The organism is Proteus myxofaciens ATCC 19692 (assembly GCF_001654855.1).
GTDB classification, from domain to species: Bacteria; Pseudomonadota; Gammaproteobacteria; order Enterobacterales; family Enterobacteriaceae; genus Proteus; species Proteus myxofaciens.
In genome coordinates this window covers 1-57,671 of record NZ_LXEN01000094.1, presented here as the reverse complement: position 1 = coordinate 57,671, position 57,671 = coordinate 1, and the positions used below count along the sequence as shown (strand labels likewise).

General features: G+C 38.4%; 53 protein-coding genes and 3 tRNA genes (1 of these 56 running past the window's edge). 17 read left to right on the top strand and 39 right to left on the bottom strand.

The annotated features are described in order from the left end of the window. A protein-coding gene (tamA, locus tag M983_RS09720) for an autotransporter assembly complex protein TamA (RefSeq protein ID WP_066749855.1) crosses the window boundary here: on the bottom strand, nt 1–213 show its start. It extends 1,530 nt beyond the left edge of the window; only the first 213 of its 1,743 coding nucleotides appear in the window; its start codon is at nt 211–213; its stop codon lies beyond the left edge, outside the window. Nucleotides 214–349: 136 nt separating this feature from the next. Here tamA and msrA point away from each other — a divergent pair, with 136 nt between their 5' ends. Together msrA and paeA are read left to right on the top strand one after the other, a co-directional pair. Further along, entirely contained in the window at nt 350–991 is a 642-nt protein-coding gene (gene msrA, locus M983_RS09715) for a peptide-methionine (S)-S-oxide reductase MsrA (protein WP_066749854.1), read from the top strand. A 169-nt stretch (nt 992–1,160) separates the two neighbouring features. After that, on the top strand, nt 1,161–2,540 hold the full coding sequence (gene paeA / locus M983_RS09710) for a polyamine export protein PaeA (RefSeq protein WP_066749853.1): 1,380 nt from the start codon (nt 1,161–1,163) through the stop codon (nt 2,538–2,540). Between the two features lie 77 nt (nt 2,541–2,617). Here paeA and M983_RS09705 read toward each other — a convergent pair whose 3' ends face one another. Further along, nucleotides 2,618–2,824 carry a DUF1107 domain-containing protein gene (locus tag M983_RS09705; RefSeq protein ID WP_066749852.1) on the bottom strand — a complete coding sequence of 69 codons (207 nt, stop codon included), beginning with the start codon at nt 2,822–2,824 and terminating at the stop codon, nt 2,618–2,620. Nucleotides 2,825–3,104: 280 nt separating this feature from the next. On the opposite strand from M983_RS09705, the gene M983_RS09700 reads away from it, so the two are divergent. Further along, on the top strand, nt 3,105–3,671 hold the full coding sequence (locus M983_RS09700) for a YtfJ family protein (protein WP_066749851.1): 567 nt from the start codon (nt 3,105–3,107) through the stop codon (nt 3,669–3,671). Between the two features lie 59 nt (nt 3,672–3,730). Here the strand turns inward: M983_RS09700 and cysQ are convergent, their stop codons facing one another. Together cysQ and bamJ are read right to left on the bottom strand one after the other, a co-directional pair. Further along, a complete protein-coding gene (cysQ, locus tag M983_RS09695) occupies nt 3,731–4,471 on the bottom strand; it encodes a 3'(2'),5'-bisphosphate nucleotidase CysQ (protein ID WP_066749914.1) in 741 nt (246 codons plus the stop codon). Between the two features lie 141 nt (nt 4,472–4,612). Then, nucleotides 4,613–5,233 carry a BamJ family beta-barrel-assembly machinery protein gene (gene bamJ / locus M983_RS09690; protein ID WP_066749850.1) on the bottom strand — a complete coding sequence of 207 codons (621 nt, stop codon included), beginning with the start codon at nt 5,231–5,233 and terminating at the stop codon, nt 4,613–4,615. Nucleotides 5,234–5,489: 256 nt separating this feature from the next. Between bamJ and M983_RS09685 the strand changes: the two genes are divergently transcribed. Continuing rightward, nucleotides 5,490–6,938: an NAD-dependent succinate-semialdehyde dehydrogenase gene (locus tag M983_RS09685; RefSeq protein ID WP_066749849.1), complete on the top strand. Its 1,449-nt coding sequence runs from the start codon at nt 5,490–5,492 to the stop codon at nt 6,936–6,938. Between the two features lie 140 nt (nt 6,939–7,078). Here the strand turns inward: M983_RS09685 and zinT are convergent, their stop codons facing one another. From zinT to M983_RS09670, 3 genes are read right to left on the bottom strand one after another with little or no spacing between them, the layout of a single operon-like run. Continuing rightward, entirely contained in the window at nt 7,079–7,723 is a 645-nt protein-coding gene (gene zinT / locus M983_RS09680) for a metal-binding protein ZinT (RefSeq protein WP_066749848.1), read from the bottom strand. Between the two features lie 4 nt (nt 7,724–7,727). Beyond that, nucleotides 7,728–7,853 carry a type B 50S ribosomal protein L36 gene (gene ykgO / locus M983_RS09675; protein WP_006535739.1) on the bottom strand — a complete coding sequence of 42 codons (126 nt, stop codon included), beginning with the start codon at nt 7,851–7,853 and terminating at the stop codon, nt 7,728–7,730. A gap of 9 nt (nt 7,854–7,862) precedes the next feature. Further along, nucleotides 7,863–8,111, bottom strand: coding sequence for a type B 50S ribosomal protein L31 (locus M983_RS09670; protein ID WP_066749847.1), 249 nt, complete (start codon nt 8,109–8,111; stop codon nt 7,863–7,865). A 234-nt stretch (nt 8,112–8,345) separates the two neighbouring features. On the opposite strand from M983_RS09670, the gene M983_RS09665 reads away from it, so the two are divergent. Both M983_RS09665 and M983_RS09660 read left to right on the top strand, forming a co-directional pair. Continuing rightward, nucleotides 8,346–10,031, top strand: a complete 1,686-nt coding sequence (locus tag M983_RS09665) for a hypothetical protein (RefSeq protein ID WP_157091948.1) — start codon at nt 8,346–8,348, stop codon at nt 10,029–10,031. A gap of 147 nt (nt 10,032–10,178) precedes the next feature. Continuing rightward, nucleotides 10,179–10,769, top strand: a complete 591-nt coding sequence (locus M983_RS09660) for a LysM-like peptidoglycan-binding domain-containing protein (RefSeq protein ID WP_157091947.1) — start codon at nt 10,179–10,181, stop codon at nt 10,767–10,769. A 78-nt stretch (nt 10,770–10,847) separates the two neighbouring features. Here M983_RS09660 and rplI read toward each other — a convergent pair whose 3' ends face one another. From rplI to tsaE, 16 genes are all read right to left on the bottom strand, one after another. Beyond that, nucleotides 10,848–11,297 (bottom strand): 50S ribosomal protein L9, encoded by a 450-nt coding sequence (gene rplI / locus M983_RS09655; protein ID WP_066749845.1) that lies wholly within the window; start codon nt 11,295–11,297, stop codon nt 10,848–10,850. A gap of 43 nt (nt 11,298–11,340) precedes the next feature. Then, complete coding sequence (gene rpsR, locus M983_RS09650; RefSeq protein WP_000135199.1) at nt 11,341–11,568, bottom strand: 30S ribosomal protein S18; 228 nt, start codon at nt 11,566–11,568, stop codon at nt 11,341–11,343. Between the two features lie 4 nt (nt 11,569–11,572). Next, nucleotides 11,573–11,890: a primosomal replication protein N gene (priB, locus tag M983_RS09645; RefSeq protein ID WP_066749844.1), complete on the bottom strand. Its 318-nt coding sequence runs from the start codon at nt 11,888–11,890 to the stop codon at nt 11,573–11,575. An 8-nt stretch (nt 11,891–11,898) separates the two neighbouring features. Further along, on the bottom strand, nt 11,899–12,294 hold the full coding sequence (rpsF, locus tag M983_RS09640) for a 30S ribosomal protein S6 (RefSeq protein WP_066749843.1): 396 nt from the start codon (nt 12,292–12,294) through the stop codon (nt 11,899–11,901). A 158-nt stretch (nt 12,295–12,452) separates the two neighbouring features. Further along, nucleotides 12,453–13,196, bottom strand: a complete 744-nt coding sequence (gene rlmB / locus M983_RS09635; protein WP_066749842.1) for a 23S rRNA (guanosine(2251)-2'-O)-methyltransferase RlmB — start codon at nt 13,194–13,196, stop codon at nt 12,453–12,455. Nucleotides 13,197–13,297: 101 nt separating this feature from the next. Beyond that, a complete protein-coding gene (rnr, locus tag M983_RS09630) occupies nt 13,298–15,787 on the bottom strand; it encodes a ribonuclease R (protein ID WP_066749841.1) in 2,490 nt (829 codons plus the stop codon). Between the two features lie 39 nt (nt 15,788–15,826). Further along, on the bottom strand, nt 15,827–16,255 hold the full coding sequence (nsrR, locus tag M983_RS09625) for a nitric oxide-sensing transcriptional repressor NsrR (RefSeq protein ID WP_066749840.1): 429 nt from the start codon (nt 16,253–16,255) through the stop codon (nt 15,827–15,829). Between the two features lie 457 nt (nt 16,256–16,712). After that, the gene (locus tag M983_RS09620) at nt 16,713–18,011 is read right to left on the bottom strand and encodes an adenylosuccinate synthase (RefSeq protein ID WP_066749839.1); all 1,299 of its coding nucleotides are present in this window, start codon (nt 18,009–18,011) and stop codon (nt 16,713–16,715) included. Nucleotides 18,012–18,454: 443 nt separating this feature from the next. Continuing rightward, nucleotides 18,455–19,459: a protease modulator HflC gene (hflC, locus tag M983_RS09615; RefSeq protein ID WP_066749838.1), complete on the bottom strand. Its 1,005-nt coding sequence runs from the start codon at nt 19,457–19,459 to the stop codon at nt 18,455–18,457. A 2-nt stretch (nt 19,460–19,461) separates the two neighbouring features. Next, nucleotides 19,462–20,736 (bottom strand): FtsH protease activity modulator HflK, encoded by a 1,275-nt coding sequence (gene hflK / locus M983_RS09610; RefSeq protein WP_066749837.1) that lies wholly within the window; start codon nt 20,734–20,736, stop codon nt 19,462–19,464. Between the two features lie 91 nt (nt 20,737–20,827). Further along, nucleotides 20,828–22,111 (bottom strand): ribosome rescue GTPase HflX, encoded by a 1,284-nt coding sequence (hflX, locus tag M983_RS09605; RefSeq protein ID WP_066749836.1) that lies wholly within the window; start codon nt 22,109–22,111, stop codon nt 20,828–20,830. A gap of 90 nt (nt 22,112–22,201) precedes the next feature. Then, a complete protein-coding gene (hfq, locus tag M983_RS09600; RefSeq protein WP_066749835.1) occupies nt 22,202–22,489 on the bottom strand; it encodes an RNA chaperone Hfq in 288 nt (95 codons plus the stop codon). Between the two features lie 110 nt (nt 22,490–22,599). Next, nucleotides 22,600–23,541 (bottom strand): tRNA (adenosine(37)-N6)-dimethylallyltransferase MiaA, encoded by a 942-nt coding sequence (gene miaA / locus M983_RS09595; RefSeq protein ID WP_066749834.1) that lies wholly within the window; start codon nt 23,539–23,541, stop codon nt 22,600–22,602. Further along, a complete protein-coding gene (gene mutL / locus M983_RS09590) occupies nt 23,528–25,543 on the bottom strand; it encodes a DNA mismatch repair endonuclease MutL (RefSeq protein ID WP_066749833.1) in 2,016 nt (671 codons plus the stop codon). The genes miaA and mutL overlap by 14 nt, the downstream gene beginning before the upstream one ends. Before the next feature lie 18 nt (nt 25,544–25,561). After that, nucleotides 25,562–26,881 (bottom strand): N-acetylmuramoyl-L-alanine amidase, encoded by a 1,320-nt coding sequence (locus M983_RS09585; RefSeq protein WP_066749832.1) that lies wholly within the window; start codon nt 26,879–26,881, stop codon nt 25,562–25,564. Between the two features lie 13 nt (nt 26,882–26,894). Then, nucleotides 26,895–27,362, bottom strand: coding sequence for a tRNA (adenosine(37)-N6)-threonylcarbamoyltransferase complex ATPase subunit type 1 TsaE (gene tsaE / locus M983_RS09580; RefSeq protein WP_066749831.1), 468 nt, complete (start codon nt 27,360–27,362; stop codon nt 26,895–26,897). Between the two features lie 221 nt (nt 27,363–27,583). On the opposite strand from tsaE, the gene queG reads away from it, so the two are divergent. Further along, entirely contained in the window at nt 27,584–28,738 is a 1,155-nt protein-coding gene (gene queG / locus M983_RS09575; protein ID WP_066749830.1) for a tRNA epoxyqueuosine(34) reductase QueG, read from the top strand. Between the two features lie 777 nt (nt 28,739–29,515). On the opposite strand, the gene M983_RS09570 is transcribed toward queG, so the two are convergent. The 4 genes from M983_RS09570 to orn form a co-directional block, all read right to left on the bottom strand. Beyond that, nucleotides 29,516–29,591, bottom strand: a tRNA-Gly gene (locus tag M983_RS09570). A 34-nt stretch (nt 29,592–29,625) separates the two neighbouring features. Next, nucleotides 29,626–29,701 (bottom strand) — tRNA-Gly (locus tag M983_RS09565). Nucleotides 29,702–29,734: 33 nt separating this feature from the next. Then, a tRNA-Gly gene (locus tag M983_RS09560) sits at nt 29,735–29,810 on the bottom strand. Between the two features lie 167 nt (nt 29,811–29,977). Next, the gene (gene orn / locus M983_RS09555) at nt 29,978–30,523 is read right to left on the bottom strand and encodes an oligoribonuclease (protein WP_066749829.1); all 546 of its coding nucleotides are present in this window, start codon (nt 30,521–30,523) and stop codon (nt 29,978–29,980) included. 115 nt (nt 30,524–30,638) lie between these two features. Between orn and rsgA the strand changes: the two genes are divergently transcribed. The 3 genes from rsgA (at nt 30,639) to mscM (ending at nt 36,061) form a co-directional block, all read left to right on the top strand. After that, a complete protein-coding gene (gene rsgA, locus M983_RS09550) occupies nt 30,639–31,700 on the top strand; it encodes a small ribosomal subunit biogenesis GTPase RsgA (protein WP_066749828.1) in 1,062 nt (353 codons plus the stop codon). 83 nt (nt 31,701–31,783) lie between these two features. Next, on the top strand, nt 31,784–32,695 hold the full coding sequence (asd, locus tag M983_RS09545; protein WP_083954583.1) for an archaetidylserine decarboxylase: 912 nt from the start codon (nt 31,784–31,786) through the stop codon (nt 32,693–32,695). 15 nt (nt 32,696–32,710) lie between these two features. Then, on the top strand, nt 32,711–36,061 hold the full coding sequence (gene mscM, locus M983_RS09540; RefSeq protein WP_066749826.1) for a miniconductance mechanosensitive channel MscM: 3,351 nt from the start codon (nt 32,711–32,713) through the stop codon (nt 36,059–36,061). A gap of 86 nt (nt 36,062–36,147) precedes the next feature. On the opposite strand, the gene yigL is transcribed toward mscM, so the two are convergent. The 4 genes from yigL to pldA all read right to left on the bottom strand — a co-directional run bounded on the left by yigL (nt 36,148) and on the right by pldA (nt 40,799). Then, complete coding sequence (gene yigL, locus M983_RS09535; protein ID WP_066749825.1) at nt 36,148–36,948, bottom strand: sugar/pyridoxal phosphate phosphatase YigL; 801 nt, start codon at nt 36,946–36,948, stop codon at nt 36,148–36,150. A 12-nt stretch (nt 36,949–36,960) separates the two neighbouring features. After that, the gene (gene pldB, locus M983_RS09530; RefSeq protein WP_066749824.1) at nt 36,961–37,965 is read right to left on the bottom strand and encodes a lysophospholipase L2; all 1,005 of its coding nucleotides are present in this window, start codon (nt 37,963–37,965) and stop codon (nt 36,961–36,963) included. Nucleotides 37,966–37,982: 17 nt separating this feature from the next. Then, a complete protein-coding gene (recQ, locus tag M983_RS09525; RefSeq protein ID WP_066749823.1) occupies nt 37,983–39,812 on the bottom strand; it encodes an ATP-dependent DNA helicase RecQ in 1,830 nt (609 codons plus the stop codon). Nucleotides 39,813–39,923: 111 nt separating this feature from the next. Continuing rightward, complete coding sequence (gene pldA / locus M983_RS09520) at nt 39,924–40,799, bottom strand: phospholipase A (protein ID WP_066749822.1); 876 nt, start codon at nt 40,797–40,799, stop codon at nt 39,924–39,926. 213 nt (nt 40,800–41,012) lie between these two features. Here pldA and M983_RS09515 point away from each other — a divergent pair, with 213 nt between their 5' ends. Both M983_RS09515 and rarD read left to right on the top strand, forming a co-directional pair. Continuing rightward, on the top strand, nt 41,013–41,480 hold the full coding sequence (locus tag M983_RS09515; RefSeq protein WP_066749821.1) for a thioesterase family protein: 468 nt from the start codon (nt 41,013–41,015) through the stop codon (nt 41,478–41,480). A 133-nt stretch (nt 41,481–41,613) separates the two neighbouring features. Next, nucleotides 41,614–42,507, top strand: coding sequence for an EamA family transporter RarD (rarD, locus tag M983_RS09510; RefSeq protein ID WP_066749820.1), 894 nt, complete (start codon nt 41,614–41,616; stop codon nt 42,505–42,507). Nucleotides 42,508–42,516: 9 nt separating this feature from the next. Here rarD and M983_RS09505 read toward each other — a convergent pair whose 3' ends face one another. From M983_RS09505 to lptM, 7 genes are all read right to left on the bottom strand, one after another. Further along, nucleotides 42,517–42,894 (bottom strand): hypothetical protein, encoded by a 378-nt coding sequence (locus M983_RS09505; protein ID WP_066749819.1) that lies wholly within the window; start codon nt 42,892–42,894, stop codon nt 42,517–42,519. Between the two features lie 144 nt (nt 42,895–43,038). After that, complete coding sequence (gene uvrD, locus M983_RS09500; RefSeq protein WP_066749818.1) at nt 43,039–45,195, bottom strand: DNA helicase II; 2,157 nt, start codon at nt 45,193–45,195, stop codon at nt 43,039–43,041. Between the two features lie 147 nt (nt 45,196–45,342). Then, nucleotides 45,343–46,059 (bottom strand): 5-amino-6-(5-phospho-D-ribitylamino)uracil phosphatase YigB, encoded by a 717-nt coding sequence (gene yigB, locus M983_RS09495; protein ID WP_066749817.1) that lies wholly within the window; start codon nt 46,057–46,059, stop codon nt 45,343–45,345. Then, a complete protein-coding gene (gene xerC, locus M983_RS09490) occupies nt 46,059–46,982 on the bottom strand; it encodes a tyrosine recombinase XerC (RefSeq protein WP_066749816.1) in 924 nt (307 codons plus the stop codon). Before xerC ends, yigB begins: the two co-directional genes overlap by 1 nt. Next, a complete protein-coding gene (locus tag M983_RS09485; RefSeq protein ID WP_066749815.1) occupies nt 46,979–47,689 on the bottom strand; it encodes a DUF484 domain-containing protein in 711 nt (236 codons plus the stop codon). Before M983_RS09485 ends, xerC begins: the two co-directional genes overlap by 4 nt. A gap of 25 nt (nt 47,690–47,714) precedes the next feature. Further along, nucleotides 47,715–48,539, bottom strand: coding sequence for a diaminopimelate epimerase (dapF, locus tag M983_RS09480; protein ID WP_066749814.1), 825 nt, complete (start codon nt 48,537–48,539; stop codon nt 47,715–47,717). 44 nt (nt 48,540–48,583) lie between these two features. Continuing rightward, nucleotides 48,584–48,763, bottom strand: coding sequence for an LPS translocon maturation chaperone LptM (lptM, locus tag M983_RS09475; protein WP_066749813.1), 180 nt, complete (start codon nt 48,761–48,763; stop codon nt 48,584–48,586). A 79-nt stretch (nt 48,764–48,842) separates the two neighbouring features. On the opposite strand from lptM, the gene cyaY reads away from it, so the two are divergent. Next, nucleotides 48,843–49,160: an iron donor protein CyaY gene (gene cyaY, locus M983_RS09470; RefSeq protein WP_066749812.1), complete on the top strand. Its 318-nt coding sequence runs from the start codon at nt 48,843–48,845 to the stop codon at nt 49,158–49,160. Nucleotides 49,161–49,220: 60 nt separating this feature from the next. On the opposite strand, the gene M983_RS09465 is transcribed toward cyaY, so the two are convergent. Continuing rightward, a complete protein-coding gene (locus M983_RS09465) occupies nt 49,221–51,824 on the bottom strand; it encodes a class I adenylate cyclase (protein WP_066749811.1) in 2,604 nt (867 codons plus the stop codon). A gap of 1,005 nt (nt 51,825–52,829) precedes the next feature. Between M983_RS09465 and hemC the strand changes: the two genes are divergently transcribed. From hemC to hemY, 4 genes are read left to right on the top strand one after another with little or no spacing between them, the layout of a single operon-like run. Beyond that, entirely contained in the window at nt 52,830–53,768 is a 939-nt protein-coding gene (hemC, locus tag M983_RS09460; protein WP_066749810.1) for a hydroxymethylbilane synthase, read from the top strand. Beyond that, a complete protein-coding gene (hemD, locus tag M983_RS09455) occupies nt 53,768–54,505 on the top strand; it encodes a uroporphyrinogen-III synthase (RefSeq protein WP_066749809.1) in 738 nt (245 codons plus the stop codon). Before hemC ends, hemD begins: the two co-directional genes overlap by 1 nt. A gap of 20 nt (nt 54,506–54,525) precedes the next feature. Then, nucleotides 54,526–55,779: a uroporphyrinogen-III C-methyltransferase gene (gene hemX, locus M983_RS09450; RefSeq protein WP_066749808.1), complete on the top strand. Its 1,254-nt coding sequence runs from the start codon at nt 54,526–54,528 to the stop codon at nt 55,777–55,779. Nucleotides 55,780–55,783: 4 nt separating this feature from the next. Beyond that, entirely contained in the window at nt 55,784–57,007 is a 1,224-nt protein-coding gene (gene hemY, locus M983_RS09445; RefSeq protein ID WP_066749807.1) for a protoheme IX biogenesis protein HemY, read from the top strand. The last annotated feature ends 664 nt before the right edge of the window (nt 57,008–57,671 follow it).

The window sequence follows — 57,671 nt, the reverse complement described above, 5'->3', positions numbered from 1 at the left end:
AGGACGAAGTCCTTCTTTAATTGCTTTTTCAACACGTGCTCGAAAACGCCCGTCAGGTGCGACTTCTTCTGTTGTAATGTTTGATAGCTGTACTCGTGCGTTTTTTTCGAGTTGCCCTTCTAAACCTTCCACTTTTAAACGTAAATTTGCACCATAAGCAAAAGACGTCGTGAAAGACAGACAGAGAACGTAGATAACGGAGTATCTTGGCACGTTTTCTCCTCAATTAAGATAATGTGGTTTAATTCGTTTGATAAAATTGACGATAAGCTATTTTAAGCATTATTGTAGTTTTAGTTTATAACATTATTAACGCTTTACCACAGTAAAGCATTTACAATTATAAAAAATGGAGCCTACCTTGCAACATAAAGCTTACGAACCGGAGAATGCCCTAGAAGGCAATACGACACCATTAGAAATATCTGCTAATCATGCTGTAAATGGACACTCAATCAAAGAAATCCCTGAAAATATGTCAGTTGCCTATTTTGCTATGGGTTGTTTTTGGGGCGTAGAACGTCTTTTTTGGAAATTATCGGGTGTTTATTCAACGAGTGCAGGCTATAGCGGTGGTGTCACAAAAAACCCAACTTATGAACAAGTATGCGAAGGTTTAACTGGCCATGCTGAAACTGTGAGAGTTGTTTTTGACCCCTCTATCATTAGCTACCAAGCCCTTTTAGCCCTATTTTGGGAAAATCACGATCCTTCACAAGGAGAACGACAAGGCAATGATATTGGCAGCCAGTATCGCTCAGCGATTTATACCGATACACTATTACAATATGAACAAGCCATTGAATCAAAAAAACGTTATCAACAAGCGATGAATGAGCAAGGTGTAACGAGAGAGATAACCACAGAGGTTCAACCTGTAGGTCCTTTTTATTTTGCTGAAGATTATCATCAACAATATCTCTTTAAAAATCCGCAAGGTTATTGCGGATTAGGTGGAATGGGGATTTGTTTTCCACCTGAAACGAACTGATTAGAAAAACTGGCGGAAAATAGCAGGGCAATGATATAATCTTGCCCTCTTTTCTGTCTTTGTGCCTATTTTTATTAAATAGCCAATCACAATATATTGATTTATCTTCTTTTATTAACACTCTAGTATTGCCCTTTGGTTTAAATACTTAGGGTAATGTGAGCCTTATATGCTTAATAGTTTACTCATCGTCCTTTTACTCTGTGCTATCAGTGCCTTTTTCTCGCTGTCAGAAATATCTCTCGCAGCTTCTCGCCGAATTAAATTGAAACAACTCGTTGATGAAGGCAATATCAACGCAGCGCGTGTGTTAAAGATGCAAGAAACACCGGGTATGTTTTTTACCGTTGTGCAAATCGGCTTAAATGCCGTTGCGATTTTAGCGGGTATTGTGGGTGAATCTGCATTCTCACCTTCATTAAAAAGTTTTTTCGAGCAGTTCTTATCAGAGTCTCTATCACAACAGCTAGGTTCTGTGTTCTCATTTATTATTGTCACCTCTATGTTTATTCTACTGGCAGACTTAACGCCTAAACGTATTGGTATGATAAAACCAGAACCTATTGCGCTAAGAATTGTCAATCCAATGCGTTTTTGTCTTGCCTTATTCCGCCCTTTAGTTTGGCTATTTAATGGCATGGCTGATCTTATTTTTAAACTCTTTAAAATTCCGATGGTAAGAAATGAAGATATTACCTCTGATGATATTTTTGCCATTGTTGAAGCAGGTGCTGTTGCAGGTGTTTTACGTAAACAAGAACATGAATTAATTGAAAACGTGTTTGAATTAGAATCACGCACAGTGCCATCTGCAATGACACCACGAGAAGATGTTGTTTACTTTGATCGTGAAGAAACAGAAGCCGATATTAAGTATAAAATAGCCACCCAACCTCATTCTAAATTTCTCGTTTGTGAAGGCGATATTGATCATATTATTGGTTATGTTGATTCTAAAGAGCTACTTAACCGCGTTATCAATGGTCAAAGCCTTAACCTCAATGAAGGCGTTCATATTCGCAAAGCGCTAATTATTCCTGATACATTAACACTCTCTGATATGTTAGAAAGCTTTAAAACATCAGGGGAAGACTTTGCTATCATTTTAAATGAATATGCCATGGTAATGGGTGTTATCACGCTAAATGACGTCATGGTGACGTTGATGGGCCATCTTATGGGACCAGGGCAAGAAGAACAAATTGTCAGTCGTGATGAACATTCATGGTTAGTTGAGGGCGGTACGCCGATTGATGATGTTATGCGCGCACTTGATATTGATGATTTCCCAGACTCAAGTAACTACGAAACGATCGCAGGCTTTATGATGTATCGCCTACGCAAAATTCCAAAACGCACTGATTATGTCAAGTTCTCAGGATATAAATTTGAAGTCGTTGATATCGATAATTATAAAATCGACCAACTATTAGTGACCAAAGTCGGTGATGTGCCACCTGTTAAGCCTATGTTACAAGAAATTTCGCCGTTGATACAAACAACGACAAATTCAGAAATAAAGGCAGATGAAGATAAGAAAATAAAATAGATAGTAATGCTGGTAATTAATAACTGAGTCTTATATAAAATAACAAAATAAAGACTCAGTTATCTATTGGATAAAAGTTAACCCATTTCGGCTTTGAGTAAAACAACCTGTTGGTTCACTTCGCTCATCACACTAAAATGTGGTTTATCTTTTATTTTTGGTAATAAAATTTTACCGTAATCGAATTCAAAAGCGCCCATTCCTTTGATGTAAAACCGTCCACGAAATAAGGTTTTAACGTAGAGAGCAATTTTTTGTGGGTTATAGCGGTTGAAGATTTTCATCTTTCAGTTAGTCTCCCATGCTCAGTAGTGAGTTTATAAGTCAAAAAGACTTACCTTTATATACCAAAATTAAAGACCTAATTATAACTACTAGGTTCAACTTATTTAGTTTTCTTATCTATTTTTACCTTTTTTGACATTAAAGAAGATAAGTAGATATAACGTAGACCGTATATTACAACTTATATGTTAAAAAAATGTGTCAATAAGAACATCTTTTTCCGATAACGTTCTATGATTAATAGAACGTGAAGTGGATTTTAATAATAGGACAATGGCTATGCACAAAATAATCTTAGCAACACTTTTATTAAGTACATCAACGTGGGCTTTAGCTCATAATATTACTGAAAATACGACACTAGCCCCGACCCCGATTACAGTAGATGATAAGGGTGAGCTTCTTTATGACACGGCTAAAGACAAATTCAGTTATCAAAATTGGAATAGCAGTTTATTGAATGGCAAAGTACGCGCTATTCAGCACATTGCTGGTCGTAGCAAAGCCAAAGAGATGAACGCACCATTTATTGATGCTGTTAAGCAAGCTAAATTCCCACAAGAGAGCTATCAAACAACAACTATCATCAATACTGATGATGCAATCTTTGGCACAGGACCTTTTGTGAGAGGAAGTGTTGAAGATAGTAAAAAAGAATTTCCATGGTCACAATTTATTGTTGATGCCGATGGTGTTGCACAGAAAAGCTGGGGATTAGAAAAAGAAAACTCCGCAATTATTATTCTTGATAAACAAGGCAAAGTACGTTTTGTAAAAGAAGGCATATTAAGTGGGGCTGAAATTACTAAAAGCATTAATCTCATTAATGATCTAATTAAAGAATAGTCATCATATTATTACCAGAGCCCTAAAATAATAAGGGCTCTGACTTAACATTTTCAATATTAAAAAATAGACACTCTAAAGCCGGGATTAATGAGCGACTCTTTCGGTGAATAATCTAATGTTACCCCTTTCCAATCAGTAACATGCGCGCCCGCTGCAATCGCGATCGCATGACCTGCTGCCGTATCCCATGTGTGAGTAGGTCCAAATCGCGGATAAAGTTGCGCTTTTCCTTCTGCAACAAGACAAAATTTTAATGACGAACCAACTGTAACAGTTTGATGCTCACCTAACTGAGATAGGTATTCTTTTAACTCGTCATCTTGATGAGAACGGCTAATTACAATAACAGGTGGCTCAGCACGACTCACTCTTATTGGTAATCGTTGTCCACATACCTCTTTCCACGCTTGTTTATTTTCCGCACAATAAAGTACATTTTGAACAGGTGAATAAACAACACCTAAAATTGGAATACCTTTTTCAATTAAGGCAATATTGACCGTGAATTCGCCATTTTTACTAATAAATTCTTTAGTACCATCTAAAGGATCTATTAACCAATAACGCTCCCAGTGACGTCTTTCTTCCCATACTGGGGGATCTTCTTCTGATAATTGAGGGATCTCAGGAGTAAGAGCCGTCAGCCCTTGTTTGATAATTTGGTGTGCGGCGAGATCTGCTGCTGTCACCGGTGAATTATCACTTTTCTCCTGCACTTGAATAGGCTCAGATTGTTGATAGATTTTCATTATCGCCATACCCGCTTCGCGAGCTAATTGACTGACTTGTTCTAACATCATTCACCTCTCTTATTTTTATAAGAGGGATAGTTTCTCTTATAAAACCAATTATCCTGCTGTCTCTTTATTTTAGCATAGAGACAAAAATAGCCGGATAAAACCGGCTATGATATTGATGTTTTAAAGTAGGTTAAGAAATTATAAAATCTCTAATAATTCTACTTCAAAAACTAATGTAGCAAATGGAGGGATAGCCGCACCCGCGCCACGCTCGCCATAGGCTAATTGATAAGGAACATATAATTCCCATTTAGAGCCTACTGGCATCATTGTCAACGCTTCAACCCAACCTGCAATAACACCATTTACTGGGAATTCTGCTGGCTGACCACGTTGTACTGAACTATCAAACACAGTACCATCAATTAAACGACCTGTGTAGTGAACACGAACATGGTCTGTACTTGCAGGAATTACGCCTTCACCTTTTGTCAATACTTTGAATTGTAACCCTGACTCAGTGACCGTTACGCCTTCATTTTTTACGTTTTCTTCTAAGAAAACTTTACCAGCATCAGCAAGCGCTGCTTGTCGTTCTTGACGAATAGCTTCAGCGCGTTCATGCATAGTACGTAATGCATTATGTAGCGTTTCAACAGGTACAGCAGGCGCATTGCCTTCTAATGCATCGGTCAATCCTGCGAGTAATGCAGCTGGCTCTAGCCCTTGAAGACCTGACTCAGTTAGTTGTTGGCCAACTTGTAGACCAATACCGTAACTTGCCTGTGATTCGATAGAATCAAATGATGGTTTTGACATGAAAAATACCTGTTTTTATGAATGTTAGCCAAGAATAGCAGTGGTGGCTTTTAGCGTAAACCTTTCGTCAATGTTTATCGTCATTATTCGCTAAAAGTATCTTCAAATTACTCGAAATAGCGTATATCCCTATGCCTTCTAGTAAAATTCATTAGACTTTTTTTTCACAAAATCAGTCCCTATGCATATAATAAACCTATGTAGTACTGTTAATTCAGAACTAAATATCAATATATAGAGTTCAGAGAGGTATCAAGTGAAAATAACGGCGAATCCTTATTTCCGAGAACAAGGCTATATTGATGGGCTTTGGTGTGATGCTCAAAATAAAGACACTGTTGATGTGATAGATCCCGCAACAGATACACTATTAGGTACAGTACCTAATATGTCGACTCAAGAAACACTCAGTGCAGTGAATGCGGCACAACAAGCTCTACCAAAATGGCGTGCGTTAACCGCACACCAACGCGCGACCTTATTACGGAAATGGTTTACATTAATCATCGAAAATAAGCGCCAACTTGCAGAACTGATGACCTTTGAACAAGGTAAACCTCTTGCAGAAGCTGAAGGCGAAATAAGCTATGCAGCTTCATTTATTGAATGGTTTGCAGAGCAAGGAAAACGGACTAATGGCGAAATTATTCCGTCACCTTCGCCAGATAAACGTCTTATGGTCATCAGACAAGGTATTGGTGTTTGTGCCGCTATTACGCCTTGGAATTTCCCAGCAGCTATGATTACTCGTAAAGCAGCACCTGCATTAGCAGCAGGGTGTACCATGGTAATTAAACCTGCAAATGAAACACCTTATACTGCACTTGCCCTTGCTGAATTAGCCACTCAAGCAGGTATTCCAGCAGGTGTTATCAATATAGTAACAGGCGATGCGGCTAAAATTGGTGAAGTTCTCACTTCTGATCCTCGTGTAAGAAAATTGAGTTTTACAGGCTCAACAGGCGTCGGACGTTTATTAATGCGCCAATGTTCTGATAGCATCAAAAAAGTCTCGCTTGAGTTAGGAGGTAATGCGCCATTTATTGTCTTTAATGATGCCGATATCGATAAAGCAGTTGAAGGTGCTATGGCGGCGAAATTTCGCAATGCAGGGCAAACTTGTGTATGCGCAAATCGTTTTTATGTCCATAAAGATGTTTATGATGTATTTAGCCAACGTTTTGTTGAAGCGGTGAAAAAATTAAAAGTAGGTAATGGTTTTGACGAAGGTGTAACTATAGGTCCATTAATCAATCATAAAGCGATTGAAAAATCGCAGTCATTACTTGCTGACACGCTAAAACGTGGCGCAACGCTCTTATGTGGTGGAGAAAAAGATAAAGCGGGCGAAAACTTCTTCCAACCTACTGTTGTTGGTAATGTCCCTGCTGAAAGTCATATTCTTGAAGAAGAAATATTTGGCCCTGTTGCCCCTATCGTTATTTTTGAAAATGAAGACGATGTTGTCAAACTTGCCAATAATACTATTTATGGCTTAGCCGCTTATTTCTATAGTGAAGATCCACAACGTATTTGGCGTGTATCTGAAAACTTAGAATATGGTATGGTCGGTATTAATACTGGCGCTATTTCAAATGAAGTTGCACCTTTTGGTGGTATTAAACAATCTGGTTTAGGACGTGAAGGTTCTGAACATGGTATTGAAGACTATATGGAAATGAAATATCTCTGCCAAGGTTTATAATATAAAAATACAAAATCAGTCAGCAAGGAAGTGGCTTCTTTTATATTTAAAATCATTCTATGTATTAAGACGTTAAGCAAAAAATACCCTCGATAATATATCGAGGGTATAAATAATTATTTGTACTCTATTATCTGTAACTAGTGATAGAGCATCTCATGAACAATATCTTTGCCTTTCATGGAATAAGGATAAAACGTTGGCCAATTATTTAGCTCTTTAAATAATTCTTTATGTGAATTATTTCCCATATATAAATGAAAATGCTCTGATTTTTCTGGTGCAATAATATGATCACTAAACTGAATAAACTTCGGTGCTTGGCTTTGTTTATCATTACAACTAAATAGATAACGAACACCCTTCTTACCTGATTCATAATGCAAAATATGATAACCATCATAGTGATATTCACAACTATCTATTTTTTCGCCTTGATGGAATTCAATCACATTATCTTCAATGCCTATCATATCAATATCTGTTTTATAGCCTTGAGCATAATAAGCGCGATATTCTTCAACTGTTTTATCTTTTTTCGTCTCTGCTTTCTTTTGTAAAACAGGATCTAACTCTCCACTCAACAAATAAGGCTCAGCAGATTGCCATACTCCATCCCAATCACTCAAAGAACGATTGAGAACATCCTTGTCCTCAAAAATACCATTGGCTGCATCGCGTTGTGCTTGAGTTTGTACCTTTTCATGATGGCCATGAGCAACAACAGACATTGCCGTACCAAGTAAGCCCATGATCAATAAACAAGAAAAAATAGGTTTTTCCATAAACTTATCCTTGGACTGCTTTAAAGCGTGGGTTTGATTTACAAATTACATAAAGACGTCCACGACGACGAACGACTTTGCAATCTGGGTGGCGTTGTTTTGCACTTTTTAGTGAACTTAATACCTGCATTTTTTTACCTTAATTAACAAAGCGACCAAAACGTTTATTAAAGCGAGCCACATTACCTTCTTGAGCATGCGTTTTTTGCTTACCGGTATAAAACGGATGTGATTGAGAAGAAATATCCAGTGTGACGTAAGGATATGTCTGGCCTTCAAACTCAATAGTTTTTTCCGTCTTTATAGTGGAGCCGACTTTAAAATAAGCATCTGCGCTCGTGTCGTGAAAAATAACTGTTCGATATTGTGGATGAATAACTTGTTTCATGAATACCCCCTAAAACATGTAATGTTATAATATAACAATATGAATTTGTTATAATGTAACGCTTTTGATATTTATTAGCTAGTTTTTTTAAGATCTTTTTTTCTATACTGATAAAAATAGGGATATTTAGCCTAATAGATGATTACAGGAGAGAATTTTTTCTGCTTTATTTTCTTCAAACTGTCTATTTTCCGCTAAAGTTATACTTATAAGGTAAAATAAATGGGGTATATTATGACAAGTTGGCGCAATACCTTTTTCAGTAGGTCTCCAATATCAATAGGTATTAGCTTTGATTTTTCTGAAATCTATCCTTTATCTGTATCTGTGCCTTCGCTCTACTTACAGTTACAACCCTATGAAATAGGTGAGCAACCCTTACCCAAGAAATTTAATTTATTATCAGAAGAAACGATAAAAATTGATGATAATGATGTTGAAGTCTCTTTTAATTGGTCAGCAGGTGCCAGAGAAGGGTTAATTTTATATCGGCGGATTGGTGCCTCACTTGAACAATCCCCCTCCGATAAAGATTGTGAGCAATTTGCTTTATTAATTTATAGCGCAATAAAAAAAGCCATCTTACTGCCTGATAAAGAAAATGTTGCCCTTTTTTATACATTAATATGCCAAGATAAACTTGCTCCTATTACCTACCTTCCTTACCTAATTAATAAAATCGAGCAAGATGATAACTTAATAAATAATAGATTATATTTTCAGCTTATCTTATGGCTCTTATACAAAAGTCCTAACAAAAATACGATAAAAATAAGTTTAGGTCTGTTGAGCCTTTTTCGTGATGGAATATCACAGCGACTATTGTTTTTATTTGCTCTTCACCCTGAGTTTACGCTTTATTCTCTCTATTCAATAAAAAAAAGAGTTAATTATCAAAATATAAGTTCATTTTTTGATTTATTAGGGCCAAGAACAAAAGATTGGGGACGAATTCAATTTATTGAATATTTACCAGCACCGCTTTCAATCAGTACTCGTTATTGGCTATTAACCGAAGGGTACAAAAATAATGTGATGATAGAGTATGTTGCTTATAATTGTGCGACTAAAGGCAAGTTATTAGAGATATTGAATACTTATCCTGAAGATCCTCAATTACTGCTTGGATGCAGTGATATTTTACGCGCATTACTTAATGGTGGCCCCACAAAAGATATTTATGATTACGCACAAGGACCGCAAGTATGCCTAGAATTTATCAACCAAGTTAATCAGATATCGCCTAAAGAATTAAACTTACTTCATTGTGTATGTGAAATTGCTGACTTTGTACAAAATAGTGGAGAAGATTGGTTATCATTAGGGGAATTAGGATGGAGTGACTATTATCAACAACAAATAATGTCACTCTCACAGCATATAATTCAAAAACCGCAATGGTCAGCTTTAATTATTAAATCATTACAAAGTCACTGTAGAACAAAAAGTTATCAAGCAAGTCTTGTCGCAAAAGCGATTCATCTTGATATTTGGGAGCTTCTTTTTTCTCTACAAGAGTGCAATCCAAACGCTGATTGGTGGCATCATCTGATGCAGACAGATTCTTCTTATAAAATAGAAAAAGTTGTCAAACTCGCAGAACAACAAATTAACATAAGCGCATCACACAATATTGATACATCTTTAATTAACTATCACTCTGAATATAAGCCACATCATGCCGTTGAATATATTATGCAAGATCTACGTAGCTTTCCAGGTATTGGCTGGTCATTAATCAAAAAACAACTACATAGCCCAATACTACGTAATCGAAATATGGCGCTTAATGTTCTTTCTGCTTGGTCTGGTATTGTGTGGCCTCATGATCTTTATGAGACATTAACCCAAGTGTTAACTATAGAAACAGATAAAAATACTCATCAGCGCATAAGAAAATTTTTAGCAAATCATCAATAATATGCGTAATGTTAAAGGTGAAAGATAATTCTGAAAAAAAATGGCGGAATCAGTCATATTGACAGTTCATGCTAGTATGGCGATGAGGATTAACACAGTGTTACAACAATTAATAATCGTAATTCACAGTTCAAAAATGAGGTGAATATGGGCAAATTTCCGGGGCTACATCGTCGAGCAATAGCGATTATTGCTATTATCGTATTAGTTATTTTTTTCTGGCCTAAAGGTGAAGATAAAATTGAACGCCCTCAGGCGTCTAACTCAACCCAAGATCTTCCAGTACCTGTGGCACCTTCAGTATCAACAGATAATCAAGAGAAGCTACAAACGACTTTGCCCCCAGCTCAAGACAGTCTTGATGCCAATGAAAACACTTATTCACCTACTGAAAATGGAAGTGACAATAATACAATAGAAAATAACACTGAATCGCCTGCTGTGAAACAACAACAGCAACCAATAACATCCGCGGATGCCTGGCAAACTTATACGATAAAAGAAGGGCAAACACTAGCACAACTATTTAGAGATAATAATCTCGCTGTGAATGATGCATTTTCAATGGCTAAATCAGAAGATAAACAAAAGTCATTAAGCCAATTACGTTCAGGACAAACAATCCGTTTACAACGTAATCCTCAAGGTGAGGTTAGTATGCTTGAAGTAAAAAATAGCGCAGGAACTGTTATCACATTCACGCGTTTGAGTGATGGTAGTTATTATCGTACACCTTAGCAAAAGAAAAATAAGAGCAATAAAAAACGCCAGCTAAGCTGGCGTTTTTCTATCAACATACACTGTTTAATCTAAAGATTATTCAGCAACGATGATAACATTCAGTTCAGCGAATACATCACTGTGAACTTGGAAGTGAACTTCGTGGTCACCAGTAGTGCGCAGAACGCCATTTGGTAGACGAACTTCGCTCTTACACATTTCAACGCCAGCTGCAGTTACTGCATCAGCGATGTCACGTGTACCAATTGAACCAAACAGTTTACCTTCATCACCCGCTTTAGAGCTGATGGTTACAGAACCCAGTGCAGTAATTTTCGCTGCACGAGCTTCAGCTGCTGCTAAAGTTTCAGCTAATTTAGCTTCTAACTCAGCACGACGCGCTTCGAAAAACTCAATGTTTTTCTTAGTCGCAGAAACAGCTTTACCCTGTGGGATTAAATAGTTACGAGCATAGCCCGATTTTACGTTAACCTGATCACCCAGGCTACCCAGATTCGCTACTTTATCAAGCAGAATAATTTGCATTACCTTATCCTCTACAAGTCATTAATGGACTATATAATACCTATTACTGATGACGATCAGTATAAGGTAATAAAGACAGGTAGCGCGCGCGCTTGATAGCACGAGCCAGCTGACGCTGGTATTTTGCGCGAGTACCGGTGATACGGCTTGGTACAATTTTACCACTTTCAGTGATATAGTTTTTCAGCGTAGCGATGTCTTTATAATCGATCTCTTGTACGCCTTCCGCTGTGAAACGGCAGAACTTACGACGACGGAAATAACGTGCCATTTGGCTAGTCTCCAGAATCTATCAATTCAATCTGTTCGGCATGAAGCACCAGTTTAAATAATCCATTTCGCGCCTGATGGCTACTAATGAATCCTGAAACGGTGATTGTGCTGCCGACCGTTATACTGTGAGTATCAGCTTGTAACGCTTTCCCGCTGGCAATAATGGGCATTCTGCACCACGATTGTCTTTTTAATCCCGCCTCTTCTTGTATTGAACGATGTTCAATAACAAATTGACAATGCGGGATCCCAGCAGGACTAACTTTTCGTATCAATGCTTTACAGACTGTGCCTGTCAACACCAATCGATTAGTCGTCACAGCACTAATTACTCTTCAGAATCCTCTGCTACATCATCAGCTTCTTCTTCATCTAGATCTTCAGCAACATCACGACGACGTTCGTCTCTTGCTTTAACCATTGGTGAAGCTTCAGTCACTGCGTGTTTAGTACGCATGATCATGTTGCGGAGAACGGCATCGTTGAAACGGAAAGTAGTTTCCAGTTCATCAATCACTTCCTGCGGCGCTTCAACGTTCATCAGAACGTAGTGTGCTTTGTGCAGTTTGTTGATTGGGTAAGCCAACTGACGACGACCCCAGTCTTCTAGACGGTGGATCTGACCATTTGCATTAGTGATAGCGGTTTTATAACGCTCGATCATGCCCGGAACTTGTTCGCTCTGGTCAGGATGAACCATAAAAACGATTTCGTAATGACGCATTTGAATTGCTCCTTACGGATTTATCAGCCTCCTGTCAGGGTCAGTCACCAACCATGGAGGCAAGGAACTTGTTTAAGTGTGACTGAAAAATTGACGCGTAACTATACCCCCACGACCGACAAAACTCAAGGGAGTATAAATAAATATACGTGAAAAGATTATTTTGCAGTTATTCTTTGGCGCATTGCCTCGAATAAACAGACACCTGTTGCAACTGAAACATTCAAAGAAGAAACGGAGCCTGCCATTGGTATACTGATTAATTCATCACAATGTTCACGTGTTAAGCGGCGCATACCTTCGCCTTCAGCTCCCATCACTAATGCTAAAGGTCCTGTTAATTTGCTTTGGTATAACGTGTGATCGGCTTCACCTGCAGTGCCTACAATCCACACATTTTCTTCTTGCAATAAACGTAATGTTCTTGCGAGGTTAGTAACTTTGATTAGAGGAACGCTTTCAGCTGCACCACAAGCCACTTTCTTGGCTGTCGCATTTAATTGGGCTGAGCGGTCTTTAGGAACAATAACCGCATGAACACCGGCGGCATCAGCACTACGTAAACATGCGCCTAAATTATGCGGATCAGTAACACCATCTAGCACTAATAAAAAGGGTGTTTCAACTTTTGCTAATAAATCAGGTAAGTCTTGTTCTTGATACTGACGCCCTGGTTTTACTTTCGCAATAATACCTTGGTGAACAGCGCCTTGGGTTTGATTATCTAACCATTGACGATTAGCTACTTGCACAAGAATACCTTGAGCCTCAAGCTCATGAATAACTGGCGTTAAACGACGATCTTCTCGCCCTTTTAATACATAAACTTCTTTAAAACGCGTAGGATCACGCTCAATCAATGCTTTAACGGCGTGAATACCATAAATAATTTCTTCGCTCATAGCGTTTTTTTACTCAGCAATATAGATAAAAAATATTAGGGACAATAACAGATAAAAGGCGGAATATCCGCCTTTTTAAGAGGGACTCACTTGAAAAAATATTATCTATTTTCGCGTTTTGCCGCTCGTTTTGCTTTTAGTTTTGCCTCTATCTTTTTGGTTTGAGATGAGGCTTTTTTACGCTTGCTACTCGCTTTATCTTTTGCAACTTGATCTTTAACGGCTTTATCTTTGCTCGTTTTATCAGCACCTGATTTGCCTTTTCTAAATGCACTATCAGGCTCAAAGTTTTTATCTTTGCTTGCATCGCGACGACGAGATTTACTATTGGTTGCGTTTTTCTTCTCTTTTTCGCCTTTTGATGCACGCACTCTTGCTGTTTTACCCGGATTACGGGCTTTACGCGTTGTTGAAATCAAAGAGAAATCAATAGTGCGTTCATCCATACTAACGGCTTCAACTTTTACTTCAACTTCATCACCAAGGCGATAAACTTGTCCTGAAGATTCACCAATTAGACGCTGTCCAACATTATCATATTGATAGTAATCATTATTCAATGTTGAAACATGGACAAGTCCATCGATAAACAAATCATTAAGACGTACAAAGAAACCAAAGCCAGTCACGCTAGTGACAATACCCGTGAATTGCTGACCAATTTGATCAAGCATAAAGTCACATTTTAGCCAATCAGTAACATCACGCGTTGCTTCATCAGCACGACGCTCTGTTAAAGAACAATGCTCACCTAATTGCAACATGGTATCCATATCGCTATGGTAACCCCCTGTTGGTGTCCAACGTTGCGAGCCATGGCCTTCTTGTTTCGCTATTTGATATTTAATCGCACGGTGAAGCGAAAGATCAGGATAACGACGAATAGGCGACGTAAAGTGAGCGTATGATTTTAAGGCTAAGCCAAAGTGACCTCGATTTTCAGGATCATAAATCGCTTGTTTCATCGAACGTAAGATCATGGTTTGTAGCATTTCATGATCAGGACGTTCTTCAACTTCTTTCATCACACGAGCATAATCAGCAGGCTCTGGCGTTAACCCACCAGGCAACGTTAGCCCTAATTCACTAAAGACAGAACGTAAATTCATTACGCTCTCTTCTTTTGGTTTATCATGAATACGATAAAGTGCAGGCTCTTCATTTTTTTCAACGAATCTAGCCGCAGCGATATTGGCTAAGATCATGCACTCTTCAATAAGTTTATGTGCATCATTACGAACAACGGGCTCAATACGCTCAATTCGGCGCTCTGCATTAAAGATAAATTTCGCTTCTTCTGATTCAAAACCAATTGCACCACGTTGCTCACGAGCGATATTAAGTGCTTGATATAACTCATACAGATGTTCAATATCTTTCACTATCGGTTGATAGTGCTCACGTAGTTCTTCATCACCTTGTAAGATTTTCCATACTTTGGTGTAAGTCATTCGCGCATGTGAGCTCATAACCGCTTCATAAAATTTGTATGAAGATAAACGGCCTTGCTCAGATACCGTCATTTCACAAACCATACATAAGCGATCAACCTGAGGATTTAATGAACAGAGTCCATTTGATAAGACTTCAGGTAACATCGGCACAACTTGTGATGGGAAATAGACAGAGTTACCACGACTACGGGCTTCTGTGTCTAGCCCTGTTTGAGGCCTAACGTAATAGCTCACATCTGCAATGGCGACCCATAAGCGCCAACCACCACCTTTTTTGCGTTGACAATAAACCGCATCATCAAAGTCTCGTGCATCTTCACCATCAATCGTGATTAATGGTAAATCACGCAAATCCACACGTCCTTCTTTGGCTGATTCAGGAACTTCTTCTTTTAAATCAGCAATTTCTTTTTCAACTTTTGCAGGCCATGTATATGGAATTTCATGAGTACGCAGTGCGATTTCTACTGCAATACCCGTTCCCATTGTTTCACCTAAAATTTCGATAATACGCCCTACTGCTTGGGTGCGACGTGTTGGTCGATTGGTGACTTCAACTACCACCACATTCCCCATTCTCGCACTCATGATATCTTCTTTAGGAATGAGAATATCAAAACTTAAGCGACTATCATCAGGTACAACAAACCCCATACCTGATTCAATAAAATAACGACCCACAATTTGATTATTTCTTGGTTCGAGAACACGAACAACTCGCCCTTCACGGCGACCTTTTCTATCGACGCCTAACGGTTGAGCGAGAATAATGTCGCCATGCATCGTTTTTTTCATTTCATCTTGTGACAGATAAAGGTCGTCTTTTTGACCTTCAGCACGTAAAAAACCATATCCATCACGATGACCGATAACTTTGCCTTTCCATAAATCAAGGCGTTCTGGTAATGCGTAACATTGACGACGAGTAAAGACTAACTGGCCATCTCGTTCCATCGCTCTTAAACGGCGACGTAACGCTTCTATATTTTCCTCTCCTGAAATTTTTAGCGCTTGAGCTAAATCTTCACGGCTCATTGGTGCAGTACGCTTTTTCATTTCTTCTAAAATATATTCGCGACTAGCAATTGGAGAGGCGTATTTTTCTGCTTCTCTATCCTGAAAAGGATCTTTTGACATTATGACCTCCACGCTATCAGATTAATGGGAGCCAACGACTCAAACATCTTCTAATAACAATTTATATAAGGTGTTGTTGTTTTCAACTAACTCAGCCAGTGTATGACGGTCTAACTCTTTCAAAAACTGCTCAATTGCTTGATGTAATACCAGTTTTAATCGACACGCTGGGGTGATATGGCAAAATTCAGCACTACAATTCACTAATGAAAGGGGCTCTAATGCTCTAACAACGTCACCAACAATAATCTCTTTTGCTGATTTTCCTAAACGTATCCCACCATTTTTACCACGGATAGCTTCGACAAAACCAAGATGGCTAAGTTGATTAATAATTTTCACCATGTGGTTACGTGATACACCATAAACTTGCGTCACTTCTGTGATGCTAGTCATTTTGCCTTCTGGTAACGAAGCCATATATATCAACGCCCGCAATCCATAATCTGTAAAACTGGTTAATTGCACAATGACCTCTGAAAAGTAATATTCCCTTTAAAACGAGTTAAGGGAGAAGTAACTAATGATAAGAATATCATTTTATTAAGTAGTATTGTGTTTGTTTTTTGGACATTTAGCAAAGATATCCTTAAAAAAGCGTTATTCTTCTCATCATTCACGATATCTATTATCACTGACTAATCAAAGAAAAAGCGATACTGTTGATTATCAACAGATCGCTTTTTTATATATCGACGTTATATCTCAATATTCGCTATATCATAATCAAGATAACAATAATAATGTTATCGTTTTCATCAATTACACTAAAAAGTAGATATTCAACCGAGTGTAAAAATCTCTATTTCTTTTATTAATTGATGTTTAGCGTTTTATTACGCTGAGTTTAGCAAGTATATAGATACGAAAAAATCGCCCCTGTTATTTTCAGGGACGATTTTCACGTCAAACCCATTAATGTAAATTATGCATCAAATGGGTGACGGAGAACAATCGTTTCGCAACGATCTGGACCTGTAGAGACGATATCAACAGGAACACCCGTTAACTCTTCAACACGCTTGATGTAGTTCAACGCAGCTTGTGGTAATAATGCTTTGTCTTTCACACCAAAAGTACTTTCATTCCATCCTGGTAATGATTCATAGATAGGCTCAATACCTTCCCAATCATCAGCAGCTAAAGGTGTAGTGTCGATAACTTCACCAGTAGGTAGGCGATAACCTACACACACTTTCACTTCTTTTAGACCATCTAAAACATCTAATTTAGTCATACAGAAGCCAGACAGTGAGTTGATTTGAACCGCACGACGAATAGCAATAATATCTAACCAACCAGTACGACGACTACGGCCTGTGGTTGCACCAAATTCTTGGCCTTTCTCACGTAAGAAATCACCCGTTTCATCGAATAATTCTGTTGGGAATGGACCTGCACCAACACGAGTTGAGTATGCTTTGATAATACCTAAAACATAACCAACATAACGTGGGCCTAATCCAGAACCTGTAGCAACACCACCAGCGGTGGTATTTGAGGAGGTTACATACGGATATGTACCGTGGTCGATGTCTAATAATGTGCCTTGTGCACCTTCAAACATGACCAGCTCACCTTTTTGGGTTGCTTTGTACAGTAAGTCAGAAACGTCAACAACCATACCTGTCAGAATATCTGCAACAGCCATGATATCATCAAGAGTTTTTTGGAAATCAACAGGTTCAACTTTGTAATAATTAACCAATTGGAAATTATGGTATTCAATAATTTCTTTCAATTTTTGTGCGAAAGTTTCTTTATCAAACAAATCGCCAACACGTAAGCCACGACGAGCAACTTTATCTTCGTAAGCAGGGCCAATACCTCGACCTGTTGTACCGATAGCTTTCTCACCACGGGCTTTTTCACGAGCACTATCTAATGCGATGTGATAAGGCAGGATTAATGGACAAGCTTCAGAGAGAAGTAAACGTGAACGAACTGGAATACCACGTGCTTCAAGATCAGTCATCTCTTTCATCAGAGCTTCTGGCGACAATACGACACCGTTTGCGATGATGCTCATCACATTTTCACGGAGAATGCCTGATGGAATTAAATGGAGGACGGTTTTTTCACCGTTGATAACTAGAGTATGGCCTGCATTATGGCCACCTTGATAGCGAACAACATATTTAGCTCGTTCTGTCAGCAAGTCAACTATTTTGCCTTTGCCTTCGTCACCCCACTGGGTGCCCAATACGACAACGTTATTACTCATTTCAAAATACACTCGGTTGCTTAAAAAAGGATTCTACCATCTCAATTCAAGAGTTACAGTAGATTTTATCTAATTATGTCATCACCGCCTTTAAGCAATAGAATATCTTGCTATAAGTAATATTTTCGCCCGAAAAAATCCATACCATAAGGTATTTATGGTTTTAATCGATAGTTTGATTGCAAAAACAGAAAGCAGAGTGACATAAAAGTGAAAACAGCGGAAGAAGACGCTTCGGTATTGCCGAAGGATTATCTTGAAATGCAATTTTCACTTTATACTATCTCAGCTAATTCCATTTTGGAATTCATTGTGAGTAATTTTTCATATTATTCATCATATTTGCCTATTCCATAATAAAAAATCCCCCACTTTTGAAGGTGGAGGATTTGGCTATCTTACTGATTTTTATTAAAGCGCTATATCACAATAGGATACTATCACTATTCAATAATCGCTCTCGCTTTAGTTGGTGCTTTCATATAGCGTAGGAAATCGCTATCTGGGCTTAACACCATCACGTCATTGCCGTCTTTGTTAAAGCTCTTCTCATAAGCACGTAAGCTACGAATGAAAGCATAGAAATCAGGATCTTGGCTAAAGGCATCAGCAAACAGTTTAGTTGCTTGGGCATCACCTTCACCGCGAAGACGTAATGATTCACGCTCAGATTCTGCTAATGTCTCAGTTACAGTCTTATCAGCAGCAGCGCGAATTTTCACTGCTTGCTCTTGACCTTGTGAACGGTGACGACGAGCAACGGCTTCACGCTCTGCACGCATACGCTGATAGATAGCTTCAGAAACTTCCATAGGTAGATTGATTTGTTTAATTTGAACATCAATCACTTCAATCCCTAATGCCGCCATACTGTTCATATTAACAGCAGGTGCTTTTCCTTTTGTTTCTTCTGCGACTTTCTTCGCTGCATCTGCAATAGCATCATCGACAGCACTTGTATCGCGTGAAGGCGTACCTTCATTCAATGCATTACGCACATCAATTGTCAGGCGACCACGGGAATCTGTAATGATTTGGTTTACACTCATACGACCAATTTCAGAACGTAAACGGTCACTAAACTTACGGCGTAATAACGTCTCAGCTTGTGTAATATTACCGCCGCCTGTTGCTAGGTAGTATGTACTGAAATCACTGATACGCCATTTTAGATAAGAATCGACTAACAAGTCTTTATTCTCACCTGATAAGAAACGGTCTTGTTGGATATTCATAGTTTGAATACGAGCATCCAATTTCTTCACATTCTCAATGAATGGAATTTTAAAGTGTAGACCTGGTTCATAAACAACTGGCTTGTTCTCAGCATCACGAACAACTTTTGCAAAGCGTAAAATAATGCCTTTTTCGTACTGTTGAACTACAAATACAGAGGAGTACAACAGTGCTAAAATAATAATGACGACAACTGCGATAGCTTTACGCATGATTATTGTCCTCCTTGATTAGAACCATAAGGCTGACCATAACCGCCATAACCATTATTGTTACTACCGTATCCACCATTACCATACGTTGTTGACGCTGGCTTTTGTGCCGGTGTTGAAGAATGACTTGTTGGAGCTGGCGTACGCGCTGGAGCCTCTACCGCATTTTGTGTTGCTGATTGAGATTGTTGGCGTAACATTTGCTCTAAAGGTAACACTAACATACTGTTGCCTTTATCATTCGCAATAACTTTACGTGTTTTAGAAAGCACATTTTCCATGGTTTCAATGTAAAGACGTTCGCGTGTAATATCAGGAGCAGCACGATATTCAGGTAGGATTTTAGAGAAACTCGCCACCTCACCCTCAGCCCTCATTACTACGCTCGTTTTATACGCTGTTGCTTCTTCTATCATACGTTGTGCATTACCTTTTGCTAATGGTAATACTTCGTTTTTATAAGCTTCAGCCTGACGAATTGTTTTTTGTTCTTCTTCTCGCGCAGAAATAACATCATCAAATGCCGCTTTCACCGCTTCTGGTGGACGGGCAACTTGGAAGTTGACGTCGACAATAGAAAGACCCATTTTGTAAGGACGAATAGTATCTTCTAATTGTTGACGAGTCTGGTCACGAATTTCTGAGCGATTTGATGTCAGAATTTTTTCCATTTCAGAACGACCAATAACACCACGCACAGCACTATCTGTTGCCTGGCCTAAGCTATTCATTGGCGTCGTTACATTAAAGAGAAATTCTTCTGGGTTTGAGACAACATACTGAACGTTTATCTCAACTTGAACCATGTTTTCATCAGAGGTCAACATCATGCCACCCGTGGTTAAATCACGGATAGTTTTCACGTTGACAGGTTGAACTTCATCAATGAAAGTCGGCTTCCAGTTCAAACCAGGTTCTACGATTTGATAAAATTTACCAAAACGAGTTACAACACCTTGTTCGGCTTCTTTTATGGTATAAAAACCACTGGCAGCCCAAACGACAACAACCGCACCCAATGCAAGAGAAATCAATAAATTCCCAGCATTGCTACGTGGTCCACCGTTTTGGCCAGAAGGAGAGTTTCCTCCTTTTTTACCACCTAAGCCACCCAGTTTTTCACTCAGTTTACGGAAGATATCATCGAGATCTGATGCCCCGCGATTCCGACCTCCCTGATTACCGTTGGAGTTACCTTCGCCGTTATTCTTACCGCCGTTCCGGTTACCCCACGGGTCGCGGTCTTGTCCGTTATTACCGGGCTGATTCCACGCCATGTTCTAGCTCCATTATTATGATTAGATTTATAAGGCTTAAAAGCTGATTTCATCACCAGCTCTCAGTTTATGTTCTTAAGTATGGCCAGTTTCAGACCACGTAATCCAATAAATTTGGTTCCTGCTTGCAAAGGCGACACCAGTCTACCATAGGCATTCGGATGATTAGGCCAACTTTACCGTCTTTTTCAATCCATTCACGTTGTATCGACTGTAATTGATAAAAACGGCTACGTAGCCGCCCACCTTCTTCTGGCGGTAAACGCAATTCAAAGTGTGCGATCTCACCTGAAAGACGCTCAGTTAACGCCTGATATAACAGTGAAATTCCTTCACCTGTTTGTGCAGAAACCCAAACTCTAACAGGCAAATTATCTTCATTTCGATCAATTCGTGGCGTGAAATCCTCAAAAAGATCAATTTTATTCATAACATGCAGTGTTGGTATTTCTTGAGCATCAATCTCTTCTAATACACTTTCAACTGCCTGAATATTTTCCTCAAAGCGGCTATCAGCAGCATCAATTACATGAAGAAGCAATGTCGCTTCTCGTGTTTCTTGCAATGTTGCTTTAAATGCAGCAACAAGATCATGAGGTAAGTGTCGGATAAATCCAACGGTATCAGCTAAAACAACTGTTCCCACATCATCAACTTGAATACGTCTTAATGTCGGATCTAATGTTGCAAATAACTGGTCTGCTGCATAGACATCAGCACTTGTAATTCGGTTAAATAAACTCGATTTTCCTGCGTTTGTATAACCGACAAGGGACAGTGTCGGAATATCAGCTTTACTACGTGCTTGCCGTCCTTGTTCACGCTGACGTTCTACTCTACCTAGTCGCATTAAAATTTGACTAATTTTTCCTCTGAGTAAACGACGGTCTGTTTCTAGCTGAGTTTCACCTGGTCCACGTAATCCAATCCCCCCTTTTTGCCGTTCAAGGTGTGTCCACCCTCTGACTAAACGAGTCGATAGATGACGTAACTGGGCGAGCTCTACCTGCAGTTTTCCTTCATGTGTTCTTGCTCTTTGGGCAAAAATATCAAGGATAACACCCGTGCGATCAACTACACGGCATTCACAAAGTCTTTCCAGATTTCGTTCCTGAGCGGGCGTAAGTGCATGGTTAAAAAGAACGACTTCTGCACCACTAGCTTTTACAGCTTCTGCTATTTCTTCAGCTTTACCTTCACCTACATAATACTTGGAATGCGGTGATTTACGGCTTCCTGTAATAATTTGAACCGGTTTAACACCCGCAGATGTGACTAACGATTCAAACTCTTGCAAATCATCAACGTCCTTTTCTTGAGAAAAGAAGACGTGCACTAAAACGGCTAATTCGCCACCTTCATAACGATCAAACAAAGGCGAAACTCCTTAGAGTTTATAAAACAGGAAAAACATAGGTAAAGTCTCCCTACCTATGTTTTTATTATTAAGAATAATATTTGATTATTATTCTGTAACATCATCCTGCTGAGTTGCGTTACTACCACTGTAGTTTGTACCTGTTTGTCCTGGAGTATTACTATGATGAGAAACAGGACGAGAAGGTACCACGGTAGAGATAGCATGTTTATATACCATCTGACTTACTGTGTTTTTCAGCAGAATAACAAATTGGTCAAAAGATTCTATCTGACCTTGTAATTTAATGCCGTTAACCAAATAGATTGAAACGGGAACTCTTTCGCGACGTAATGCGTTCAAGAAAGGATCTTGCAAAGATTGCCCCTTAGCCATTCTATATTTTCCTTATTTTGTTGTTTTATACTAGAACCCAATTGGGTTCGAAAAATGAACTACTCAAAAATTGCGCTTTGGCAACTATCAATTTTACACAAACCTACCATCTATGCACTAATAACCTGCAAAACAGTGTCAAGAGATTGTTTAGGTTCTTCACTATCAAGCCAGTGAATATCATCCCAACCCCTTAACCAAGTGATTTGTCTTTTTGCTAATTGCCGGGTAGCACAGATCCCTCGAAAAACCATTTCATCATAATCGATCTCACCGGATAAATATGACCACATCTGGCGATAACCGACACAACGTATTGAAGGCAAATCTTCATGCAAATCGCCACGTTCATATAATGTTTTTACTTCATCTTCAAATCCACACGTTAACATTTGTTTGAAACGGGCTTCAATTCGCTGATGTAGCACATTTCTATCTTTCGGAGCAATCGCAAACTGGTATACATCATAAGGCAATGACTCACCTGATATTTGCGTTAGTTCTGTCATTGTCTTACCTGATATCAGATAAACCTCTAGTGCACGAGAAAGTCTTTGTGGATCATTAGGATGGATCCGTTGCGCAGCGACAGGATCGACTAATGCTAACTCTTTATGAACGACATCCCATCCTTGTTCTGCTGCTTTTTTCTCTATTTCAGCTCGAATTTCAGAATTTGCACTAGGTAAAGGCGATAAACCTTCAAGTAACGCCTTAAAATATAGCATAGTCCCACCCACTAATAGTGGAATTCGTCCAGCAGCTGTAATTTCTTCCATTGCATTTAATGCATCTCGACGAAAATCAGCAGCCGAATATGGGATTGCAGGATCAAGAATATCTATTAATCGATGTGGAGCAAGAGATTGTTCTTCATTATCAGGCTTCGCCGTACCAATATCCATGCCACGATAAATGAGTGCTGAATCAACACTAATAATATCGACAGGTAATTTTTGTCTTAGTGCAATCGCTAATGCTGTCTTACCTGAGGCTGTCGGCCCCATGAGGAAAATCGCTTTTGGTTTTATTTGAGTATTAACTTCGCTCATTATGTAATGCCGCTACCACAGGTTGTAATTCGATTAATTGTAATAAGTTTTTTGAGGGTTGTCTGACATACTGAGGACACACTCGCTCAATATCTGCCAATAATGCAACCGCTTGAGCCTGCGACCATCGCGTTGACTCAGTTCGTAATTGTTTTGCTAGCCATTGCCCCATATTTTGCTTAGTACACGATGTTTGAGTCGATAAATAAGCCAATAGCGCTGTCAACAACACAGGTAAATTTTGCTGACGTAAAGGTAATGACACCGCATGAACTAGCGCTTTACCATGGGATATTTCAATCACAATCCCAAAATCACTCATTAATGCCTGAAACTGGTTACATATATTTATTTCTTCTTTGCTCAATGTCAGTTTTAATGGCACTAACAAAGGTTGAGGTTTTAACGTTTCATTTACAGGTAATAATTGTGCACATCTTAACAGAAAATCAGCTTCTTCCAATGCTAACAAGCCTAGTCCTTGTGATGTTTCAAGTAATGCATATTTTTGCTGATAAATTGCTAATACTCGACCAAAAGTATAATCGCTATGTTCTTGTGCGACATTAACAGAACGAGCCATAACAGAAACTGGTTTTTCGTCTTTATTTTGCTGTCTGTCGTAATAATGAGTTGTATGACCGACTTTATCTAAATTCAATGGCTCGCGTTCAGGAAATAAAGGTATTTTTTCTTTATTTTCTGATGTCTCTGCCATTTCTTGAACCATTTTTTGATAAAGCAAGCCTTGAGTGCGTTGATAACTTTCACCAAATTGAGGTTTTTGCCCTGAATAAGCACCATGCTTTGTTGATGTCGATTTATCACCACGATTCACGCGCTCTAATGAATGGGATTTCTCTATTTTTGTCTCATATTCATTTGATGTGATTGGTTTTTGATAAGGCTTAGAATAAAGATTTTCGCCAGCAACTTGACGATTCTCAGGAAAACTCACTGATTGAGGGTTATCTTCATCATCAGAAAGAGGCAAAGCATCTTGTGTGGCTTGTCGTAATACACTTAACACCCCTTGATAGATAAAATCATGAACTAACCGTGATTCATGAAAACGCACTTCATGTTTAGCCGGATGCACATTCACATCAACCTGATGAGGGTCAACCGTCAAATAGAGCACATAAGAAGGTTGTTGCTCACCTTGTAAATATCCTTCATAAGCTTGGCGTATCGCATGATTAATTAATCTATCTCGCATCATACGTCCGTTAACATAGCAGTATTGAATATCACTGGTTTGTACTGAAGAAAGTGGATGTTCAATCCAGCCTTTTATTGCTAACTCTCCATGTTCCCATAAAAGTTGCATAGATTGATTAACAAAATTATTTCCACAAATCGCCATTAAACGACGAGAATAGTGTTGATCTTCTTTTGCAGCTCGGTATTGACGAACACGTTTACCGTTATGCGTAAGATTTATTGTTACATCAAAGCGAGATAATGCGATACGACGAACGACTTCATCAATATGACCAAACTCTGTTTTTTCAGTACGTAAAAATTTACGCCGTGCTGGTGTATTATAAAAGAGATCAAGTACTTCAACGGTGCTACCTATAGGATGTGCCGCGGGTTTTACTGTCACAGACATCTCTCGCCCTTCGGCATAGGCTTGCCAAGCCTCTTCTTGAGCTTGTGTTCGTGATGTTAACATTAGGCGAGAAACAGAGCTAATACTCGCAAGAGCTTCACCACGAAACCCCATACTCATTATCGCCTCTAAATCATCAAGGCTAGCGATTTTACTTGTTGCATGGCGAGCAAGTGCTAACTTCAAATCGTCTTTATTAATACCACAGCCATTATCACGGATACGAATAAGCTTAGCGCCACCTTTATCAATATCGATATCGATGGTAGTTGCACCAGCATCTAAGCTGTTTTCTAACAACTCTTTTACGACTGAAGCGGGTCTTTCAACCACTTCTCCAGCCGCTATTTGGTTAGCAAGCTGAGGAGGTAATAAATTTATCGCCATCGTCTGTCATCCCATTGATTAATTTGTTGGTGCTTTTTGTAATGGATGAGCCTGAAAATAAGAAAGTAAACCAGCGTGAATAGCCGCTGCTAATTTTTCCTGATAAGCATCCGATATTAATAGCTGCTCTTCTGATGCATTACTAATAAATCCTGTTTCGACCAAAATGGAGGGAATATCAGGTGAGCGTAATACGCCTAAACTAGCGTGTTCTGGCGTTCTTTTATGTAATGAGCCGACTTTTTTCAATTCACTAATCACAGAAACAGCAACATCATAGCCTACACGTTGTGAATTACCGAATTGCAAATCTAAAACAGTCTGGCTTAAATAAGGATCAGCGCCGTCGGCTAAAGCATCTCCTGCACCACCTAGCAATTCAGATTGCTTTTCACTTTGTTCAAGCCATTTACCTAATTCACTATTTGCACGGCGAGTAGAGAGCACCCATACAGAGGCGCCTTTCGCGGTACGATTAGGCGCTGAATCCGCATGAATAGAGACAAGCATATCCGCACCTTGTTTACGAGCGACCTCAGAACGACCAGCAACAGAGATAAAATAATCTCCATTTCGTGTTAAAACTGGCTTAAACATCGGGTCATTGCGTAATCTTGTTTCTAATTTTCGCGCAACATTTAGTGTAACGTCTTTCTCACGATAGCCTTTTTGCCCTATTGCACCAGGATCTTGCCCACCATGCCCTGCATCGATAGCAACGACAACTTGGCGACTATTATTATTTGTTTTGGTTTTAGTTGGCACCGGCGCTACAGTTGGAGTACTCACAACAACGTCTTTTTCGGTAAGACGCGCAGAAGGTGTAGTGCTAGGGATAGTATTTGAATGAGCAATATAGGTTGATAACGGTACGTTTGTTACCGTTGGTTGACCATTGGTATTTTGTCTTGCCTTCATTCCTTTGAGAGTAAGCACTAACTTATACTCTCCACTACTATTTAATAAGCTTTCTGTTACCGCAACGGGTCCATCTAACTCAAGAACAATCCGCTGATATTGGGTACTTTGCGATTGACTTATACGAATCTTATGCACTAAGCGATTCGTACTTAAAGACGCTGGTAAGCCTGTTATTTTCGCATTTTGTTTCAGGTCAATAACCAATCTATCAGGATTTTTTAGTGAGAAAAATTTATAGCTTGGTTTCCCATCACGAAATAAAAATGTCAGGGTTGTTTGTGAAATATTATTTTCAACATTCACTTCTGTCGCAGTTGCTGCATGTACTGATTGTACAAAGAAAAATGAAGCAATAAACAACGCCAAGACAACAAAATAACGCTGACTTTGACTCACAAACGTGATGAGACTCGACATAATTATTATTCCTTTATGAAGACTGAATACGAGATAAAACAGCATTTCCTCGTTGTGAGAGGGCAACAAATCGTGCTTTTCGACCTTCATTTTCATAACTTAAATGGAGTTCTAAATCAGCACTTGGTAATACCCCTTCGCCTTGTGAAGGCCACTCAATTAGGCATAATGCATCCTGTTCAAAATAGTCACGTATTCCCATAAATTCCAGTTCTTCTGCTGATGCTAAGCGATAAAGATCAAAATGATAAACAGGGTTAGGTGACAACATATAAGGTTCAACAAGTGTATAAGTTGGGCTTTTTACATGACCTTGATGACCTAAAGCTTGTAAAAAACCTCGACTAAACGTTGTTTTACCTGCACCTAACGAACCATATAAGTACAAAATTAATCCATGATTTTCACAAGCCAAAGCCACAGTACGCCCAAGGTTGACTGTCGCTGTTTCATCTTCTAGTGCAATAACCCATTCATTCATATTCATATTTTCTATTATCAGATAATCATGGCTTAGAGAATTAATAGTTTAACAAATAGCACGCTAAGCTTTTTGTATTTCTTTAGGACAAATAGTTATCCAAATCAGTGATTAAATAACCATATCATAAATCTATTTATCACGAGGATTTTTCCCGGTGGTTCACTATGATACACTGCTCGCTCTTCGGACTCACCTCTTACCTTTTGGTTCTGTTTATCATGCCATCACTTGATCTTAACGCCCTTGCTGAAAATATTAAATTATGGGGCACTGAGCTGGGTTTTCAGCAAACTGGAATTTGTGATACGGACTTATCCATTGAAGAACCTCGTTTACAAGAGTGGCTAGATAAACAATATCATGGCGAAATGGCGTGGATGGCAAAATATGGCATGATGCGAGCAAGACCTCATGAATTAGTACCCGGTACATTACGTGTAATTAGTGTCAGAATGAATTATTTACCGACGGAGGCAGCATTTGCTCGCACATTAAATAATCCAGAACAAGGTTATATTAGTCGTTATGCGCTAGGTAGAGATTACCACAAAGTTTTAAAACAACGCCTTAAAAAATTAGGTGAAAAGATTACACAATATTGCCAACAGTATGAATATCAAGGTGTCGTTAACTTTCGACCTTTTGTTGATTCAGCGCCGATTATGGAAAGGCCACTTGCCGTTAAAGCTGGGCTTGGCTGGGTTGGTAAACACTCACTTGTTATTAATGATAAATCTGGCTCTTGGTTTTTCTTAGGTGAATTGCTGATAAATTTACCTCTGCCAATAGATGCCCCAGTAGAAGAGCAATGCGGTAAATGTGTTGCATGTATGACAACGTGTCCTACTGCCGCCATTGTAGAGCCTTATACGATAGATGCCCGCCGTTGTATCTCTTATCTCACGATTGAACATTCAGGCGCTATACCAGAACAATTTCGTCCTTTAATGGGTAATCGTATTTATGGCTGTGATGACTGCCAATTAATTTGTCCTTGGAATAGATTCTCACCACTCACTGAAGAAGATGATTTCTCACCTCGTCGTGAACTTCATACTCCCGAGCTTTATACACTCTTTCAATGGAGTGAAGAAAAATTTTTGCGAACAACAGAAGGCTCGCCAATTCGACGAATTGGATACTTACGTTGGCTAAGAAATATTAGTGTGGCATTAGGAAATGCACCTTACCAAGATAAAATCGTACTTGCCCTGCAAGAACGCTTTGGTTTAAGTGATGTTTTAGATGAGCACTTGCAATGGGCAATAGCTCAGCAATTAGCAAAAAGAAATGAGAAAGAAGTAAAAATACAGACTTCACAACAAAAACGCTTAGTAAGGGCGATAACTAAAGGTTTACCTCGCGACGCTTAATTTTTAACACAATACAATAAAAGTTAACACTAAATAATTTCATCTGTGAATAAAATAAAAAAACGTTGTCTATCAATACGAAGAAAAAATTCAAGCGAACTAAGGCACATTTTTAAATATTTTTTAAAAATCTTATTTATCAACAAGATATAATTTCAATAAATTTATATACAGCGTACTAACCCCAAATCATTTTTTGATGTGTTTCTGTGGATAACTCTGTGCAGTAAAAAAATAAATAATGCTCAGATGCGGTGGTTATCAGTATCTGATTGTGGATAAATCAATTTGGGAAGAAAATACGAATAATCAAAAAAAATATCATTTTTTTCAAAGAAAAGACTTCAAAAACCTTCCTTTCTCTAAAAATACTATTGAAATTGTATTTAACAGAATAAAGACCTAAACCTATAAAAATGATTTCGCCTTATATTTCCCTCTAAATGAGGAAAGGCGCACATTCTAGTGCTGTAAATATAGAATTGCAAGTAAAGATCAAAGATAGATCACAAAAAAATAGCTTGATCTTACGTGCAGTTACCGCATTCTCACTTTTGAATAATAATATCCACACTATAACTATAGATATTAAGTAAAATAGCTTAATTTACATCCTAAGACAGTGTAGTCGATATTTTAAAAAGCGAGAGAAAAAATAAAGAAATTTTGATCATTTTTTAGACGCAATATATCTAAACGGATATTTTTTCTTTTTTAGATTGAAATTACTGTTTTAGGTAATTGAATTAATTGAGGAAGTATTTAGAGAAGAAGATTTGGAGCGGGAAACGAGACTCGAACTCGCGACCCCAACCTTGGCAAGGTTGTGCTCTACCAACTGAGCTATTCCCGCATTTGGTAAGTGTGATAACTATCAGAGAAAGATTTGGAGCGGGAAACGAGACTCGAACTCGCGACCCCAACCTTGGCAAGGTTGTGCTCTACCAACTGAGCTATTCCCGCGTCGCATAATACTGATAACTATCTTAGAAAGATTGGAGCGGGAAACGAGACTCGAACTCGCGACCCCAACCTTGGCAAGGTTGTGCTCTACCAACTGAGCTATTCCCGCATCTTTCTAACACCCGTACTAACGAAATTCTTCATCGGTACGGGAAGCGCATTATACGAGAAAAATGATTAACCGCAAGCCCTTATCGCCAAAAAAATATATTTTTTTGATTGCATGTCGATAAAATCATCATAATGATGCAATATCCATCATAATTAAGCGATATTCTACTCTTTAATAAAAGTTTCGCGATAATAAACGAGTTCTGCAATGGATTCGCGAATATCATCTAACGCTTGATGTGTATTTTTTTTCGTAAAACCGTCTAGAATTTCAGGTTTCCAACGACGGGCTAATTCTTTTAGTGTACTCACATCAAGATAGCGATAGTGAAAATAGCTTTCTAACTCAGGCATATAACGGAAAAGAAAGCGTCTATCTTGCCCAACACTGTTACCACAAATTGGAGAAACACCTTTAGGCACCCATTGTTCAAGAAACTTAATCGTTGCTTTTTGTGCCGCATTATCATCATATTGGCTTTTACGAACGCGCTCTACTAAACCACTTCCAGTATGTGTACGCGTATTCCAATCATCCATTAAACCAAGTTGTTCATCCGATTGATGGACTGCAATTACTGGGCCTTCGGCTAAAATATTGAGTTGAGAGTCTGTCACAATAGTGGCAATTTCGATAATACGATCACGTTCTGGATCTAGGCCCGTCATTTCCAGATCTATCCAGATAAGATTGTTCTCGCTGTTTGACATAATATATCCTAGCTGTTTCTTAGAGTGAGACATGATATTTTAGCGTTTATCATAGCGCGTTTACTCCATAAGCACGACAGAAGAACATCTAACCGAATGACACAAGTGAGGATCGGTGACAAAACGTAAATTATCTAAAGGCCAGCAACGCAGAGTACAAGAAAATCATAAAAAGCGATTGCAGAGCAAAGAGAAAAAAAATCAGGTTGAATTAGATGATTCACAATTAGGTGAAGCCTCTGAAGGACTGATTATCAGCCGATTTGGACAACATGCAGATGTCGAAGCCAATGATGGTAGCATTACTCGTTGTAATATTAGACGCACAATTTCATCTTTAGTCACTGGTGATAAAGTCGTGTGGCGTCCAGCATTACAAACGCAAGAAAATGTCAAAATAAATGGTATTGTTGAAGCAGTTCATGAGCGTAGTTCTGTTCTTACTCGCCCTGATTATTATGACGGTGTTAAGCCCATTGCAGCCAATATCAATCAAATCATTATTGTTTCAGCTATTTTACCCGAACTTTCTCTCAATATGATTGATCGCTACTTAGTGGCTTGTGAAACCTTGCAAGTTGAACCTCTGATTGTTCTTAACAAAATTGATATGTTAGACGATGAAAGTAGAGAGATGGTGAGAGAATGGATGCAACCTTATAAAGATATCGGCTATCGAGTACTTGAAGTCTCTAGTCATACTACAGAAGGTTTAACTGAACTCACACAAGAGCTTTCAGGTCGAATCTCTATCTTTGCAGGTCAATCTGGTGTGGGTAAATCCAGTTTATTAAATGCCTTATTACCGCCCACAGAAGAAAGTATTTTAGTTAATCAAGTTTCTGATAACTCAGGATTAGGTCAGCACACGACAACGGCAGCACGTCTTTATCATTTCCCACAAGGGGGAGATGTAATTGATTCACCAGGTGTACGTGAATTCGGCTTATGGCACTTAACACCCGATCAAGTGACAAAAGGATTTATTGAATTTAGACCTTATCTTGGTGGCTGCAAATTCCGTGACTGCAAACACTTTGACGATCCTGGTTGTCTTATTCGCGAAGCTGTTGAAAATGGTGAAATTGCAGAGACACGTTTTGAGAATTATCACCGTATTTTAGAAAGTATGAGTCAGGTGAAAGTGCGTAAAAATATTAATTTAGACTCTAAATAACAGAACCACTGACAAGCCTACGAAGGCTGGGTACAATGTGCCCCTTTTGTTTATTTTATCGTTCAAGACCAGAGGTTGCCATTTTGGACAAGCTAAAAATTAAACTGCATTATCTATTGCCTAAGCTATGGCTAACACAGCTAGCAGGCTGGTTTGCAAATAAAAAAGCAGGTGCTATTACTCAATTTGCGATAAAGACATTCGCAAAAACCTATAAAGTCGATATGAATGAAGCAAAAGAGAGTCAATTCCACTCTTATTCCACATTCAACGATTTTTTTATTCGTGCGCTAAAAGAAAATGCTCGTCCAATAGTTGAAGGTGATGAAATACTGGCCTTACCTGCCGATGGTGCAGTTAGTCAATTAGGGCTTATTCAAGACGATCTTATCTTACAAGCGAAAGGCCATCACTACACGCTTGAAGCATTATTGGCGGGTAATTTTATGCTCGCTGACCTCTTTCGTAATGGGCAATTTATCACAACGTACCTATCTCCTCGTGATTATCACCGTGTCCATATGCCATGTGATGGCTTACTAAAAGAAATGATTTATGTCCCGGGTTCACTCTTTTCTGTAAATCCACTCACGGCCGCGAATGTTCCTAATTTATTTGCACGTAATGAGCGTATTATTTGTGTATTTGAGACAGCATTTGGTCCAATGGTGCAAATTCTTGTTGGTGCCACAATTGTAGGAAGTATAGAAACAGTGTGGTCTGGTATGGTAACGCCACCTCGTGAAGGCATTATTAAGCGCTGGAGCTATCCTCAAGCAGATAAATCAGGTGCGATTTTTCTTAAAAAAGGTGAAGAGATGGGGCTCTTTAAATTAGGCTCAACCGTTATCAACCTTTTCCCTGAAAATAGTGTTCAATTCAATAAAGATCTTATAAGTGGCTCCGTGACCTTAATGGGAGAACAATTAGGCTCTATTATTAATGTTTCTAACAATAATAATGGTAATAATGATGCCATTAGTGATAACACGTAATTCGGAGTAATCTTTGTGCGCCTGATAATCACGCTTTTTATCTCACTATTTTTGACGTTTTCACTCACAACATCAGCAATTTCTGCTGAAACAGATAAATTACGTCAAGAAATTAAACAACTTGAAGGAAGTAATAATCCTCAAGATATCGAGACTATGCAGGCGCTACAAGGTACTATCAACTGGATAAATGACGGTGAAAAAGCACAAGTTAACGCAGAAAATTATCAAAAAACGATTGATGAATATCCGCAGATAACTAAAGAGCTAAGAAACAAATTACTTGAAGAAAGCCATTCAATTCCGTCTATTCCTGAAAAGATTTCTATTCCTGATCTTGAACAAAAAATTATTCAAATCAGTAGCCAACTTATGGAGCAGGCAAGGCTCCAGCAACAAGAGCAAGATAAAAGCCGTGAGATAAGTGAGTCACTTAATTTACTTCCTCAACAGCTCTCTGAAGCGCGACGACTACTCAGTGATGCAACAACAAGGCTCGCATCAATAGGCGCCTCTGCAACGCCACTCGTCGAAGCTCAAAATAAATTAACGCAATCAGAAGTCACTGCGCGTAAAGCTATGGTTAATGAGCTTGAGCTGGCACAGCTTTCCGCTAATAATCGCCAAGAAATTGCCAGACTACGTCTTGAGTTATTTAAAAAACGCTATCAACGTCTTGATGTGCAACTACAGCAATTACGTAGTTTATTAAATATAAAACGCCAAGAAGTTGCTGATCTTGCATTAGAAAAAACAGAAATGTTAGCGGAACAAGGTGGCGAACTACCTGAGTTTTTAATCAAACAAATCCAAACTAACCGCGAACTATCACAAATCCTCAATAAGCAAACTCAAGAAATGAGCGAGCTTTCTGAAAAGCAACGTATTACAACACAACAGACGCAACAAGTTCGCCAAACGCTTACCACTATCCGTGAGCAAGCACAGTGGTTAAGCGGTTCAACAGCTTTAGGTGAAGCGCTTAGAACGCAGTTGGCACGCTTACCTGAAATGCCACGTTCACAAGAACTAGATAGAGATATCATTCAATCTCGTGTGGAACGCTTACGTTATGAGGATATGTTAGAAAATCTAACAAAAGAACAGCCACCACAAAAAGAAGATGGCGAAAAATTACCTCAAGCTCAAAAATATATTTTTGACTCCCTTATTCAAGCGCGCCATGAATTACTTAACTCATTATTATCAGGCTACGACTCACAAATTCTCGAATTAACCAAATTAAAGGTCGCCACAACCCAATTAGCAGATGCATTAAGAGAGACAAAAGATGCGACTAACCGTTATATGTTCTGGGTTGCAGATATTAGTCCTATAAAATTTAATTACCCTGTTTTATTAGTTCAAGATATTACTCGCTTACTCTCACTTGATACCTTCTCACAGCTTGGTCATGCTGGCGTAAGCATGATAAAAAACCAAGACACATTTATTTATCTCTTTGTGACGTTATCAATTGTCGGTTTTAGTATCAGAACACGAAAACACTACAATGCCTTCCTTGAAAGGGTGAGCAACCGTATTGGTAAAGTGACTCAAGATCATTTTTCATTAACTATACGTACTGTTTTTTGGTCAATTTTAATCGCATTACCTTTACCTTTATTGTGGTCTGCCGTCGGTTATGGATTACAAAGCGTTGAATGGCGCTATCCAATGGCGGGTGCTATTGGCTATGGTGTTACTGCAGCCGCTCCTGTGTTATGGCTCTTTATGATAAGTGCGACTTTTGCACGTCATAATGGTCTGTTTATTTCACAATTTAAATGGAAAGAAAGCCGCGTTAAAAAAGCGATGCGTTTTTACCAGCTCTCCATTTTTGTTATCGTGCCGTTGATGATGTCGCTGATAACATTTGAATATTATAATGATAGAGAGTTTGCACCAACAATTGGTCGTTTCTGCTTTTTATTGCTGTGTATCGCACTGAGTTTTATCACTTCCAGTCTGAAAAAAGCGCATGTTCCTTTATATCTAGATAAACATGGCTCAGGCGATAATCTTATTAATACCATTTTATGGTGGTTCTTACTGGTAGCCCCTGTTATTGCCGGTTTAGCTGCTGTTTTAGGCTATCTTTCTACGTCGATAGTGTTACTTGGTCGCTTAGAAATGTCTGTGGCTATTTGGTTTGCTCTGTTGATTATTTATCACATAATTCAACGTTGGATGCTTATTCAGCGTAGAAAACTAGCCTTTGAAAGAGCGAAACAAAAACGTGCTGAGATTCTTGCTCAGCGCGCCAAAGGTGAAGATGAAAATATGATAGTAGGAAGCAGTGGCGAAAGCACAGCAGGTTTAGAGATAGAAGCACAAGAAATAGACCTTGATGCAATCAGTGCACAGTCAATTGGCTTAGTACGTTCTATTTTGACCATGATTGCCTTGGTGTCCATGATCTTACTCTGGTCTGAACTTAATACTGCCTTCTCTTTTGTCGATAATATTCGACTTTGGGATGTCACTGCCTCAGTCAATGGCGTAAATACCATTCAACCTATCACAATGGGCTCGATTTTAGTCGCTATATTGGTGATTATTATTACAGCACAATTAGTCAGGAACTTACCTGCATTGCTTGAACTAGCAATTTTGCAACACCTTGATCTGACGCCTGGTACAGGTTATGCCATTACCACAATGACTAAATATAGTATTACCTTGATTGGTAGTATTGTGGGCTTTTCTCTTTTAGGGATTGAGTGGTCGAAATTACAATGGCTTGTTGCTGCGATGGGGGTTGGGCTTGGTTTTGGTTTACAAGAAATTTTTGCCAATATTATCTCAGGCTTAATGATCTTATTCGAAAAACCAATTCGTATTGGTGATACCGTGACCATTCGCAATCTCACGGGAAATATTTCTAAAATTAATACACGCGCAACAACACTGACTGACTGGGATAGAAAAGAGATTATTGTTCCTAATAAAGCGTTTATTACTGAGCAATTTATTAACTGGTCATTGTCAGATTCAATTACGCGTATTGTGATGACAATACCAGCACCTGTGGAATGTAATAGTGAACAAGTCACTCATGTTCTATTAGAGGCTGCTAAGCGCTCAACCATGATCTTAGATAATCCAGCGCCAGAGGTATATTTAGTCGACCTACAGCAAGGTATACAAATCTTTGAATTACGTGTTTATGCCGCAGAAATGGGACATAGAATGCCAGCAAGACATGAAATACATCAAAATATTCTGCTGGCCTTTGCAGAACAAGGTATTACTTTACCATTCCCGCCATTCCAAGCGAGAGTGGATATGATGGGCAATACTATCCGCAGTGCAACACAAAACGCATCAGGGCGTAATCCACCAAGAGAAGTAGGCGGATTATAACTCAGCATAAAAAAGACGGTGACATAGAATTGATGTCACCGTCTTTATTTTATCTGTCACGGTAAAACTGCAAGTAAAAAATAGAATCAGACGTGATATAACTTGCGCAAATAATGAGGTACAGCATCATCGACGTTAGAACCAATCACTTCCATGTGCGGTAATAAATCTTTTAGCATCTGATGTGCATTTTCCATAATGCAACCTTTACCCGCTATTTTTAGCATCTCTTTATCATTCATTCCATCACCAAAAGCAATAGCATCCTTCGGTGTATGTTGCATAAGTGAGGCGACTTTTTCTAACGCCTCACCTTTTGATACGCCACCAGCCATAATCTCTAAGCAGTTACGTAGCGAAAAGCTCGCATTAACTTTATCACCCCAACGTTCGTTGATTTCTTTTTCCAATATCAGTAATAATTCATGATCTTCTGACGTAAAAAAGACCTTACAGACCTCAGACTTTGGATAATTTGTTTCATCAAATAATTTGTAATTAAAAACAGAATCTTGGAAGAACTGTTTTAATTCTGGCGATTCTTTATTAATGTACCATTGATCACTGCAATAGATATTCGTTTCGATGTTTGGGTTATCTAACGCCATAAAGATCAGAGAATCTGCAATATCAGAAGGAAGATCGTGACTAAAAATAAGATCACCTTGTGTATTATGCACTCTAGCCCCATTTGAGGTTATCATGTAAGCATTAATCCCTAATCCATCACGTATTTGAGCAACATCGATATGATGGCGTCCTGTTGCAAAAACAAAGTGAACGCCTTTATCAATCAGTAGATGCAACGTTTCTTTGGTATAAGGAGTTAATAGGTGGTTGGGTGATAACAGCGTGCCATCAAGATCTGAAGCGACTATCGAATACATACACTTTCCTGATTAAAATAAATGCCTATCATAAAACTCACAAATTTTATTAAGTGCTTGTGAGCGTAGCTTATCTATTTCGAACAAGATTTCATGATGCGCACCCTTAATCACCAGTGGCAATTTTTGTTTTTTTTCTCTTGTTCTGGACTGACTATAACCTTCACAGAAAGCCCTTAGCTCCCGATTATCTACCACCTTATCGTGCTCTGCTTCGAGAATTAATAAAGGGGTATCTATCTCTCCCGCATGTTCTATCAACCAATCTCCCGCTTTTAGGCTTTCACCAATCCAATGATAAGTGGGACCGCCTAAACGTAGTGCAGGGAAATCCGCATAATATCGTAAATAACGACGGTATCTTTCATGACTGTGAGTTAACACATTAAGGATAAAAGGTAGTGGAAACCATTTTCCTGTTGATACTGCGTAATTATTTCTTTCTGATAAGCTTTGTTCAGCCCTATTGACTAAGAAATTAGCAACCCACCGTGGTATCGGTAAATTAATACCAAACATTGGCGCACATAAAGCGGCTGCTTTAAAAATATGAGGTTTTCTTAAAAGGTATCCCGCTAAAATAGCACCGCCCATAGAGTGGGCAAGTGCAAAATAATGTTTATATTGATGAGGTAATACAACGGTATCAACAAATATTGAAAAATCATCAATATAATCACTAAATTTCTCTACATGTCCTTTTTGACTATCTTCAAGTAAACGGTCTGATAGCCCTTGACCGCGATGGTCAATCAGAAAAATATCGTAACCAAGATGAAAGAAATCAAAAGCGACTTCAGGATATTTTACATAGCTCTCGCTACGGCCTGAGGAGATAACAAGTGCTTTATGATGAGATGGCGAGCGCCAACTAACATAGCGAATTATTTTGTCATCAACCCCCACAAATTCACCTTCATGGCGTTGATTCCAAAAATCCAATAAGACGCCATTCGCAAAAGCAGAAAATTGCTTTTCACGAGATAACCACGAATGTTTAAAAAGAGTGGTTGTCATTGGCTCTCCTTATTGTGTTATTCAAAACCCTCGATATGGTCACGAATAAGAGTCATAAACGCAGGACCAAATCGCTCTAATTTGCGTTGTCCTACACCGTTGATTAACAGTAATTCATCAGGGTAAACAGGGCACTGCTCTGCCATTTCAATCAGTGTGACATCATTAAAGACCACAAATGGCGGAATATTTTCTTCATCAGCAATAGATTTACGTAATTTTCTGAGTTTCGCAAATAATTTCCTATCGTACTGTCTATGGCTGTGTTTTGTTGGTTGATTTCGGCTTTTTGTAGGTGTTAATAAACGAGGCACTGCTAATTGCAAAGGAACCTCACCTCGCAATATAGGCCTTGCCATTTCGGTTAACTGCAAGGCTGAACGATGAACAATATTTTGAGTCACCATACCTAGATGTATTAATTGGCGTAATACACTTACCCAATGCTCATGGCTTTGTGCTTTGCCGATACCATAAACAGGTAATGAATCATGCCCTGCATCACGAATGCGTTGATTATTCGCCCCTCTTAAAATTTCAACAATATAGCCAATACCAAAATGTTGGCCTGTTCGATAAATGCACGACAACGCTTTTTGCGCATCAAGTAAACCATCGTATTGTTTTGGTGGATCAAGACAAATATCACAGTTTCCACAAACCGTTTGACGATGTTCATCAAAGTAATTTAGCAGAACTAAGCGCCGACATGTCTGTGCTTGCGCAAAAGCCCCCATTGCATTTAGCTTATGAGTTTCAATGGCCTTTTGATTACTCTCTGGCTTTTCATCTAAGCAACGATATAACCATGCCATATCAGCAGGATCGTAAAATAAAACGGCTTCTGCGGGCAATCCATCGCGCCCTGCTCGCCCTGTTTCTTGGTAATAAGATTCAATATTGCGAGGAATATCAAAATGCACAACAAATCGAACATTAGGCTTATTAATACCCATACCAAAGGCAACCGTTGCAACCACAATTTGTAGATCATCGCGTTGAAATGCATCTTGTACTTGTGCACGTTGCGCTATTTCAAGTCCCGCATGATAAGCCGCAACACTTAATCCTCGTTTACTCAATCGCTCTGCGGTTTCTTCGACTTTGTTGCGACTGTTACAGTAGATAATGCCTGACTTACCTTTTTGTCCGCGGATAAAAAGCCAAAGTTGATCAAGAGGTTTATATTTCTCAACTAAGGTGTAACGAATATTCGGTCTATCAAAGCTACTGATATGTACTAAAGGATCACGCAACGCTAACTGGTTAATAATATCAAACCGCGTTGTATTATCTGCCGTTGCTGTTAATGCAATAATAGGAACATCGGGTAAATATTGCCTTAATAGCCCAATACCTCGATATTCTGGTCGAAAATCATGTCCCCACTGCGAAATACAGTGTGCTTCATCAACCGCCAATAATGCGGGTTTCCATTGCACTAAATGATGAAGAAAGCTATCCATCATTAAACGCTCAGGCGCAATATACAACAGTTTTATTTCACCATTTTGACAACGTGCTTGAATATCAATTTGTTCTTCACGGCTTTGCGTTGAATTAAGATAAGCCGCTTCCACACCATGTAAGCAAAGTTGATCTACCTGATCTTTCATTAAAGAAATTAAAGGAGAGATAACCATGGTGAGACCATTTAATAAAAGTGCAGGAATTTGATAGCAAAGCGATTTTCCTCCACCTGTAGGCATGACCACTAAACAATCACGTCCTGCTGTAATGGTATCAATTATCTCTTGTTGACCAGGGCGAAATTGCTGATAACCAAAAGTATCACGCAAAATAACCTGAGCTGACGGTATTGAATTAAGAACTTCTGCTGTGGACACGTCGTTCCTCTGAAAAGCTGATGGCAACTATGATGAGAAGTAAAAGAAAAGGCACCGATAAGCAGGTGCCATCATCAATTATTAAACTATGCTACCCTAGAATAAAAAAAATTACAGCATATCATTAAGCATCACACCAACACCGAAGCGAGTTTGGCGAAAATTATAATCAATCATAGATTCGCCATATCCACTAAAGAGTTGTGTATAAAAACGGACATGCTTGGTGATAGGATAGCTCCAGCCTAATTCTGCTGCGCCATAACCACTATTCCAGTTATAACGCCCTGTCGCGGTTATCACACTCTCACCTAAACGATAACCTGCTTTTAAACGATAATAACCCATATACCGATTTATCTCTGGATTATCATCATTTTTTTCACTTTCGTTAAACCGATACCATGGTTTTAAATCCAACTGAAAATTGCCTTTTTGCGCCATAAATCGAGCATAAACACGGTTCCAACTACGGGAAGTAGGATCAGAGCGCCCATTGGATTCATGATTAAGACCTGTCTCAATTTCGCGTAAGGTCCATCCTGCAAATTGATAATCTGTAGCCCAACCTAGAAAAATTTGAGGTTCATAATTGGTTTCACGAAAAGGGGATGATTCTTTTTTATTGCTAAATTGCCACCAAGAGCGCTGGGTATAAGAAGCAGCAAGCACAGAATTCTCACCAGCAATACCTCGCCATAATGGGAAAGCGAGACTTATTTGGAATTTTACCTCATCTTTTTTAGCCTTATTGCCCCAATCATAACTTTGAATAGCCTCTTTATTCATATCTGAGGTATCGGTATAAAGAATATAATTGGATTCATAAGGATAAAGAACAAAAGGTGAATCATATTTTTGTAATAATCCAGAAATTATACTGCCCTGAACAAGCGGTGCAGGAGAGGTTGATACCTGTGTTGCTGATGCAAAACCCCATACTGGATAAAATAAAGACACCGCAAGTAAAGAACGGATGTAACACATAGTTAATTATCCTGTCTCATTATGAAATAACGTCGAGTGAGTACCTATAAATGTGTCGTATTACACTTATCGACCATATTTTACACGTTATTCCCATTAAATCCTGTATATTTTCATGCCGATGTATTTATAAGCGAAATGGAAAATGACATTTTCGTCATGTATCATTAACATTTAATTAACCTTATAATCTTATATCGGAGGGCAATCTCAATGGAAAAGCAATTAACACTAGAAGAAGCTCAAGCCTTAATTGGTCATGTTTTTGTTTATCAAATGCCATTTAATCAGCTTATTGGCCTAGAATTAATCCGCTTTGAAAAGGATTATGCAGAAATTCAATTTCGTTACCAAGATAAACTAGTAGGTAATATCGCGCAGCGTATCTTACATGGTGGCATGATAGCATCAGTTTTAGATGTTAGTGCCGGATTAGTTTGTGTGGGAAATGCTCTCACTCGTATAGCACCGATATCCCAATCAGGACTTGAGCAGAAACTGTCTAAAATGGGGACTATTGATTTACGCGTTGATTATTTACGCCCAGGACGTGGGGAATGTTTTACTGCAAGTAGTCATATCTTACGTAGTGGCAATAAAGTCTCTGTTGCTCGCGTCGAATTACATAATGAAAAACAAATACATATTGCTAGTGGAACAGCGACTTATCTTGTTGGCTGATATCCATTTAATAATATAATGATTAGATTATTATTAATTACTTGTAAAATTGCATACCTAATGACACATTAGAGAATGTCATTGGGTATAACGCCCTGTCACTCTTTTCTTTTCCATCAATTCCAGAGATAGCATGAGCCAGAAAAATACGATGAAAGGCGTTCTGTGTGCTTTAGGCGCCTATTTTATCTGGGGTATTGCCCCTGTCTATTTTAAAAGTATTCAAGAAGTGCCAGCAGAAGAGATCTTAACACATCGTGTTTTATGGTCGTTCCTATTTATGTTGATTTTAATGACATTAACGCGCCATTGGCCTTATTTACGCCAATTGATGCGTCAACCTAAAAAAATTCTCGTATTAGCATTAACCGCCGTCATTATTGCAAGTAATTGGCTTATCTATATATGGGCCGTCAATCACGGCTTTATGCTTGAAGCAAGCCTTGGCTACTTTATTAATCCCTTGGTTAACGTACTCTTTGGTATGCTCTTTTTAGGTGAGCGTTTTCGTCGTATGCAGTGGATTGCAGTAGGGCTTGCCTTTACGGGTGTATTTATTCAACTATGGCAATTTGGATCAGTGCCAGTGATTGGATTAAGTTTAGCGGTGACATTTGGCTTATATGGCTTATTGCGTAAAAAATTAGGCGTAGATGCACAAACGGGGATGACCATCGAAACATTATGGCTATTCCCCGTGGCATTAATATATATTTCATTCTTTACGCATTCACCTACCAGTAACATGATAGAAAATAGCTGGTCTCTGAATACGTTACTCATTGCAGCAGGTATTATTACAACCATACCATTATTACTTTTTACTGAAGCTGCACAACATTTACGCTTATCCACATTGGGCTTTTTCCAATATATTGGTCCAACATTAATGTTCATCCTCGCGGTTATGGTTTATGGTGAACATATCGATGCAGAGCGTTTAGTAACCTTTGGCTTTATTTGGGTTGCTCTTATCTTATTTACGTTAGATGCGCTTTATACCCAACGTCGTTTAAGACGTAGTTAACCCCATTGTTTACTCTTCCGCTTCATTTTCAATACCGAGAATGAAAGCGGAAGTAAATCGTTTCTTTTCATTTAAAAAAGATCTTCCCCCCATTCTTTCCACGTAACGCCATGTTCTATTTATTGTATTCATGGGTCCATTAAAAATACGCACACTCCCTTGTAATACCAAATAAAAAATATTGAGATAAGGCACCATTTCTTGTTGGTATTTCAGTATATGTGTATATAAATCGTCTGTTTTTGTTTCTATCTTTGAAGCATGATAAGTATCGAGTTCATTCGGCGATAAGTTATCAATATCACAAGATGGAACCGTTGGTGAGATATCATTTAAATACATAGTGTTTAAGACAGGGAAATACGTAGATATTCCAGATATTTTCATAAAGTAAAATCCTCAATTGATATTATTTTATGAATTATTATGTAATGGCGGTTTCTCTCACCTTAAAAAAAAGCCCCTATCTGCATAAGTCTGCACATAGGGGCGTATTTTGATACGTTGACGTTATTATGCTTTATTTTTTGATTATTCTAATCGAGCAAAAGCCGCCACCAGCCATTTAATTCCTTCACCATTAAAAGCGATTTGTAAGCGACAATGCTCGCCACTGCCTTCAATATTAATGATAGTGCCCTCACCAAATTTAGGGTGTTTAACTCGTTGCCCTAGTGAATACCCACTGTCATTACTCATTATTGGTGTACCTAAGCGATGATGATTAACAGGACGTGAAACTGTCGCTCTTAAACGCACTTCTTCAACACATTCAGCAGGCAGTTCACCAATAAAACGAGAAGGACGATGGCTGACTTCTTTACCATATAAACGACGATTTTCTGCATATGTCAGTGTGAGTTTTTTCATTGCACGCGTAACCCCCACATAAGCGAGACGACGCTCTTCTTCTAAACGCCCACCTTCATCTAATGACATTTGACTTGGGAACATACCTTCTTCAACACCAACAATAAATACTTGTAAAAACTCAAGACCTTTTGCTGAGTGCAATGTCATCAATTGAACGGCATCTTGATAAGCATCAGCTTGTCCTTCTCCTGATTCTAAGGCAGCATGGGAAAGGAAAGCTTGTAATGGCATTAAATCTTCGTCTTCATCTTGGTAACTAAATTGACGAGTAGCGGTGACAAGCTCTTCAAGGTTTTCAATTCGTGCTTGAGCTTTTTCGCCTTTCTCTTGTTCGTACATAGCCTTTAAACCTGAGTCACGAATAATTCGGTCTGTTTGCACATGTAAAGGCATATCAGCCGTTTCACTACTCAATGTCTCTATCAGTTCTAAAAAGCGTTGTATCGCGGCTGTCGCTCTTCCTGCTAACATTTTATGTTCAATGACATGAAGCGCACTTTCCCATAATGTTATCTGGTTTTCTCTTGCAACTTGGCGAACAATATCAAGCGTTCTATCGCCAATGCCTCGTGTTGGTGTATTCACAACACGCTCAAAAGAGGCATCATCATGACGATTAGCGGTTAAGCGCATATAAGAGAGCGCATCTTTAATTTCTTGACGTTCAAAGAAGCGCTGACCGCCATAAATACGATATGGCATGTTCGCTTGTAATAATGCTTCTTCCATGACACGAGATTGCGCATTACTACGATAAAGGATGGCACAATCAGATAGCGCTCCACCGTCTTCTTGCCAGCGTTTAATTCGACCAGCAACATAACGTGCTTCATCTAAATCATTGAAGGCACAGTAAAGTGAGATAGGCTCACCTTCATCATCTTCAGTCCAAAGATTTTTGCCTAATCTATCGCTATTATTGGCAATTAATGCATTAGCTGCTTTTAAAATCGTGCTAGTAGAGCGATAATTTTGTTCTAAACGAATCGTCTGCGCACCTGGGAATTCATTTAAGAAATTTTGAATATTTTCAACTTGAGCACCGCGCCAGCCATAGATAGATTGATCATCATCTCCCACTATCATCACTTTGCCAGTTTGCCCAGCTAACATTCTTATCCATGCATATTGAATATTGTTCGTATCTTGGAACTCATCAACAAGAATATTGGTAAATCGATGCTGATAATGTTCTAAAATTTGCGGTTTATTTAACCAAAGTTCATGTGCTCGCAGTAAAAGCTCCGCAAAGTCGACTAATCCAGCGCGATCACAAGCTTCTTGATAAGCTTGATAAACTTTTAGCCATGTCGTTTCAACAGGATTACCATAAGTTTGTATATGTTGAGGTCGTAAACCTTCATCTTTTTTACCATTGATATACCACATACCTTGACGTGCAGGCCATTGTTTATCATCAAGGTTCATTGATTTAACAATACGACGAATTAAGCGATATTGGTCATCGCTATCAATAATTTGAAAGTCTTGTGGTAAACCCGCATCAAGATAATGCGCTCGTAATAAGCGATGCGCTAGACTATGGAAAGTCCCTATCCACATTCCTCCTTGGCTCGTACCAATTAAATCTTCAATGCGATGACGCATTTCTGCGGCTGCTTTATTGGTAAATGTGACAGCAATAATGGAGAAAGGAGAAGCTTGCTCAACCGAAAGTAACCAAGCAATACGATGTACTAATACACGCGTTTTACCACTACCTGCTCCTGCAAGTACCAGCATATTGACACGCGGTGCAGCAACCGCTTCGCGCTGTTTATCGTTAAGGCCTTCAAGCAGATATGAGACGTCCATAATTACCAATCATTTAGTGGAGAGAAAATACTGTGGATATGTACAGAAAATTATTAATATGCAACAAACTAACAGGATTTTACCTGTTAAGCAAAATAAAGCCCATTGAAAAGGACTAATTCATAAAGATGTTTGCTGAAAGTCACATTAAACTAATTCAGTAAGATAACGTAAATCGTTGATTTCAATATGTGGGATCACTCTTGTTTCATTATTTTGGAATAAGTTACGATTATTGAGATTAATCCAACATGCCTGTAAACCACTACGAATAGCACCTTCAACATCAGTCACAAGGTGATCGCCTACATGCAAAATTCGTTGATGCGGTAAATTTAATAACGATGCTGCTTTATCAAACATATCAGGATAAGGCTTAGAACGCCCATCAGGACCTGCTTTTAAGATATGAGAAAAATAGTCACCTAATCCACAATGACACGGCTGTGCATTACCATTAGTAATTGCAATTAACGGTATTTTTTGCGCTAATTTAGCGAGTACTTCATGTGTTTTTTTAGGTACATCAATCGCACTACGCCAATAAGCGAAATGTGCCATAATGTCATCAGCACCTTGCTTTGCTTTCTCTTCACTATAACCATAATCAAGTAGCATATTTTTTGCAGCAAGCCAGCGCCAATGCGTTATATCATGGAAAATCTCAGGGTCGTTTTCTAGCAAAGGTTTTTTATACTTATCAATATGTTGTTCAGTAAAATGATTAAAGCGCGCATCATATTGACGAATAAATTGTAGTGTTTCTTGCTCCGTTTTATCCATCACAGGTACATTGTCATAAAGCGTATCATCTAAATCGAATGTCATCGCTTCAATGGGCATCAGAGTTCGGTAGAAATGCATTATGATTTTTCTCTCTTAGCTCTCGGATGAGCAGCATCATAAACTTTGGCTAAATGTTGGAAATCTAAGTGAGTATAGACTTGCGTTGTGGATAAATTAGCGTGCCCTAATAGCTCTTGAACTGCACGTAAATCACCACTCGACTCTAGTAGATGTGTTGCAAATGAATGGCGTAGCTTGTGAGGATTAACATGGCTATTTACCCCTTGTTTAACGCCCCAAATTTCAAATCGTTTTTGTACACTACGTACTGATAAACGCTTGCCACTTTGGGTTGAGATAAATATCGCCTTATCTTCAGGTGAATAGAGCTCTCTCATAGGAAGCCAATTTTGTAACCATTCTACCGCTTTTCTACCTAAAGGGACTTTACGCTCTTTACTTCCTTTCCCTAAAACTCGAACTTCGCACTCTTGTAGATCAATATCATTGAGATTAAGACCGGTTAACTCAGACAGACGTAAACCTGCACCATACATAACTTCAAGCATGGTTCTATCTCTGACAGATAATGGATCTTTTAAATCAATATTCATTAATTGGCTAACTTCATCCACATCCATATTTTTAGGAAGATGTCGCCCTGCTTTAGGGGTACGAATACCTTTTGCGGGATTAACTTCTCGCATTTTCTGAGCAACTTGCCAGTCAAGAAAACTACGTAAAGCAGAAAAGCGTAAGGCTAAACTCGTCGGTTGTAAGCCACTACGGTGGCTTTTGGCTAATAACATACGAACATGCTGGCTTTCTAGTGATGACCAATCGGTTATCTTCATGGCAACCATCATCTGAGCTAAAGCCAATAATTGACGACGATAACCTGTAATTGTTACTGGGCTTAATCGACGCTCAACCTGAATATATCGTAAGAATTGTTCATATACTGATGAGAGTGTTTCTGGTATTTCAATAGATTCGCTCATTGCCTTGCAATCCACCGTGTTAATAACTCAGGTAAAATATGAGCAAGCTTATCAAGTAACATTGTCCCCATCCCTTGTTGGAAATGTTGACTGTCACGACTATTAAAAATAATCACCCCTAAATCACCATAATGCCCTAATAATGAAAGCGCAACAGAACCAGAACGTCGTATATCAGGCATAAGTAACATTAATTCTTGCCCATTTAAGGTGCCTAAATAGTGGCTATCATTACCCATTCGTTGAATACGAAAATGTTCAAATGAATAACGAGATAAAGCAAGAAATTGGGCATCAAGAGGCGGTTGTAATTGCCAACGATCTGTAAATAATCTTAGCTGAACAGATGATAATCCAAGGTTTTTGGCCCATAGATTGAGGCGTTCAAGCGTATCTTTAAGTGATGTGCTATTCGATAACTGAGAGATTAAGAGAAGTAATTGACTAAACAGCTTTTCATTTTCAGAGGCTTGTTCTATCAGTAAACGCATATCGTCTTCAAGATAATGAATGCGATTGCGCTGGCGTGACATTATCCATTCCACTAATGAAATGGTCCCTCTTACAGGATGAGGCACCTGCATTTGTTCAATATAACCTGCATTACGAATAAAGAAGTCAGGATGTTCCCTTAAATAATCAACAATGAGTTGATCATTGAGTCCATTTTTTTCAGGGTAACAGAACTGCTGATTTTTATCCGTCATACAGATAGCCTCTCAAAAAATAATATTATAACTGAATGATCCCATCATAAATATGTGTTGCTGCACCGGTCATATAGAGCGGATTTCCAGGGCCTTTCCATTCAATGAATAAAGAGCCACCAGGTAAAACAACATTGACTTTTTTTTCAAGTAAGCCTTGTGTAATACCAATCGCTACCGCGGCACAAGCCCCACTCCCACAGGCTTGCGTTTCACCGGCACCACGCTCATAAACACGAAGATGAAGCGTATTTTTATCAACAACTTGCATAAAGCCAATATTAGCACGCTCAGGAAAGCGTTCGTGTTGTTCTAATATAGGGCCTAATAATTCTACCTCTGCGGTTTTAATGTCTTCGACTTGGAGCACACAGTGTGGATTACCCATTGAGACAACACCACAAAGTACAGTTCTCTCCATCGCTCTGATAATATAGGTTTTTTCTACTTTTTGCGCACGAAAAGGAACTTTTTGTGGCTCAAACTCAGGCTCCCCCATATTGACACAGATATCATCATTATCCAGTACACGTAATATCATTCTGCCAGATTGCGTACTCACTTTTATCTCTCTTTTATTCGTGAGTCCTTTTAATCTCACAAATCGGGCAAAACAACGGGCTCCATTGCCACATTGTGATACCTCACTGCCATCAGCATTAAAAATACGGTAGTGAAAATCAAGTTCGGGATCGTAAGGTGCTTCAACCACCAGTAATTGATCAAAACCAACACCAGTATGCCGATTAGATAATCGACAAATTAATTCTGGTGAGAAATAAACATTTTGGGTCACGGCATCAACTACCATAAAGTCGTTACCAAGCCCATGCATTTTAGAAAATTGCATTTTGCTCCTGCCTAAAACGGCATTACCGATTCTAAAAATATTGACTATTTAGTCTGAGCTGAAGAGCTTTCAACTTGTTGCTGTGTTGGCTGTGGTGCTTCTGATGATTGCGTCGTCTTTGTCTGAGAATCTTCAGGTGGAAAATAAAGAGGCCCTTTCAAACCGCAACCAGAAAGAGAAATCAGTGTTATTATAGCAAGAGCACAACGTATATACGTTTTCATTCGAAATCTGCCTGTCATTAATTTATTTAATATCCCCTATAATCGCAGTTAGATCTCGAAAAGCAAATAGGAAATGAAGATGAACGACAGTGAATTTCACCAATTAGCTGACGAATTAATGTCAGAAATAGAGCAAACAATTGATAATTATGAAGGTGATGCTGATATTGATTGTGAAATTAATGGTAGTGTAATGACATTAACCTTTGAAAATAATAGTAAAATTATTATTAATCGCCAAGAAGCTTTTCATCAAATATGGTTAGCAACACGTTTAGGTGGTTATCATTTTGATTTGAAAGAGGAACAATGGATTTGTGATAGAAGTGGGAAGGAATTTTTCACTTTACTCGCTCAAGCTATCACAGAACAAAGCGGTGAATCATTTACTTTCTAATATGTTATTTCACAATGGGAGCTTGCTAGCCAGCTCCCATTAGTCAGCAATATAATAAAATTATGAGTGCTGTACTGCCTGATAGTCTCTAAAACCGTGGCTTTGAGTACTCACTGATGACATATCAGGTTGTATATCTTCTTTACCTATCGAACTCATTTGACCAAATGATCCACCCGCAAAAGGTAATACTTGGGTTACGCCATCGACTTTCGCTATTTGATAAAATTGCGGTAAGTTAAAATTGATAAAGCTTGAACCATAAGTAAAGCGGTCATGAGAAGAAGAATAGAAACGGCTCACATCTTTAACTAAATCTTCTTTGCTACCCTCGCAATGAGAATAGATTTCAACACGATTAGCCTCATCTAAAATATAAATATTAAAAATATTGGCATCTTCTGTTGTTTCAAAGAAAAATTGAATAATCCCTTCACAAGCAAATCCATCAATCACTGCCGGTAAATAACGAGCATCTTTATCAAGTTTGATAGGTAATCCATGAAGTTTGTTGTAAGAAATTGCACCGTAAAACTCAATGGCGTTTTCTAATTTTTGAACTGATACATTTAGGCGCTCAAAGAAAAGCCCCCATGTTTGCCCTGCAATACGCAATGCTTTAAAACGACCAGGTTCTAAGCGGTTTGTTGATAAACGCAATTCAATACATTCAGACACTAATTGCTGTACACGAGTACGAATTAAGCCTCTTAAATGTTGGCTATAGCAAAAAACTTGAACAGATGCTGGTGGCGATGCGTCTTGATGCATTTTACCTAAAATCGTTTTTAATGACTCAAGCATAGATTGAGTTCCACTAAAATGCAGCGTTCTCACCTCATTCCATGAATTACGATATAACAAGTCAATACTACCAATTAAGCATTGCTCTTTTTCACCAAAGCTAAAGACATCTAGTTTTCTAAAGTCAAAATGAACGACTTGAGAACTAAAATCTTCTGTAGGATCTGTTTCAAGATTGACAATAATAGCCAAATGACGAATTTCACATGGGCTATAGAGCGCTTTTGGGGTCGGTGCAGGTAATCGAATAGGAAAATGATTCGACATATCACTGACAAGTTCATGCAATTTTATCTCATCACATGATGATTCACCTTGGTGAATATAAACGCGTGAGCTTTTGGTTAATAGTCCATTAAAATAAGACCACGCAACCAATTTATTCAAGTAACGGTTATATTCTAATGGCTGGTGACCAACAATATTTTGAAAATCAGGTGACTGATTATATAAATACCAACCACTACGATTAGCACGACCTTGTGGCACGTAGATAAACGTTAAATTACTTTCTGATAAATCAGGTGAGATTTGTGGATTAACGAGAGTGACTTTACCGGGTAATGCTTCAAATGCAGCATATAATTTACGTGTTAAAACACCGATATCTTGTGGGCTTGCGCTTACACTTAAATTATTACGGCGAGCAAAACGAATAAGGTTACGGTAACTTTGCATCATTGTATCAAGCAATTCGTTATGAGCATCTCGTACACGCCCAATTTTCCAGTTATCACGATTATCTAATACAATTAACCGCTCTTTATCCCACTGCCATTGAGTAACTAATTGAGATAGAACTTGTCGCCTCCAACTATCATGTATGCTATCTACATTGGTGTGAGATAGCTTTTCGCATACTTTGAGATAGAAGCAACGACGAATAAGGTCAAGACGGGTTAAATCATTAATGGAGAGTAGATAACGAGTAACACGGGCAAGCATCATACAATAAGCATCTAAACCATAATGAACAATTTCACCACGATGCAGATGTTGTTTCATCTCTAACGCTAGCAATTTCCCATTAGGATAATCTGCTGAATAGGCTTCAAGTAAAATACTTTTTAAAACAGCTTTATAAGGGGAATCGACACTCTTATACAGTTGCCATAAACTGGCACCAAAATATTCTTCAGCAGATAACTCACCTAATCCCCCGAGATCTAACCACTCATTTGGTGTTAATACACCCTGAGCATAAAGAGAATTTACATATTCATCATAATGGTACTCTTCTTCTACAGGTACCATTGTCCAGAGTAAGCGTTTACCTGCTAGGCGTACAGCAGTACGATAGAATTCATCAAGTAATAGAATATGTTGAGTAGAGCCGCAATCTTCTCCACCTAAACTACCGCTGGCATGATGACGAAATCGGTTCTCATCTATCAAGAAAAAGGTGACATCAATACCTAACTCACCCGCCCATTGCTCAATCAGTAAGCACTTACGTTGTAAAAGGGCACGTTCTTCTTGATCTAGCCAAGATTGATGGCAGATCCAAATATCAATATCTGATGATTGGCTTTGACCAACCGAAGAGGTACTCCCCATCGAATAGATGCCAGTAATTGGCAGCTCTCCGTTGGCGTATCCATTCATTGGCTCATCACAAAATGCGTTAACTAGCTTATCGGCCCATTGACGTTGTACATCATCGGGCTCAAAGAAACAGGTACCATGCGGCACATTTCCTTGTATATAGCCAGGTAGCTCAGGATGGTGGTAATGTAACAATACAGGCACTAAACTATAAACCTGTTTGAAAACATCACTCATTGATGCAAAAGCACGTTCCAATCTGAGTTGATTAATCGCATCCAGCCGTTGCTTCAGTGTTTCAATATAAAGATACAAGAGTTTCGCCTGAACAATACTAAGAAGATAGTAAAATTAGAGTTTATGTTTATTAAGTCACCGAGCTTAATTTATCGATTATAAAATAGATGAAACTTTACTAACAAATTCTCGGAAACGTGATCAATCTAACACCTTGCAAGCAACCCGTAAAGAGAAACTAGCGATATAGCACCAAGACCTAAAAGCAATATTTTACCGCTAAATCGTGTAAAGCAGTATCAATAATAATAGTATTATCAATATGATAGACTAAATTACTTCAATAAAAATGATAAAGAAAATTATCTCAATTTGATGTCAACCTAAGTAAAATCCCTATTTGGACTATAATAAGCATAAAAAATAGTTTGTAAAAAAATATTAAAAAAAACATAATTTGATAACATTCTACACAATCTATTGATAATAATGATTTATTTTTATATGAGTATTTTTTTATATTTAAAATAAAAATATTTTTATTAATTTAAATAATTATTTTTATTATTAATAATAATTTTTAAATTTAATTACGCTCTCTTTTTATAAATACTAAATTTATATTATTTATTTTCCTTTTTTATTTAATTTATTTCATTTTTATTTGTTAATTTTTATAGCTCTTTTATGTATATAAAATAATACACATAAAATATCATAGATAGAATAATAGCTGTCTAATCAATAAGTTCAATTAAGAAAAATCATAATGATTTACTATCAAAGATAGAATGTTAATGATATTCATTATATGTATTTATTTTGTTAATAAACCCTATTTTCTTTATAGGTATAAAAATTAAAGCCATCAATTTAAACATTAATAAAAACTTATGATTTATGATTTTATATATTATTTATTTATTGCCATATTTTTATTCTTATTAAGCGCTTTTTTCTTTCCTAAGAACCTGGTTTTAAAATGCCTTAACTGGAAAAATCAACCTTAAAGTGTTAAAACAATGCCTTAATTATCAACAAAAATATCGCTCATCGCTAGTCATCAAAAGAGATAATACTATTATGTCAAAAAGTACCATCCGTATTGCAACCCGCCAAAGTCCCCTTGCTATGTGGCAAGCTCTTTATGTGAAAGAACAATTGCAATTGGCACATCCTGATTTAGCGGTGGAATTAATACCGATGGTCACAAAAGGTGACATTATTTTAGATACACCTTTAGCAAAGGTCGGTGGTAAAGGCCTATTTGTAAAAGAACTGGAACTGGCTTTGCTCGAATCTCGAGCTGATATTGCCGTTCATTCAATGAAAGATGTTCCTATAGATTTCCCTGATGGCTTAGGATTAGTGACGATTTGTGAACGGGAAGATCCTCGTGATGCGTTTGTTTCTAATCATTATGATTCTTTGAGTGCACTTCCTGCTGGTAGCATTGTAGGGACTTCAAGTTTACGCCGCCAATGCCAGTTAAAGGCACAACGTCCTGATCTTATTATCCGTGATTTACGAGGCAATGTAGGTACTCGACTCAGTAAATTAGATAATGGGGATTACGATGCCATTATCCTTGCTGTTGCCGGCTTAAAGCGATTGGGCTTATCAGAAAGAATACGATCCCCACTTTCAGCAGAACAATGCTTACCTGCTGTAGGGCAAGGTGCTGTTGGTATTGAGTGCCGATTAAATGATAATGATACTCGCCAATTATTGGATGCCTTAAATCATTATAAAACCGCAGTTTGTGTTAAAGCGGAAAGAGCAATGAATACACGCCTTGAGGGGGGTTGCCAAGTCCCTATTGGCAGTTACGCAATTTGGCAAGATGACAAAATTTGGTTACGATCACTTGTTGGCTCACCTGATGGCAAAACCATTTTACGTGGTGAGCGTCTAACATCACCTCAAGAAGCGGAAGAAGCCGGAATATCGCTCGCAGAAGAACTATTAGATAAAGGCGCAAGAGCTATTCTTTCTGCTGTATATCAAGGTAATACACCATAATGAGTATTTTGATCACTCGCCCTGCGCCTTCAGGAAATGAATTAACTCAGCGTTTAATCGATGCTGGCAAATTGGCGTTTCATGCGCCATTAATAAAAATCATTGCTGGGCGTGAACTTCCTTTATTAGATGATAAATTAAAGGCGTTAAGTGCGGGTGATTATGTATTGTTACTTTCTAAAAATGCGGTGCATTACGCAAACTGGCAATTAAATCAATTACAACAATCATGGCCAGATACGCTATCCTATTATGGTATAGGGAAAAGCACAGCACTTGCTTTTCAAGAGATAAGTGAACGTCTTACTCACTATTCTCAACAAGGTGAAACCAGTGAAGACTTACTCATTCTTCCTGCACTTAATCAGGTAAAAGATAAACGTATTTTGCTATTAAGAGGTAATGGTGGTCGAGATTTATTAGCAAAAACACTACGTAAGCGAGGCGCTATTGTGGAAGAATGCGAATGCTACCAGCGCTTATTTATTCAGTATTCCCCTGAAGATTTTGCAACTCAGTGGGAAAAAAAACAGATTGAGACGCTTGTTGTAACCAGCGGTGAAATGTTACAACGACTCTTCTTTCTCGTCGCCGAGCCTAAAAAAGCATGGCTGTTAAATTGCCACTTAATTGTGGTAAGTGAACGATTAGCAACAATCGCTGAAGAGTTAGGATGGAAACAAATCACTGTTGCTGATAGTGCCCATAATGATGCTTTATTTCGTGCATTAATATAGAACCTAAATGAGACGCCGATATGACGGAACAGAAAAATACTAATGAAAATGACTTGCAAAATGATGCACCAGTAGCTGATGAAAATATCCGCTATCAAGAAGTCAAACCTGTTAATAACAAGCGTTCAGGCCTAATTGGAAGTGCGGTTGCAATTTTTGTGATCCTCGCTATTGGTGGAGGCTTTTACTATTATGCCCATCAACAATCGTCAAAGCTTAGTTTAGAAAATCAGGCACTAAAATCTGAACTGGCAGAAATACAACAGCGACAAAATACAGTTCAACAACGTTTTGATAATATAGATAGTCTACTTAATTCGCAAAAACAGACGATTGAACAATTACAAAATGATAACCAAATCACAGAGCAACAATTGCAAAAGCTACAAAATCAGTTCTCAGCTATTTCAAGTGCTGATGTAAAAAGCTGGTTATTAGCACAAGCTGATTTTATGGTAAAAATGGCAGGCCGTAAGTTATGGAATGACCAAGATGTTGTTACTGCAGTGAGTTTACTCAAAGGCGCTGATAGTAGCTTAGCGGAAATGAATGATCCTAGTTTATTTAATATACGCCAAGCGATTAACGAAGATATTGCCAATCTAGCAGCGCTGACTAAAATAGATAACGACGGTATAATTTTACAATTAAACCAATTAGCCAATCAGGTTGATAATCTGCGATTATCCGGTTTAGAACGAAATGGTTCACCAATGGATAAAAATGACGAAGCAATTTCTGGCTCACTTTCAGATTGGAAAGAAAATCTCAGTAAAAGCTGGAAAGGCTTTATGGATGACTTCATTACAATACGTCGTAGAGATACAGCAACAACACCATTATTAGCACCAAACCAAGACATTTATTTACGTGAAAATATTCGTTCACGTTTATTAATTGCATCTCAAGCCATTCCTCGTCAGCAAACTGAAATTTATCAGCAATCTTTAGAAGCCGTATCAACATGGGTTCGCGCTTATTTTGATACTACTGACCCAGCGACACAAGCATTTTTAGATACGCTATCAGAGCTTGAAAAACAGCCGATTACATTAGCAATGCCAACTGAATTAAAAAGCCCAGCGCTTTTAGAAAAACGTGTAGAAAAACAGATTCGTAACTTATTATCGCAAAATGACTATGCTCAACCTGCTGTTAAAGCACAGGATGCACAAGTCACCGAATCTGAAATCACCGTAAAGGAAAGAGTACAAAAAGGCCCTGCTGATAACTCAGCTTCAAGTACCACCACACCAGCACAGCAAGGAGAGTAAGTTTATGCTGAAAATACTCCTTTTATTTGTGGTACTGATTGCCGGTATCATTTTTGGTCCAGTTCTAGCTGGGCATCAAGGTTATGTATTAATACAAACCGATAATTGGGACATCGAGACTAGCGTTACAAGCCTTGTTATTATGTTTGTATTACTGCAACTCGTTTTAATTTTCCTTGGTTGGTGCTATCGCCGTTTTATTGGCACTAGTTCAAAAGCCTATAGTTGGTTTTCATTTCGTAAACGCAATAGAGCCCGAAAACAAACTCGCTTGGCACTGATGAAATTAGCTGAAGGCGATTTTAAACAAGTTGAAAAACTGATGAGCCGTAATGCCGATTATGCTGAGCAACCTGTTGTTAACTATCTTTTAGCCGCAGAAGCTGCGCAACAACGCGGTGATGAATTTCGTGTACAACAATACCTTGAAAGAGCTGCAGAGTTAGCTGACACCCATCAACTTCCTGTTGATATCACGCGTGTTCGTATTTTATTAGCGCAAAATGAAAATTATGCAGCGCGCACCGCTGTTGATGATTTATTAAACCAAGCACCTCGTCATCCTGAAGTATTGCGTTTAGCACAAACTGCTTATATTAGGACAGAAGCTTGGCAGGCATTGCTTGATATTCTGCCTTCAATGCAAAAAATCGCCTTACATTCTGATGATGAGTTAGCACAGCTACGCCAACAAGCTTATATCGGCATTATGGGACAGAAAATGTCCGAAAACGGCTGTGAAGGTTTAAAAACGTGGTGGAAAGGACAATCACGTAAAATTCAACATGATAATGCATTACGTGCTGTCGTTGCTGAGCATCTTATTGAATGTAACGATCCTGACACAGCGCAGACAATAATATTAGACGGACTTAAACGCCACTACGATGAGCGCTTAATATTACTACTACCTCGTCTTAAAAAGACGGATGCTAACGTGATATTAAAGGTATTGAATAGCTTAATTAAACAACATGGCCCAACGCCACTGCTTAACAGTACAGTAGGACAAATTGCGATGCATCAAGGCCAATGGCCTGAGGCAGAAACAGCATTTCGTAATGCATTAAAACAACGCCCTGATGCACATGATTTTGCTTGGTTAGCTGATGTACTTGATAATCAAAGAAAACCGCAAGAATCGGCTAAAGTACGTAAAGATGCACTGATCATGACATTAAAACAAGATCCTATTATCTTTGACGATCAGAAAAAAGAAAGCAAATAAACGACTCTCTATCTATACTCGACTAAGTAAACAAATAGCCCTTCATAGGAAGGGCTATTTTTTGCGTATTATTTCATGATGCTATGAATAACTCAGTAAAAGTGTATTCCAGAAAGCCATAAAATAGATAAAAAAAACGCCTGTATAAGTAATATACAAGCGTGTAATAGATAATCAGGTCTACAGACGGATGGTGCCTCACTCAACGTTTCGTCCTGTTGGTGATGAAGGGTGTTCATCGATAACGTGGACGTAGGCACCGATAATTGGCTCTGCATCATTCCTGGGTTTATGAAGTCAATGCTGTCATAAGAAGTGGAATGAGCATCTACATACCATATAATGCACTTATCATGCCAACATTGAATTTTAGGTATAAAAAGAAAATATCCTTCTCTAAATAGAGATAACTTATTGAAGTTTTATTTATTTTTTACTTTCACTCTCTAATAACCACAATAAATATGAGTCTATTCATTTTTGTAAAACATAAAAGTGCAAATATCTCTCTTCGCGCGTCTCTATTTCACGACATAAAATTCACTCAAAGATTTTAAATATTAAAATCAATAAGTTAAACGTCATTTGGAGACATAAAAATAGCCATGTGTTGGCATTTACCGACAAAATATAAAAATATATTATTTTTCATAGAGTTAAATAT

Excerpts from the sequence above, each read along its gene's own strand:
- rpsR (WP_000135199.1), bottom strand. The coding sequence starts at position 11,568 with ATGGCACGTTATTTCCGTCGTCGTAAGTTCTGCCGTTTCACAGCGGAA.
- queG (WP_066749830.1), top strand. The coding sequence starts at position 27,584 with ATGCCATCACTTGATCTTAACGCCCTTGCTGAAAATATTAAATTATGG.
- orn (WP_066749829.1), bottom strand. The coding sequence starts at position 30,523 with ATGTCAAACAGCGAGAACAATCTTATCTGGATAGATCTGGAAATGACG.
- hemX (WP_066749808.1), top strand. The coding sequence starts at position 54,526 with ATGACGGAACAGAAAAATACTAATGAAAATGACTTGCAAAATGATGCA.
- M983_RS09515 (WP_066749821.1), top strand. The coding sequence starts at position 41,013 with ATGGAAAAGCAATTAACACTAGAAGAAGCTCAAGCCTTAATTGGTCAT.
- tsaE (WP_066749831.1), bottom strand. The coding sequence starts at position 27,362 with ATGAATGAATGGGTTATTGCACTAGAAGATGAAACAGCGACAGTCAAC.
- pldB (WP_066749824.1), bottom strand. The coding sequence starts at position 37,965 with ATGACAACCACTCTTTTTAAACATTCGTGGTTATCTCGTGAAAAGCAA.
- rnr (WP_066749841.1), bottom strand. The coding sequence starts at position 15,787 with ATGTCAAAAGATCCTTTTCAGGATAGAGAAGCAGAAAAATACGCCTCT.
- hflC (WP_066749838.1), bottom strand. The coding sequence starts at position 19,459 with ATGCGTAAAGCTATCGCAGTTGTCGTCATTATTATTTTAGCACTGTTG.
- M983_RS09670 (WP_066749847.1), bottom strand. The coding sequence starts at position 8,111 with ATGAAACAAGTTATTCATCCACAATATCGAACAGTTATTTTTCACGAC.
- M983_RS09660 (WP_157091947.1), top strand. The coding sequence starts at position 10,179 with ATGGGCAAATTTCCGGGGCTACATCGTCGAGCAATAGCGATTATTGCT.
- rarD (WP_066749820.1), top strand. The coding sequence starts at position 41,614 with ATGAGCCAGAAAAATACGATGAAAGGCGTTCTGTGTGCTTTAGGCGCC.
- hflK (WP_066749837.1), bottom strand. The coding sequence starts at position 20,736 with ATGGCGTGGAATCAGCCCGGTAATAACGGACAAGACCGCGACCCGTGG.
- lptM (WP_066749813.1), bottom strand. The coding sequence starts at position 48,763 with ATGAAAACGTATATACGTTGTGCTCTTGCTATAATAACACTGATTTCT.
- bamJ (WP_066749850.1), bottom strand. The coding sequence starts at position 5,233 with ATGTCAAAACCATCATTTGATTCTATCGAATCACAGGCAAGTTACGGT.
- paeA (WP_066749853.1), top strand. The coding sequence starts at position 1,161 with ATGCTTAATAGTTTACTCATCGTCCTTTTACTCTGTGCTATCAGTGCC.
- hemC (WP_066749810.1), top strand. The coding sequence starts at position 52,830 with ATGTCAAAAAGTACCATCCGTATTGCAACCCGCCAAAGTCCCCTTGCT.
- xerC (WP_066749816.1), bottom strand. The coding sequence starts at position 46,982 with ATGAGCGAATCTATTGAAATACCAGAAACACTCTCATCAGTATATGAA.
- yigB (WP_066749817.1), bottom strand. The coding sequence starts at position 46,059 with ATGCATTTCTACCGAACTCTGATGCCCATTGAAGCGATGACATTCGAT.
- zinT (WP_066749848.1), bottom strand. The coding sequence starts at position 7,723 with ATGGAAAAACCTATTTTTTCTTGTTTATTGATCATGGGCTTACTTGGT.
- dapF (WP_066749814.1), bottom strand. The coding sequence starts at position 48,539 with ATGCAATTTTCTAAAATGCATGGGCTTGGTAACGACTTTATGGTAGTT.
- M983_RS09505 (WP_066749819.1), bottom strand. The coding sequence starts at position 42,894 with ATGAAAATATCTGGAATATCTACGTATTTCCCTGTCTTAAACACTATG.
- M983_RS09485 (WP_066749815.1), bottom strand. The coding sequence starts at position 47,689 with ATGACGGATAAAAATCAGCAGTTCTGTTACCCTGAAAAAAATGGACTC.
- yigL (WP_066749825.1), bottom strand. The coding sequence starts at position 36,948 with ATGTATTCGATAGTCGCTTCAGATCTTGATGGCACGCTGTTATCACCC.
- cysQ (WP_066749914.1), bottom strand. The coding sequence starts at position 4,471 with ATGTTAGAACAAGTCAGTCAATTAGCTCGCGAAGCGGGTATGGCGATA.
- M983_RS09585 (WP_066749832.1), bottom strand. The coding sequence starts at position 26,881 with ATGTCGAGTCTCATCACGTTTGTGAGTCAAAGTCAGCGTTATTTTGTT.
- M983_RS09665 (WP_157091948.1), top strand. The coding sequence starts at position 8,346 with ATGACAAGTTGGCGCAATACCTTTTTCAGTAGGTCTCCAATATCAATA.
- rlmB (WP_066749842.1), bottom strand. The coding sequence starts at position 13,196 with ATGAGCGAAGAAATTATTTATGGTATTCACGCCGTTAAAGCATTGATT.
- pldA (WP_066749822.1), bottom strand. The coding sequence starts at position 40,799 with ATGTGTTACATCCGTTCTTTACTTGCGGTGTCTTTATTTTATCCAGTA.
- rpsF (WP_066749843.1), bottom strand. The coding sequence starts at position 12,294 with ATGCGTCATTACGAAATCGTTTTTATGGTTCATCCTGACCAGAGCGAA.
- msrA (WP_066749854.1), top strand. The coding sequence starts at position 350 with ATGGAGCCTACCTTGCAACATAAAGCTTACGAACCGGAGAATGCCCTA.
- M983_RS09700 (WP_066749851.1), top strand. The coding sequence starts at position 3,105 with ATGCACAAAATAATCTTAGCAACACTTTTATTAAGTACATCAACGTGG.
- hemD (WP_066749809.1), top strand. The coding sequence starts at position 53,768 with ATGAGTATTTTGATCACTCGCCCTGCGCCTTCAGGAAATGAATTAACT.
- mutL (WP_066749833.1), bottom strand. The coding sequence starts at position 25,543 with ATGGCGATAAATTTATTACCTCCTCAGCTTGCTAACCAAATAGCGGCT.
- hfq (WP_066749835.1), bottom strand. The coding sequence starts at position 22,489 with ATGGCTAAGGGGCAATCTTTGCAAGATCCTTTCTTGAACGCATTACGT.
- miaA (WP_066749834.1), bottom strand. The coding sequence starts at position 23,541 with ATGAGCGAAGTTAATACTCAAATAAAACCAAAAGCGATTTTCCTCATG.
- M983_RS09620 (WP_066749839.1), bottom strand. The coding sequence starts at position 18,011 with ATGAGTAATAACGTTGTCGTATTGGGCACCCAGTGGGGTGACGAAGGC.
- rplI (WP_066749845.1), bottom strand. The coding sequence starts at position 11,297 with ATGCAAATTATTCTGCTTGATAAAGTAGCGAATCTGGGTAGCCTGGGT.
- uvrD (WP_066749818.1), bottom strand. The coding sequence starts at position 45,195 with ATGGACGTCTCATATCTGCTTGAAGGCCTTAACGATAAACAGCGCGAA.
- hemY (WP_066749807.1), top strand. The coding sequence starts at position 55,784 with ATGCTGAAAATACTCCTTTTATTTGTGGTACTGATTGCCGGTATCATT.
- cyaY (WP_066749812.1), top strand. The coding sequence starts at position 48,843 with ATGAACGACAGTGAATTTCACCAATTAGCTGACGAATTAATGTCAGAA.
- ykgO (WP_006535739.1), bottom strand. The coding sequence starts at position 7,853 with ATGCAGGTATTAAGTTCACTAAAAAGTGCAAAACAACGCCACCCAGAT.
- M983_RS09705 (WP_066749852.1), bottom strand. The coding sequence starts at position 2,824 with ATGAAAATCTTCAACCGCTATAACCCACAAAAAATTGCTCTCTACGTT.